This is a genomic window from Pseudomonas fulva, from assembly GCF_023517795.1.
GTDB lineage: Bacteria > Pseudomonadota > Gammaproteobacteria > Pseudomonadales > Pseudomonadaceae > Aquipseudomonas > Aquipseudomonas fulva_D.
The window spans coordinates 2,342,203-2,397,853 of sequence record NZ_CP082928.1; the positions used below are offsets into that span (position 1 = coordinate 2,342,203).

A 55,651-nucleotide genomic window follows, 5' to 3' on the forward strand; every position below is an offset into this window, starting at 1 on the left:
CCAGGGTCAGCGGCAGCTCCTGGGCCAGCCGTGAGGCTGCGGCCTCGGGCAGCATGGCGATGCCGGCGCCCTGGGCGACCAGCTGGGCGATGGCGTCGAAGCTCGGCGCCCGCACCCGCACGCGCAGGGCGATGCCGGCGGCGATCGCCTTGTCCTCGATGAAGCGCTGCATCGCCCGTTCGCCGGGCAGGCCGATATAGGGAAAGCTCAGCGCTTCCACCAGTTTGGCCTGTCGCCGACCAGCCAGGGCATGGCCTTGAGGCACCAGCAGCACCAGGCGATCATGGCGAAACGGCAGGGACAGCAGCCCGCCGGTTGGCTGGTTGCCGTCGTAGACGCCCAGGTCGATTTCCCCCACCTGGACGCTGCGCAGGATGGCGCGGCTGGTGCCTTCGGTGAGCTGCAGGTCCACCTCCGGGTAGTCGGCCAGGAAGGGACCGAGCGCCGCCGGCAGAAAGGTACTGTTGGCCACGGTGGAGGCGCACAGCTTGAGCACCACCCGTTGCTGGCCGGACAGATCCTGCAGGTGGTCCTTCAGGCGCTGGGTTTCGTTGAGGATGCGCTGGCAGGCTTCGAGCACCAGGCGCCCGGCAGGGGTCGGGGCCATGCCGTTGGCGCTGCGAACGAACAGGGTGACCTGGCAGCGTTCCTCGAACTGCCGCAGCCGGGTGCTGGCCGCCGACACCGCCACCGGAAAGCTGGCCGCCGCCTTGCTGAGGCTGCCGCTCGACGCGATGGCGACCAGCAGGCGTACGTCCACGAGATCGAAATGCACGGGGGTTCTCCAGAACAGAAGGCAGCCTTAGGGAAATACCGATTCTTGGCGGGCGCCTTTCGGATCAGAATAACCGTTCCCTGCCCCTGATCCAGACCGCCATGAACCCACCCGCCTTTTTCCAGCGCTGCGCCAGCAACGGCAGCCTGTTCGCCATCCTTGCCGCCGCCGGCTTCAGCATGAAGGCGATCTTCGTCAAGCTGGCCTATGCCGCCGCCCCCGTGGAAGCGATCACCCTGCTGGCGATGCGCATGACCCTCGCGCTGCCGCTGTTCCTGTGGCTGGTGTGGCTGAGCCGCAGCGGCACCGGTGGGCGCTTCTCGCTAGGCGACGGCGGCCGCGTCGTGGTGCTGGCGCTGTTCGGCTATTACCTGTCGAGCCTGTTCGACTTCTACGGTCTGCAGTACATCAGCGCGGGCCTGGAGCGGTTGATCCTGTTCACCTACCCGACCCTGGTGCTGGTGTTCCAGATGATCGCCTTTCGCGAACGCCCCAGCCGCCGCACGCTGCTGGCGATGGCGGTCTGTTACCTGGGCCTTGGCGTGGCGCTGATCCACGACATCGCCGCCACCGACATGGGCAGCCAGGTGATCATCGGCTCGCTCTGGGTGTTCGCCAGCGCCGTGACCTATGCCCTCTACTACCTGGGCACCGGGGTGATGGTGAAGCGCCTGGGCTCGATGCGCCTGGCCGGGCTGGCCGGCAGCGCGTCTTCGCTGATGGTGCTGGGGCATTTCGCGGTCACCGAACCGATTGGCAGCATGCTCGCGCAACCGGCCCAGGTATGGCTGTGCGCCGCGCTGATGGCGATGATTTCCACGGTGTTGCCGGTGTACTGGATGGCCCTGGCGATCCAGCGCATCGGCACCACCCATACCGCCGCCGTTGGCAATCTCGGCCCGGTGCTGACCATCTTCGCCGCCTGGGCGCTGCTCGGCGAAGCCATCTCGCCGTACCAGATGGCCGGGCTGGCGCTGGTGATGTTCGGCATCTGGCAGCTCAAGCCGCGTGCGGCCAAGAAGGCCGTGGTTGCCGAGGTGGCGGGGGGCAAGCCGAGTTCGGTGGGTTGATCGGTGCAATGGGTGAGGCCGCTACAAGACAGAAGCGGCCGCTCCCAGCGTAGGGTGGACAACGCTCTTTTTGTCCACCATTGCGATCGCAGAGCGGTGGACGGGTAAAGCGTCGTCCACCCTACGAAAGGCCACTTGCGCCATTTGGCGCTACAACGCGCTAGCGAATGAAATGCACCTTGCCGGTGTCGTCGCTGCCCATGTAGATGCCGTAGCTGCCGGTCTCGCGCTCGGCGATGTAGCGTTCCAGGATCTGCCGGATGGCCGGGTAGTAGATCTGCTCCCAGGGAATGTCCTCGGGGGCGAAGAAGCGGCGGGCCGAGGTTTCGCTGCCGAAGTAGCCGGTGTCGTGCAGCAGCCTGGCGCGGAAGATCAGGTACACCTCGCTGATCGACGGCACGCTGAAGATCGAGTAGGGGCAGGTGATTTCCGCCACCACGCCGGCTTCCTCGCGCACTTCGCGCAGGGCCGCTTCCTCGGTGGTCTCGCCGTTTTCCATAAAGCCGGCGGGCAGCGTCCAGGTACCGATGCGCGGGGCGATGGCGCGCTGGCAGAGCAGGTAGCGACCGTCCTGCTCGATGATGCAGCCGGTGATGATCTTCGGGTTTTCGTAGTGGATGTGCCCGCAACCGCTGCACACCAGGCGGTGGTGGTCATCGCCGGCCGGGCGGCGGCGCTCCAGGGTCGCGCTGCCGCATTGGGTACAGAAGCGCGGGCTGGGCATGGCGGTCAGCGCCCGATGCGCGGGTCTTTGAGGCCGATGGGCGCGACGATGTCGCGGGCCTTGGCGCCTTCCTGCTTGGCTTCCAGGTACTCCAGGGCGACCTTGGCCGCGGCGCGCACATGATCCACCGAGGCCTGGTGGGCGGCGATCGGGTCGCCGCTCTTGATCGCCTCGACCATGCGCTCCATTTCCTGGTTGCTGGTGCTGCGGCGGTTGCTCTGCGACACCGAGGTGGCGCGCAGGTAGCTGATACGTGCCTGCAGCTGGCGCAGCTGGGTAGCCGCCGCTTCGTTGCCACAGCCTTCGAGCAGCACGTTGTAGAACTCCTGCACCGACTCCAGCACGTCCGGCAGCTCGCCTTCTTCGAGGGTCTGGCGGTTGTTCTCCAGGGCGCGTTCCAGGGCGCGGATGTCCTTGGCGCGGGCGCGCAGGGTGAACAGCTGGACGATCATGCCTTCCAGGGCGCAGCGCAGCTCGTAGAGGTCGCAGGCATCTTCCAGGGTGATGATCGCCACCCGTGGGCCCTTGGCGTCGGCGAATTCCACCAGGCCTTCGGACTCCAGGTGACGCAGCGCCTCGCGCACCGAGGTGCGGCTCACGCCCAGGCGATCACAGAGGTCGCGTTCCACCAGACGGTCGCCGGGCAGCAGCTGGAAATTCATGATGGCGCTGCGCAGCTTGTCCAGAACGATTTCCCGCAGGGTCACGGGATTGCGGTTGACCTTGAAGCTGTCGTCGATCGGCTGGCGTTTCATGGTTAGTGCTCGCGTTATAGGTATGGGCGCACTCATCGCATTGCCTTGGCCGGTTATGCCTCGGGTTACTGCTGCTCGGCATCCGCTTCGGCAAAGGCTTCACGGGCGATACGGAAGCTGTCGACCGCGGCAGGCACGCCACAGTAGATGCCGACCTGCAGCAGAATCTCGCGGATCTGCTCACGGCTGAGGCCGTTACGCAGGGCGCCGCGAATGTGCAGCTTCAGTTCGTGCGGGCGATTGAGCGCGGAAATCATGGCCAAGTTTATCATGCTGCGTTCCTGCATCGATAAGCCTTCCCGGCCCCACACGTGGCCCCAGCAGTATTCGGTGACCAGCTCCTGCAGCGGGCGGTTGAAGTCGTCGGCGTTCTCCACCGAGCGCTTCACGTAGGCCTCGCCCAGCACCTGGGTGCGAATCTTCAGGCCCTTTTCGTACTTGTCGTTGCTCATGTCGGTTCTCCCGGGTGACTGGCGATGGGGCTGTTGGAAGGCAGAAGCGGACATCGTGCTTTACCTGTGGGAACGGGCGGGGACGCCTAGGCCATGCCCGTGATTGTTTTCGCGGGCATGGCCCGCTCCCACAGATAATCACCAGTCCATTCTGCAGGAGCGAACGGCCGCGCCCGCCACATAGTCGCCTGCTTACAAGCCGCCCATCAGGGTGTATTTGATTTCCAGGTAATCGTCGATGCCGTAGTGCGAGCCCTCGCGGCCCAGGCCCGACGACTTGATGCCGCCGAAGGGCGCCACTTCCGTGGAGATCAGCCCCTCGTTGATGCCGACCATGCCATATTCCAGCGCCTCGCTCATTCGCCAGGCGCGGCCCAGGTCGCGGGTGTAGCAGTAGGCGGCCAGGCCGAACTCGGTATCGTTGGCCATGCGGATCGCCTGGGCCTCGTCGCTGAAGCGAAACACCGCCGCCAGCGGGCCGAAGGTTTCGTCGCGGGCGACCTTCATATCGGTCGTCACCTCGCTCAGCACGGTGGGCTGGTAGAAACCGTGGCCGAGGGCGTGGCGCTCACCGCCGCACACCAGCCGTGCGCCCTTTTCCAGGGCATCAGCGACGTGATCGGCGACCTTGTCCACAGCCCGGCTGTTGATCAGCGGGCCTTGTTGAGCGCCCTCGGTAAAACCATCGGCGACCTTCAGCCCGGCCACGCGCTCGGCCAGGCGGGCGACGAAGGCATCGTGGATACCGTCCTGCACCAGAAAACGGTTCACGCACACGCAGGTCTGCCCGGCATTGCGGTACTTGGCGAGCATGGCACCGTCGACGGCGCGCTCCAGGTCGGCGTCATCGAAGACGATGAACGGCGCGTTGCCGCCCAGTTCCAGCGAGACTTTCTTCAGGGTGCTGGCGCACTGCTGCATCAGCAGCTTGCCGATCGGCGTGGAGCCGGTGAACGACAGCTTGCGCACCTCGGCGCTGGCGCACAGCGCGTTGCCGATGGCCACCGCATCGCCGGTGATCACGTTGAGCAGGCCGGCGGGCAGCCCGGCCTCTTCCGCCAGCGCAGCCAGGGCCAGGGCGGAGAACGGCGTTTCCGGCGCCGGCTTGACGATGCACGGGCAGCCGGCGGCCAGGGCCGGGCCGACCTTGCGGGTGATCATCGCCGCCGGGAAATTCCACGGCGTGATCGCGGCGACCACGCCAATCGGCTCCTTGGTCACCACGATGCGCGCATCGGGCTTGTGGCTGGGAATGGTGTCGCCGTAGATGCGCTTGGCCTCCTCGGCGAACCATTCGATAAAGCTGGCGGCGTAGAGGATTTCACCCTTGGCTTCGGCCAGCGGCTTGCCCTGCTCGAGGGTGAGGATCTCGGCCAGCGCGTCGGCGTTTTCCAGCATCAGCGCGTGCCAGCGCTTGAGGATGGCGCTGCGCTCCTTGGCGGTACGTGCCCGCCAGGCCGGCCAGGCGGCATTGGCGGCGACGATGGCGCGTTGCGCTTCGGCGCTGCCCATCTCGGGCACCCGGCCGATTTCCTCGCCAGTGGCGGGGTTGAAGATGGCTTGGGTGCCGCCTTCATCGGCGGCCAGCCACTGCCCGTCGAGGTAGGCGTGCTGGCGAAACAGGCGCGAGGCTTCAGGTGTCATGGCAACTCCGAAATAAAACAGGCCGCGCTCGAGGGTGAGTGAACGCGGCCAAAAAGCTGGCGATTTGCGGCGTTGTCGGGCCAGATCGTAGGGTGGACAACGCTTTTTTTGTCCACCATTGCGATTGCAGAGCGGTGGACGGATGAGGCGTCGGCTACGCGCCCCGGTCCACCCTACAAAGGTGGTTTAGGTTCTCGCCGAAGTCACGTCGATCAGGCCAGTGCCGGCAGGGCGCCGAGCTTGCCGCGGTGATAGATCATCGGCACCGGGGCAACTTCCGGCAGGATCAGGTTCTTCACCGCGCCGACCATGATGGCGTGGTCGCCACCTTCGTATTCGCGCCATAGCTCGCACTCGATGATCGCCGCGGCGTTATCGAGCAGCGGGTTGCCCAGCTCGCTGAGCGTCCACTCGATACCGGCGGCCTTGTCCTTGCCCTTGCCGGCGAAGGCGTAGGCTTCCTTCTGCTGCTCGGCGGACAGCAGGTGGATGGCGAAGCGCTTGCTGTCGCGCAGCACCGGGTAGGAATCGGAGCTGTAGTTGGGGCAGAACAGCACCAGCGCCGGGTCGATGGACAGCGCGCTGAAGGCGCTGGCGGTGATGCCGACGATGCCGCCATCGGGGCCCAGGGTGGTGACGATGGTCACCCCGGAAGGGAAGGCGGCCATGACGGATTTGTAGAGTCCGGGTTCGATCATTTTGCTTTTCCTCGATGCGCTCAGCGCATCACGAACGGGTCGGGCATGGGCGCTTGCGACAGGTTGATCCACACCGTTTTCAGCTCGGTGTAGGCCAGCACCGAATCGATGCCGCTTTCACGGCCGTAGCCGCTGTTCTTGAAACCGCCGATCGGCGCCATGGCCGATACGGCGCGGTAGGTGTTGACCCAGATGATGCCCGAGCGCACGCCTTTGGCCATGCGGTGGGCGCGACCCAGGTCGCGGGTCCAGATGCCGGCGGCGAGGCCGAACTGCGAGTCGTTGGCCATGGCCAGGGCGTCGGCTTCATCCTTGAAACGAATCACCGAGGCGACCGGGCCGAAGACCTCTTCCTGCATGATGGTCATCGAGTGGCTGTCGCATTCGAACAGCGTCGGCTCGTAGTACCAGCCTTCGCCGTCGATCTGCGGCCGTTTGCCACCCAGGCGCAGTTTCGCACCTTCGGCCACGGCTGTGGCGACCAGGCCTTCGACCACTGCCAGTTGCTGGGCAGTGGCCATGGGGCCCATCTCGCTGGCGTCGTCCTGGGGGTTGCCGATGCGGATGCGCTTGGCACGCTCGACCAGGCGCTCGACGAACTCGTCGTAGATGCTGTCCTGCACCAGCAGGCGCGAGCCGGCCACGCAGCTCTGCCCGGAGGCGGCGTAGATGCCGGCGACCACGCCGTTGATGGCGCTGTCCAGGTCGGCATCGGCGAAGATGATGTTCGGCGACTTGCCGCCCAGCTCCAGCGACAGCTTGGCGAAGTTCTCGGCGCTGGCGCGCACCACGTGGCGGGCAGTGGCCGCGCCGCCGGTGAAGGCGATCTTGCGTACCAGGGGGTGGCTGGTCAGCGCCGCGCCGGTGGTCGGGCCGTAGCCGGTGACCACGTTGACCACGCCGGCCGGGAAACCGGCTTCGAGGGCCAGGCGGGCCAGTTCGAGAATGGTCGCCGAGGCGTGTTCCGACGGCTTGAGCACGATGGTGTTGCCGGCGGCCAGGGCCGGGGCGAGCTTGATCGCGGTCAGGTACAGCGGGCTGTTCCAGGGGATGATCCCGGCCACCACGCCAATCGGCTCGTGGGTGGTGTAGGCGAACATGTCCGGCTTGTCGAGGGGCAGGGTGCCGCCTTCGAGCTTGTCGGCCAGCCCCGCGGTGTAGTGGAAGAACTCCGGCAGATAGCCGACCTGGCCGCGGGTCTCGCGGATCAGCTTGCCGTTGTCGCGGCTCTCGAGCTGGGCCAGGGCTTCCTTGTTATCGGCGATCAGGTCACCCAGGCGGCGCAGCAGCTTGCCCCGCGCAGTGGCGCTGAGGCCGCGCCAGGCCGGGTTGTCGAAGGCCGCCTGGGCGGCCTGCACGGCGCGCTCGACATCCTCGGCGCCGGCATCCGGGAGCACGGCCCAGGCTTGCGCGCGAGCCGGGTCGAGGCTCTCGAAAGTGTTGCCCGATTGTGCGTCGACCCACTGGCCGTCAATGCACATCTGATAGCGTGCGAGTGTCATGCAACGATCCCCTTGGCGGTGTCTTGCAGCGGGCAGGCTTGCTCGAGAAACTCCAGCAGCATCTGGTTGACCAGGCGCGGCGATTCTACCGGCATCATATGCCGTTGCTCGGCCAGCACCACGGCGCGTGCGCCCGGAATGCACTGCGCCAGCTGTTTGGCCATCTGCGGCGTCGAGCCCGGGTCGAGTTCGCCGGTGGCGATCAGCGTCGGCACCTGGATCTCTGCCAGGTCGTCGGCGCGGTACATGTCCTGGGTGGCGAACAGCGTATAGGTGGTCAGGTAACCCTGGGCATCGTTGCCGGCCAGGGTCTGGCGAATGGCGGCGATCTGCGCCGGGTTGGCGGCCTGGTACTCACGGCTGAACCAGCGCGACAGCGCTGCTTCGGCGTTGGCGTCCGGGCCATGTTCGGCGGCCTGGGCAGTACGCTCGATGACCCCGGCGCGCTGCTCGGGGCTGCGGTTGAACACGCTGTTGAGCACCACCAGGGCGGCGATGCGCTGCGGGTAATGCAGCGCGAAGGCACGGGCCACCAGGCCGCCCATGGAGAAACCGATCACCATGGCCTGCGCCAGGCCGAGGTGGTCGAGCAGTTCGCGCAGCTGGTCGGCGTAACCGGCCAGGTTGGTGTCCACGGCCGGGCGCGGGCTGTCGCCATGGCCGAGCATGTCGTAGACGATGACCTGGAAATGCTGGGCCAGGCCGACGACCTGGCCGCCCCACATGTCTTTGTTCAGGCCCACGCCGTGGATCAATACCACGGGTTGGCCCTGGCCGATCACCCGGTAACTGGTGCCGGCGGGGGTACGTTCAGCGAGGTGCCGAATCATGGCCTGCTCCCGATTACTGCGCCTTCTCGGCCGCCAGTTCTTCCAGATCGATGTAACGGTTGCCGATACGCGGGTGCAGACGGCCACCGTTGGCAGCGCCCAGGACCACGACGATTTCGTCGGCGCGCGGGGCGTCTTCGATCTGCATCTCCAGGGTGATGTAGTGCGAACGCAGGCCTTCGTCGTCCTTGTGCATCATCGGGATCTGGATCGAGGTGCCCGGGCCGCCACGCTTGTTGGTGAACGACAGGTAGCTCTTGGCCTGTACCGCCTCGCGGTAGTGGTTGCCGAAACGCAGGGTGTGGATGACGGCCGACGCGTGCTCGATTTCGCCGTCGGCACCGACCACGGCAGCCTTGCCATAGGCTTCGATCTTGTCGGCGCCGCCGATGGCGGCGGTCAGGCGCGCGACCATCAGCTCACCGAGGGCGGAGCAGTTGGCCTTGATCTGCGGCTTGAGGTCTTCGACGAAGCCGTTGCCGACCCACGGGTTCTTGATCACCACGGCCAGGCCGACCATGGTGACCGGCTTGTCGGTCGCCTTGCCGCCTTCGATCAGGGTTTCTTCTATGTAGCTGACGATCTTGCGAATCTCGAAACTCATGGCAGCTCCTCGGCTGGTTGGTGTTGGGTATTATGGTATACCAGAATACAGAATATGCAAACCTTGCCGAATCCCAGGCACGACGGTGCCTTGACCGCCTGCCTGGAGGGTTGAGCAGCCTGAAAAGTGGGCAACTGGAGAGGGCTTTACAGGCCGGTGACGGGGCCGAGTGACGCCCGAAGCCGACGGCAACGGCGGCTATCGATGCCGCCAGGGTGACGCACCGCCCCGTTTATCCCGTGGGCGCCGACGGTCTCAGCACCAGCCGTGGCTGGCACAAGCCACCGCATCGTGGGCGTGCAGGCTTTCGGCGTGGGTCACCTGGATATGGAAGGCAGCGATCTCCGGCATCGCCCGCAACGTCTGGTGCAGGCGGCGGGCAGCGTCCTCGCAGAACATCAGGTTCTGGCCGTTGGCCAGGGCGAAGGCCTGTTCGTCCGCGCGTTTGACGGCAGTCTGGACGGCGGTGCCCAGGGCGGCTTCGGCACCATCGAGCAGCGCCAGGAAGGGCAGGGTGCTGGTGTCCGCGGGCAGGCGCACGCGAATGTGCGCGTCGCTGCGCTGGCTGTGGGGCGTGGCGACGATGCCCGGGCCGCCCAGCCAGGCATGCAGGGCGTCGAAATCCAGCGGGCGATCCGCGAAGTCAGCGGCGAAGCGCTGCTGGATCAACTGCCGGGCCAGGGCGGCCGAGCAGGGGCAGGTCGATGAATAGCCCAGGTGCAGGCCCAGTTGCAGATGAAAACCGGCCGGGTCGAGGCGAGCGCTGAGGGTCAGCGGGTAGGCCTTGTAACCGGCAAGCGGGCTGACCAGCGCCGGGCGCTCGATCAGCCAGTCGCCGCGCAGCTCCAGGTAGGCGCAGTACGAGAGGCCGTGGTGGCTGTGCAGGAAATCCTCCAGCACCTGGCGCAACAGGGCGGGCGACAGCGGCTCGCGCTGCAACGCGGCCAGGGCCAGGTAAAGACGCGACATGTGGATGCCGCGGGTCTGCCCGTCGTCGAGGCTGACCCCGGCATCCACCTGCGCATCCAGCGACTGCTCGCCCAGCCGCACCGGCAGGGCGATGCCGCGCATGCCCACCCAGTCGAGCGGTGCGGTTGAGTGAGCGCTGCGTTGTGCGGCGATATCGGGCAGCGTGGTCTGGCGGTTCATCGGCGTCCTCTGTGTGATCGGCATGACAAGGGGTGATTTAATGTTATGTTATAACAATTGAATCAACCGTGAGCCCACCATGACGTCCGATGAATTGCTGGCCCAGCCAGCCGAGGCCTACATGAACGATGCCCAGCAGGCGTTCTTTCGCGACCTGCTGACCCGCCAGCGCGAGGCGCTGCAGCAGCGCATCGACGAGGAGTTCGGCGAATTGCGCGAGCAGGAGCGACCCGCCGACGAGGCCGACATCGCCAGCCGTGAAGAGCAGCGCCAGTGGCAACTGCGCCTGCTGGAGCGGGAAAAGAAGCTGCTCGACAAGATCGACCAGGCCCTCGAACGCCTGGCCCGCGGCGAGTACGGCTGGTGCCGGGAAACCGGCGAGCCGATCGGCCTGCGGCGTCTGCTGCTGCGGCCCACCGCCACCCTGTGTATCGAAGCCAAAGAGCGCGAAGAACAGCGCGAACGCCACCAACGTGACCTGTGAATCCTGTTACCCGATGAGGACCCCGCCATGCCCGACCGTCTTCCCGTTACCGTGCTTTCCGGCTTTCTCGGTGCCGGCAAGAGCACCCTGCTCAACCATGTGCTGAAGAACCGCAACGGCCTGCGCGTCGCGGTGATCGTCAACGACATGAGCGAAATCAACATCGACGGCAGCGAGGTGCAGAAGGGCGTCAGCCTCAACCGCGCCGAAGAGAAGCTGGTCGAGATGAGCAACGGCTGCATCTGCTGCACCCTGCGCGAAGACCTGCTCGAGGAAGTCAGCAAGCTGGCCCGCGACGGCCGCTTCGACTACCTGCTGATCGAGTCCACGGGTATTTCCGAGCCGCTGCCGGTGGCCGAGACCTTTACCTTTCGCGACGAGCAGGGCCAGAGCCTGGCCGACCTGGCGCGCCTGGATACCCTGGTCACGGTGGTCGACGGAGTGAATTTCCTGCCCGACTTCCAGGCTGCGCAGAGCCTGGCCAGCCGCGGTGAAACCCTCGGCGAAGAGGACGAGCGCTCGATCACCGACCTGCTGATCGAACAGGTCGAGTTCGCCGACGTGCTGCTGATCAGCAAGATCGACCTGATCAGCAGCGCCGAGCGCGAGGAGCTGACCGCCATCCTGCGCCGCCTCAACACCCGCGCCCGGATCGTGCCGATGAGCATGGGCGCGGTACCGCTGGAGGCCATTCTCGACACCGGCCTGTTCGACTTCGAGCGCGCCGCCGAGTCGCCCGGCTGGCTCAAGGAGCTGCGCGGCGAGCACGTGCCGGAAACCGAGGCGTACGGCATCGCCTCCAGCGCCTACCGGGCGCGGCGGCCGTTCCACCCGCAGCGTTTCTTCGATTTTCTCAGCCGCGAATGGACCAATGGCCGGCTGCTGCGCTCCAAGGGCTTCTTCTGGCTGGCCAGCAAGTACCAGGAGGCGGGCAGTTGGTCCCAGGCCGGCGGCCTGATGCGCCATGGCCTGGCCGGGCGCTGGTGGCGCTTCGTGCCGAAGAGCCAGTGGCCCCAGGACGAGGACGCGCTCAAGGGCATCGTTCGCCAGTGGGACAAGGCCAGCGGTGATTGCCGCCAGGAGCTGGTGTTCATCGGCCAGCACATCGACTTCGCCCGGCTGCATGCCGAACTGGACGCCTGCCTGCTCAGCGATGCGGAAATGGCCGCCGGTACCGAGAACTGGCTGCGCCTGCCCGACCCGTTCGGCCCCTGGCAGGAGGCCGCCTGATGCTGGCGTTCAAGGTAGAACCGGTGCCGCAGCAGGTCAGCAGCGCGCGCGTCGAGATACTCGGCGAGGCCTTGCGCGATGAGGTCAACCTGGCGGTCTGGCAGCGCAGCCTGCCCGAGCACCTGGCAACTTTCGCCAGCACCTTGCTGGCCCAGGGCGAGCCCCTGGCCGAATCCCTGAGCATCGAGCTGGCCGATCCGGAAGCCGAGCCCAATCTGCACGGGCTGCTCAGCGGCTACAGCGACCTGCCCGGCCAGGCGGCGTTCCTCGCCGACGTCGCCTGGCTGGTACGCGCCTATGCCTGCCTGCTCGATGCGCGGCGTATCGGCCTGCGCCTGCGGGCGCTGGATGGCGCCATGTGCCCGCGCTTTCACGTCGATCATGTGCCGCTACGGCTGATCACCAGCTACGCCGGCCCCGGCAGCCAGTGGCTGGCCGAAGGCGAACTGCCGCGCCAGCTGCTGGGTGGCGCGCAGGCGGTGCCCCGGGATGGCGCGCTGGTCGAACAGATCGGCTGTGGCCATGTGGCCTTGGTCAAGGGCGAACGCTGGGTGGGCAACGAAGGACGCGGCTTGATCCACCGCTCGCCGGCCCTGCCTGCCGGTGAGCGCCGCCTGCTGCTGACCCTGGACTGGCTGGCCTGAACGGCAGGCAAAAAAAATGCTGCGCCTGAGCGCAGCAACATCGCCACCGGGCCTGTCCGGCAGCCAAGAGAGACTGTATTAACGCTAATGGAGATGACGATTGGATGACGGCCTGGACCTGCTCGCGATCTGTACGTGCATGAAGGGGCAGCTGCAAGGCTATAGCAGCCGTTCGCCGCTCCCACAGGTAATGCACCAACGACCGCTCTTGCCACCTAGCTGCCAAAATCGGCGAACCTGGACTTAAAGGTTGCGAACAGGCGTTTAGTAGGCCATCCACACGCCCTTGCTCTGGCTTTCGCAGAAGGGCTTGAGGTAGGCGGCGTCTTCGGCGACGCCGTAGTAGTGAATGTCCTGCTGGTAGGGCGTGCCGCCGATCCGGGCGTTACGGCACACGCCGAAGGCACCGACCGGGCACTGCTCGACGAAGCTGACGTCGACCTTCTGGCCCTTGAGCTGGGGCTGGCAGAAACCGCTGCGGAACAGATTCGGCGGAATGCTGCGGTTCTGCTGGCAGACCTTCACGTCCAGTCGCTCGGCCTGGCTATGCACCACGCAGGCTTCGCCCCAGGCCAGGCCGGACAAACCGCACAACAGCAGGGGCAGCAAACGGCGCATGGTTACGACTCCACTCAAGATGCGGCAGACTTTAGGTCTGCCGCTCGATCAGCGCAAGCCGGGCTTTTCCCCACGTCGCCGAGCCTTCACCATAGCGCCATGCTCGAACAGATACCCACCCACCTGATCGCCGGCCCGCTGGGCGCCGGCAAGACCAGCCTGATCCATCAGCTGCTGGCGCAGCGCCCTGCCCACGAGCGCTGGGCGGTGCTGATCAACGAGTTCGGCCAGATCGGCCTGGACGCCGCCCTGCTGGCCCGCGATGAAGCGGGGCTGAGCTTCAGCGAGGTGGCCGGTGGCTGCCTGTGCTGCGTCAACGGCGCGCCCTTCCAGGTCGGCCTGGGCCGGTTGCTACGCAAGGCCAAACCGCATCGGCTGTTTATCGAACCGTCCGGTTTGGGCCATCCCGGCGCGCTGCTGGAGCAACTGGGCCGGGCGCCCTGGGACGGCGTGCTTGCCGTGCAGCCGCTGCTGATGGTGCTCGACGCTGCAGCCCTGGCGGCCGGTCAGCCGCTCGCCGACACCCAGCATGACGCCCTGGCTCACGCCGGGCTGCTGGTGCTGAACAAGAGCGAGGGGCTGGATCAGGCGACTCGCTCGCGGCTCGAGTCGGGCTTCCAGCAAGCCTGCTTCTGGACGAGCCAGGGCGCATTGCCGTTCAGCCGATTACCGAAGGCACCCGCGACAGCCGATGTGGCGGCCGGCGGCCTCCTGCCGGACGGCCCACCGCCGCCTGCGCTGGTGTGGCGCAGTGCCGATGAGCCGATCTGCCTGATTCAGGATCAGCCTGAAGGCTGGAGCATCGGCTGGCGCTGGCACCCCAGCCAGCGCTTCGACCTGATGGCGGTCCAGCAATGGCTGGCGACCCTGCCCTGGCGACGCGCCAAGCTGGTGCTGCAAACCAACGCCGGCTGGCTGTCGGCCAATGCCCTGGAGGGCCAGGTGCTGCACTGGCAGAACAGTGAGTGGCGCAAGGATTCACGGCTGGAATTGATCTTCGCCGGCGCCCAGGACGAGGCGGCGTTGCAGGCGGGCATGGCGGCCTGTCGACTGTAGGAGCCCGTTTACGATCTTTTTAGGCGATGTAAAGAGGCTGCTACAAGGCAAAAGCGGCCGCTCCCAGCGTAGGGTGGACAACGCTCTTTTTGTCCACCATTGCGATCGCAGAGCGGTGGACGGGTAAAGCGTCGTCCACCCTACGAAAGGCCACTTGCGCCACTTTGCAGTCAGAGCGCTGAAGTCGAGCCGAAAGGTCGTGAACAGGCTCTAAGAGGGGCGCCGCTTAGGGCGCCCGATCATTTCAGTCCGTGGTGATCCGCGAGTGGGTGCGGGTGTCCTTCATGGTGATGTACACCAGCAGCGAGCAGGCGATGCAGCCGGTCACGTACCAGTAGAAGCCGCTCTCCATGCCCACGCTCTTGAACCACAGCGCCACGTACTCGGCGGTGCCGCCGAAGATCGACACGGTCAGCGCGTACGGCAGGCCGACGCCCAGGGCGCGGATTTCGGTGGGGAACAGTTCGGCCTTCACCACCGCGTTGATCGAGGTGTAGCCGCTGACGATGATCAGCGCCGCCATGATCAGGAAGAACGCCCCCCACCAGCTCTGCACGGTGTGCAGGGTGGTCAGGATCGGGTAGGTGAACAGCGTGCCCAGTACCCCGAAGGCGATCAGGATCGGACGCCGGCCGATCTTGTCGGACAGCGCGCCGACCAGCGGCTGCAGCAGCATGAACAGGAACAGCGTGGCGGCCGAGATCATGGTCGAGTCGTTCTTGCTCATGCCCACGGTGTTGACCAGGTACTTCTGCATGTAGGTGGTGTAGGTGTAGAAGGCCAGGGTGCCGCCCATGGTCAGGCCGACCACGGTGAGCAGCTCCTTGGGGTGGCGCAGCAGGGTGCGCATGATGTTTTCCTTCGGCGCCTCGGTCTTCTTGAACGAGTCGGTTTCTTCCATGCCGCGACGCAGGTACATGGCCACTACCGCGCACAGTGCACCGATCACGAAGGGTACGCGCCAGCCCCAGGTTTCCAGCTGTTCGACGGTCAGGGTCTGCTGCAGGATGATCAGCACCGCCAGGGCGATGAGCTGGCCGGAGATCAGCGTCACGTACTGGAAGCTGGAGAAGAAGCCGCGGCGTTCCTTGGAGGCCATCTCCGACAGATAGGTGGCCGAGGTGCCGTATTCGCCGCCGACCGACAGGCCCTGCAGCAGGCGCGCGACCACCAGCAACACCGGCGCGGCGACGCCGATGGTTTCGTAGCTGGGGGTCAGGGCGATGATCAGCGAGCCGAAGCACATCAGCAGCACCGAGGCCAGCAGCGCCGCCTTGCGGCCCTTGCGGTCGGCATAGATACCCATCAGCCAGCCGCCGATCGGGCGCATCAGGAAGCCCACGGCGAAGATCGCGGCGGTATTGAGCAGTTGGGCGGTCAGGTCGCCTTGCGGGAAGAAGGCCTTGGCGAAGTACAGGGAGAAGGCGGCGTAGACGTACCAGTCGTACCACTCGACCAGATTGCCGACGGAGCCGCTGAAAATCGATTTGATGCGCTGGGACGTGGTGCGCGTAGGCGCAGAGGCAGACAGCGTGCTGGTGCTTTCCATCAGGGGGACCTCGATATCGTCATTATTCTTGTACGCCGGAGATGGCGCTGGCAGGGCCCATTGCAGGGGCTGTGCCAGGAGACAAAACCCCCGTGCCATGGGGCTTTCGGCGAGATCGGGTGGTGCCGGGCTGGCAAGAATCCGCTAGGGCGCTCAGGGTGCTAGCGGAAACTTGCCAGGCGCGCCTCAGCTGGCAGGTTGCTGCTCGCTGTCGAGAAAGTCGGTACGCAGCAGGCCATGGCGCTGCATCTTTTCGTTCAAGGTCCGGCGCGGCAGCTGCAGCAGTTCCGTCACCCGCTTCATGTCGCCGTGGCAACTGGCCAGGGCCTCGCGCAGGCACTGCGCCTCGAAGGCCTCCATGCGTGCGCTGAGGGAGTTATCCACAGTAACCGATTGGCTGGCCGAGGCGGGCAGTGCCAGTACGTGGCGTTCGGCAGCGTTGACCAGCTCGCGCACGTTGCCCGGCCAATCATGGGCCAGCAGCTGGGCCAGCAGCGCTGGAGTGATTGGCGGCAGCGGCCGCTCGAAGCGCTCGGCGATCTGCCGGGCGTGGTGCTCGAACAGCAGCGGCACGTCCTCACGGTGTTCGCGCAACGCCGGCAACTGCAGCTCGGCGACGTTGAGGCGGTAGAGCAGATCCTGGCGGAAGCTGCCCTCGCGCACCCGTTCGTGCAGGTCCGGCTTGGTGGCGGTGACCACCCGCAAATCGAGGCTGATCACCTGGTTGGAACCGAGCCGTTCCAGCTGGCGCTCCTGCAGCACGCGCAAGAGTTTGACCTGCTGGCCCAGGGGCATGCTTTCGATCTCGTCGAGAAACAGGGTGCCGCCGTCGGCGTGTTCGATCTTGCCGATGCGTTTGCCCTGGGCCCCGGTAAAGGCGCCGCTTTCGTGGCCGAACAGCTCGCTCTCGAACAGGTTCTCCGGGATCGCCGCGCAGTTCAGCGCCACGAAGGGGCCCTTGGCGCGCGGGCCGAAGTCGTGCAGGCAGCGGGCGACCAGCTCCTTGCCGCTGCCGGTCTCGCCGCGCATCAGTACGTTGGCCGGCGTGTGCGCCAGTTCCAGCACCTGGCGGCGCAACTGCACCATGGTGGCGGACGAGCCGAGCAGGCGCCCGGCGAGTTCGTCCTTGTGCTCGACCTGCTGGCGCAGCTGGCGGTTCTCCCGGGTCAGCTGGCGCTTCTCCAGGGCGCGGCGCAGGCTGCCGAGCAGGCGCTCGGGGGTGAAGGGTTTCTCGATGAAGTCGTAGGCGCCCAGGCGCATGGCCTCCACCGCCTGGGGCACGTCGCCGTGGGCCGAGACCAGCATGAACGGCAGCTCGGGGTCGCGGGCCTGCACCTGTTCGAGCAGCGCCATGCCGTCCATGCCCGGCATGCGCAGGTCGCTGATCACCACGCCGGGGTAATCCTCGGGCAGGCGCTCCAGGCATTCGCGGCCGCTGGCGCACAGGTGTACCTCGAAGCCTGAGCGCTCCAGCCACTGCTGTACGGCGTCGCGGATCGGCGCCTCGTCGTCGACGAATATCACGCTGGGTTTCATGGCAGCTCCTGGGGGGCGGTGGCGGCCGGCAGGCGCAGGGTGAAGCGTGCGCCGCCTCCTGGGCGGTTGGCAGCCTGCAGGTCGCCGTCCAGCTCGCGGACGATGGCGTAGGACACCGCGAGACCAAGGCCAAGGCCGTCGCCCACCGGTTTGGTGGTGAAGAAGGGGTCGAACAGATGGGGCAGGGCCTCGGCGGCGATACCGCTGCCGATGTCGTCGATATGCAGCAGCCAGTGCCCGTCAACCAGCAGCAACTCGATGATCAGGTGCGGCGCAGGCTGATTGTGCATGGCATCCAGTGCATTGCGGATCAGATTGACCAGCACCTGCTCCAGGCGGATTGCATCACCAGCCACCCAGGCCGGTTGCTCGGGCGTACGCTGAATCGTTACCTCGACATCGCGCAGGCGCGGCTCCAGCAACTGCAGGGCCTTGTCGAGCACGGCGCCCAGCTCCAGGGTTTCGCGCAGGCCGCCGGGGCTCTTGCGGGCGTAGGTCTTGAGGTGGCCGGCCAGCGCCGCCATGCGCTGCAGCAGTTCCTCGTGGCGCACCAGCGACTGGCGCGCCTCCTCCAGTTCACCATCGGCGAGGATCATCCGCAGGGTGCCGAGATGCACCTGCAGGGCGGTGAGCGGCTGGTTGATCTCGTGGGCCAGCGCCGCCGACATCTGCCCCAGGGCCGCCAGCTTGGCGGCTTGTACCAGGCCATCCTGGGCGGTGCGCAAGGCGGCGGTACGCTGTTCGACAAGGGCCTGCAGTTCGTCGGCGGTGCGTTGGCGCAGACGGGCGATGCGCCAGCGCTGGTGCAGCACCAGGCCCAGCAGAAACAGCGCCAGCCAGGCGCCGCCCGCGGCCAGGGCCGCGGTGTAGCTGCTGCCGGCCAGGCTGCGGGTATCGAGCAGCAGGTGCAGGGTCCAGCCCTCGCTGGCCAGCTCGCGGGTTTCCCACAGGTAATCACCGGCCAGCTCGCGGTCGGTGACACGCACCAGGCGGCCATCATCGGCCAGGGCCTGGCGCTGTCGATAATGCAGGGGCGCCAGCGGCTTCTTGTCATACTGGCGGGTGGCGGCCAGGGTTTCACGCGTGGCCGCGGAAATCGGGCGCAGCTCGCGGTAGCGCCAGGCCGGGCGGTTGGCGATGAAGGTGATGCCCTGGTGGTCGCTGACCAGCAGCACGTGGGGGCTCTGGCTCCAGGCCTGCTCGATGCCGGGAAATTCCAGCTTGACCACCACGGTGCCGAGAAACCGCCCGCTGCCGTCGCGCACCGCGTGGGACAGGAAATAGCCGGAAATGCCGCTGGTCACGCCCACGGCATAGAAGCGCCCGGTGTCGTGTTCGCGGGCTTCGCTGAAGTAGGGGCGGAAGCTGTAGTCGTGGCCCACATAGCTGGTCGGCAGGCGCCAGTTGCTGGCCGCCACGCCCAGGCCATCGGCGTTCATCACCTGCAGCGTGGAGGAGTGGGCCGCGGTGTTGATGGCTTCGAGCTTGATGTTCAGGCGGTGTTGCAGCCTCGGGGTGAGCGGGCTCTGCAGCGCCTCGGTGAGCTCCGGGTCGAGCGCCAGCACGGCAGGCAGGGCGCGGTAGCGGTCGATCAGGGTCTGCAGCGTGCCGGCGTAGGCCGCCAGTTGCTCCTGCGCCTGGCTGCCGGCTTCGGCGAGGCGCTGGCGCTCGGCCTGGCGTTCGGCCAGGTAGGCGGACAGGCACAGGCCGGCCAGCAACAGGGCAGTCAGCAGGGCGATGCGCAGGGAGCGGGATGACTTCAACGCGGGTCAGCCAGGGCAGGTGGGGCGGCCGACGATAGCACAGACCCTGGGCCGATCAGTCCCGTGAAGCGGGGTGGTCGCGACGCCATTGCTGCAGCTCGATCACCTGGCCGGTCTTGCGGGGCGCCGCTGGCACGGCGGCTTCGACTACCGGTGGCAGGGCCTCTGGCGGCTCGCGAAAGGGGTAGGGATCGAGCTCGATGGTGCCCACGTGAGCACCGAACATGACGATGCGCCCGGCATGACGCTGCTCGCCGGTCACCGTGAATTCGAACCCGTAGATCCGCGCGAAACGGCGGTTGCCCCGGCCATCGCGCACCAGGCCGAAGCGCTGGAAGGCCACGTTGCCGTCGAGCAGCTCGATATCCAGCTTGGCGCAGTGCTGCTTGACCCGCGTCAGCGCCCGCTCGCGGATGCCGTGGCCGTGCCACAGCCAGGCCGCGCCGGCGGCGAGCAGCATCAGGATGAACAGGTTGCCGAGGGTCAGCATGGCAGGCGAACTCGTGACGAAGAGCGCCCAGCTTACCCGATCCACGGTGACAGTTGCCGCCGTGAGTCGGTGTCAGGTCCGCTCTCCGTTGCCGGTGCGTCAGCTGGCCAGGCCATGGGGGCTGATCGGCAGCGGCGTGACCGGCGCGGGCGCCTGCAGGCCGAGACGCTCGAACATCACCCGGGCGATTTCCCGCTCGCCCATCACCACCAGGTCGGCTTCGTGGGTCTGCAGATAGTCGACCTCATCATCGAAGTGGGCACGGGCGATGATGTCCAGATCGGCATTGGCCTGGCGGCCGTGAATGGCGATCTGCCCGGCTTCCAGGCTGTTGGGAATGGCGATCATCAGCCAGCGCGCCGAGGTGACGTTGGCCAGCTCCAGCACGTGGGTGCTGGCGGCATTGCCGAGTACCACGCTGAAACCTTCCTCGCGCAGTTCCTGGGCGCGGGTGCGGTTGTCGTCGATGATCACCAGCGGCACGCCTTCCTCGCGCAGGCGGCGGCTGATACGGCTGCCCACCCGGCCATGGCCGATGAGAATGGCGTGGCCGGTCTCGGTGATCGGGTGCAGGTCGTGGTCTTCGTCCGGCTCCACGGTGACCTGGTCGGCCGGCGTGGTGTTCTCGCGGCGGTCCAGCCAGGGCTGCAGGCGGTCGATGACCAGAAACAGCAGCGGGTTGCAGAGGATCGACAGGATCGCGCCGGCCAGCACCAGGTCGCGCGCCGCTTCCGGTACCAGGTCGAGGCCGATGCCCAGGCCAATGAGGATGAACGAGAACTCACCGATCTGCGCCAGGCTCACCGAAATGGTCAGGGCGGTGCTCAGCGGCTTGCGGAAGGCCAGCACGATGAGCATCGCCGCCAGCGACTTGCCGAGCACGATGACCAGGAAGGTGCCGAGCACCAGCAGCGGCTGCTCGAGCAGGATCGCCGGGTTGAACAGCATGCCCACCGATACGAAGAACAGCACCGCGAAGGCGTCGCGCAGCGGCAGCGAATCCTCGGCGGCCTTGTGGCTGTACTCCGACTCGTTGAGGATCATCCCGGCGAAGAAGGCGCCGAGGGCGAAGGACACGCCGAACAGCTGCGCCGAGCCGTAGGCGATGCCCATGGCGATGGCCAGCACGGCAAGGGTGAACAGCTCCCGCGAACCGGTGCCGGCGCTGCGCTCCAGCAGCCAGGGAATGACCCGGCGGCCGACCACGACCATCAGCACCACGAAGGCGCTGACCTTGCCAAGGGTGATCAGCAACTGCATGCCGATGCTGTTGGAACCGTCGCCCTGGGGAATGCCGCCGAGCACACCGGACAGCGCCGGCAGGAGCACCAGGGCCAGGACCATCACCAGGTCCTCGACGATCAGCCAGCCGACGGCGATCTTGCCGCGCCGGGTGTCGATCAACTGGCGTTCTTCCAGGGCGCGCAGCAGCACCACGGTGCTGGCCACCGACAGCGCCAGGCCGAATACCAGGCCGGCGCCCCAACCCCAGCCCATCGCCCAGGCCAGGCCCATGCCCATCAGCGTGGCCACGGCGATCTGCACCACGGCGCCGGGGATGGCGATGTGTTTGACCGACATCAGGTCTTTGAGGGAGAAGTGCAGGCCCACGCCGAACATCAGCAGGATCACGCCGATCTCGGAGATTTCGTGGGACAGCTCCTTGTCGGCAACGAAACCGGGGGTGAAGGGGCCGACGATCACTCCGGCCAGCAGGTAGCCTACCAGTGGCGACAGGCGCAGGCGGTTGGCCAGGCTGCCAAACAGGTAGGCCAGCACGAAGCCGGCAGCGATCGTCGCAATCAGGGGGGTGTGATGCGGCATGCGGTCTCCTTGGTGAAGAGGGCCTGGCATGCCTGCGCGGCAGCGGATACCGCGCAGAACAGCGTAACGGCCAGGGTCGGATTGCCCGACCATAAAGACCAATATTTTATATTAAAATACTACTTATAACTAAAAGGTCTTTATACAAGATGTGTCGATTACCATGGCCGGTGCTGTGAGCCGCGTCACGCCTCGCCTTTGAGGGCACGGTAACGGTTCTCCAGCTCCTGGCGGATCTCCCGGCGTTGACGGCCCTGCTCGAAACGCCGCCGCTCCTCGGCGCTCTGCGGTTGACGAGGCGGCACTTCGGTGGATTTGCCGTGCTCGTCGACCGCCACCATGGTGAAGAAGCAGCTGTTGGTATGACGCACCGATCGTTCGCGGATGTTCTCGGTGATCACCTTGATGCCGACTTCCATGGAGGTGCGACCGGTGTAGTTGACCGAGGCCAGGAAGGTGACCAGCTCACCGACGTGTACCGGCTCGCGGAAGGTCACCTGGTCCACCGACAGGGTGACCACGTAGCGACCGGCGTAACGGCTGGCGCAGGCGTAAGCCACTTCGTCGAGGTACTTGAGCAGGGTGCCGCCGTGTACATTGCCGGAAAAGTTGGCCATGTCCGGGGTCATCAGGACGGTCATCGTCAGTTGTGCGTTGCCGGGTTCCATAGGGTCTCGCTCATCGGGTGGCTGGGGCGTGATTGTCGGCCGTCTGCGCGGCCCTGGCTGGTCGATTGTGTCTATGCGGTCGATTGCTGCAACGTATGTACCGGCATTTCACTCCTAGAGCCATAGTCTCTCACTCAATCAGGACGATCCCATGACGCGCTCCGTTATCTGCATGGCCCTGCTGCCACTGTTCGCCGGCGTTGCCCAGGCCGCTCCCCAGCCTTGCGACAGCGTCAGCCTGTGCAACGCAGCCGGCACCGCGGCCTATCAGGCAGGCCGTTACGACGATGCCGCCGAAGCCTTCGAGCGGCAGCTGCGGCGTGCCGAGCAGCAGGATTCGGACAGCCTCGCAGCCCGTGAGCTGGCATTGAACAACCTGGTGGTGACCAGCCTGCGTCTGGGACAGCCAGGCCAGGCCCGCGCCTGGTTGAGCCTCGCCCTGGCCGATGGCATGCAGGGCGCCGCCACCCGCAACAATCTGCGTTCGGTGGCGGCGGTTGTGGACTACCCGAAACTGGCGGCCAGCCTCGAGGGCCGTTACCTGCGTTACGCCGGCGCGGCGGTGTGGAGCAGCCTGGACATCAGCCGTCAGGCGGACGGCAGCTATCGAGCGAGTTTTTCGCCGCTGCGCGCCGGCGGCAAGGTCGAGGAATACGGCCCGGCGGCCATCGGTAACCTGCAAGGCACGTTGCAGGGCGACAAGGCCTATTTCCAGCTGACCGCAGCGCAGTTGCCAAAGGGCTGCTCGGTGGCGCTGCTCCACGAAGGGCTGGATATCCAGGTGCTGGAAGTGATCGATCCGAGCTGCCAGGCCTACGGCGGCTCTGGCATCAGCGTGGCGGGAGGCTACCTGAAGGTCAGTGCCGAGCCGCAGCAGCAGATGCCCTGATCGGTGCCTGGGATCGCAAAGGCGGTTTTGCCATCAGGTGACTTCGAAGAGGTGCCCGGCGTCTTTCCCAGGCACCGCTGACACGCGCCATCTCGCGGTTTTCGGCAAATATTTCTGAATATTTCCACACCGCGACGGCCTAGGCGCGAATGTTAACCTGCGGTCAATGTGGCCCAGCAACGGGCCGATCTTCCCGCCTTCCAGCAGGCTCCGACGAGCCATCGAGCAGCCGCCCGCGCGCGTTCGTGCCTGCCCAAAACAAGGAGTAGTTCCGTCATGCATGCCATCAGCTTCATCCAGGATCTAGCGGTGATCATGCTGGTAGCCGGCGTGGTCACCGTGCTGTTCCACCGTTTCAAGCAGCCGGTGGTGCTCGGCTACATCCTTGCCGGTTTCCTGATCGGCCCGCACACGCCGCCGTTCGGCCTGATCCACGATGAAGAGACCATCCGCACCCTGGCCGAGCTGGGGGTGATCTTCCTGATGTTCTGCCTGGGGCTGGAGTTCAGCCTGCGCAAGCTGTTCAACGTCGGTGCCACGGCGTTCATCGCGGCGTTCCTGGAAATCATCCTGATGATCTGGATCGGTTTCGAGATCGGCCGCTACTTCGGCTGGAGCACCATGGACTCGCTGTTCCTCGGCGCGATCCTGGCGATTTCCTCGACCACCATCATCATCAAGGCGCTCGGCGACCTGAAGATGAAGAACGAGCGCTTCGCCCAGCTGATCTTCGGTGTGCTGATCGTCGAGGATATCCTCGGTATCGGCATCATCGCGCTGCTCTCCGGTATCGCCCTGAGCGGCACGGTAGAGACCGGCGAGGTGTTCGCCACGGTCGGCAAGCTGTCGCTGTTCATGATCGTCGCCCTGGTCATCGGCATCATCCTGGTGCCGCGCATCCTCGCCTACGTGGCCAGGTTCGAAAGCAACGAGATGCTGCTGGTGGCCGTGCTGGGCATGTGCTTCGGCTTCTGCCTGCTGGTGGTCAAGCTGGAATACAGCATGGTGCTGGGCGCCTTCCTGATCGGCGCGATCATGGCCGAGTCGCGCCAGCTGGTGCAGATCGAGCGGCTGATCGAGCCGGTGCGCGACATGTTCAGCGCGATCTTCTTCGTCGCCATCGGCTTGCTGCTCGACCCCAACGTGCTGGTCGAGTACGCCTGGCCGATCGCGGTGATCACCGTGGCGGTGATCGTCGGCAAGGTGCTGTCGTGCAGCGTCGGTTCGTTCATCGCCGGCAACGACGGGCGCACCTCACTGCGCGTCGGCATGGGCCTGTCGCAGATCGGAGAGTTCTCCTTCATCATCGCCACCCTGGGCATGACCCTGCAGGTGACCAGCGACTTCCTCTACCCGGTGGCGGTGGCCGTCTCGGTGATCACCACCCTGACCACGCCGTATCTGATCCGCGCCGCCGACCCGCTGGCGGTAAGCCTCGGCAACGTGATGCCGCAGCGCGTATCGCGGGTGTTCTCGCTGTACGGCGAATGGCTGCGCAGTATCCAGCCGCAAGGCCAGGGCGCGATTCTGGCGGGCATGATCCGCAAGATCGTCCTGCAGGTGCTGGTCAACCTGGCCTTCGTGGTGGCGATCTTCCTTGGCATCGCCTTCTTCGCCGCGCAGATCGGCGCCTGGCTGGCCGAGTGGATTGACCAGGAAAACCTGCGCAAGGCGGTGATCTGGGGCGCCGCGCTGATCCTCTCGCTGCCATGCCTGATCGCCGCGTACCGCAAGATCAAGGCGCTCTCCATGCTGCTCGCCGAGATGGGCGTGCGCCAGGAGAAGGCCGGCCGCCATACGGCGCGCGTGCGCAAGGTGATTTCCGAGGTGATCCCGCTGCTCTCGCTGGTCGGCATCATGGTGCTGCTCACCGCGCTGTCGTCGAGCATCCTGCCGTCCAACGACATGCTGCTGCTGGTCGGTGTGGTCGCGGCCGGCGTGGTGGCGGTGCTGTGGCGCTGGTTCATCCGCGTGCACACGCGCCTGCAGATCGCCCTGTTCGAGACCCTCGACAAGCCCGAAACACCCGGGCATCACTGAAAAGACAAGGGCGCCTAGAAGGCGCCCTTTTTGTATTTCATCGCTCAATTCTTTCCGGGTATCGCTGAACGGCTGCGGATCACTCCTCCAGCCAGACTTCCCGCACCCAGTGCCAGACCGAGTCCCAGCTGTCGTCGGTAAGGTCTTCTTCTTCGCCGTCCCAGAGCAGCACGGTGCCGTCCTGTTCGACGCAGTAGTAGTTGCCCTGGTCTTCGCAGATCGGCACCAGCTCGCGTGGCACACCCAGGGACCAGGCCACCGAGGCCACTTCCGGCAGGTAGGTGTGCGATTGCGGGTCGGTGACGGTGACCGGCTCGAGGCGGCCGTACACCACGTCGCTGACCTTGAGCAGGAATTCACGCAGCTCGAACGGCAGGTTGATGAGGATCTGTTCCTCGATCTCCACCAGCAACTCCTCGTCGGGCAGTTCCAGCGGCACCGGCACCGGCTCGTTCAATTCACGCAGTTGTTCGATGACTTCTTCCACGGCGGCTCCACCTGAGTTCGACGATTCTGGTCAGATTCGGGAAGGCGAGGGGCAACGGGTGCTGCCTGCTTTGCCGTTCCTGTGATAACGCAGCTTTTTACGCTGAATGGAAAATAGCCACAAGCCGACAATAGGCAAAACGCCATGTCGGCCTGCGACGGATTCCGCCCGCCGTTGTTGCACTGCGCGCCCGCAGGCTGCGAAAAAGTGGATGGCGGAAAAAACGAAACCCGGGCAAGCCCGGGTTTCGTCAACGCATATGGGATCAGCCGTTCTGGCGGATACCGGCAACCAGCCAGGGCTGGTTGTCGCCAACCGCACGCTCCAGGCGCCAGCTTTCGCTGAAGGCTTCGCCCTGGTCGAAGCGCGAGGTCTTCGAGATGCCACTGAAGGTCAGGGTGGCGATGGTCTTGTCGGCATGGTCGTCGACGCCATCGAGCTGCACGTCAAGGTTGTCGATGTAGGTGGACTGGAAGCCATCACCCAGATCGGCGCGCTCGCGCTTGAGGAACTCCAGCAGTTGCGGGGTCACGAACTCGGCGATCTTGTCCATCTCGTTCGCGTCCCAGTGCTGCTGCAGGCTCAGGAAGTGCTCACGACCGGCATTGATGAAGCTCTGCTCGTTGAACCAGGCCGGCGCGTTGATCACCGGCTTGATTGCGGCCGCGCTGCTGCCACCGAAGATCGACGGCTGGGCCGGCTGTGGCTGGCCATGGGCTTCCCGCTGGAACGGCGCGCCACCGGCGGCCGCCACGTTCGGCTGCTGCTTCTGGCGGCGAGCGGCCAGGAAGCGGAACAGCAGGAAGGCGATCAGGCCGAAGATCAGCATGTCCATGATCTGCAGGCCTTCGAAGCCGTCACCCATGAACATCGAGGCCAGCAGGCCACCGGCGGCCAGGCCGGCCAGCGGGCCGAGCCAGCGCGAGGCACCGCTGGCGGCAGCCGGGGTACGGCCTGGCGCTGCGGCGTTGGCATTAGGCTGGGACGGTGGCGTGGCCTGGCGAGTCTGGTGGCTTGGCGCGGCGCCAAAGGATTTACCGCCGCCCATACGCTTGGCGTCGGCAGTGAAACTGAAGGACAGGCCCAGGCAAAGTACCAGGGCGATGCTGAGGAAACGCTGCATTATCGGTTTTCTCTTGGTTATTGAAACACTGAAAGGCATCTTGCCCGCGGCGGGTCGGCATGACCAGCAACAGAATGTTTCGAGCTTTTGCCCAGCGAGGCGGCGTGCGCTGCGCAAGGTCGATGGAGGTGGGAGGTGAAACGGAACCAAGAGGTTCCGTTTCGGTGCTCGGCGGCTGGTGCCCTAGCGCCAGTCGTAGAGTTCCTTCTCGGTCACGGCGCCCATCGGCGCAGCTTCGTCCTGGAAGGTCTTCATGGATTTCCAGATGCGCCCGTTGAGGTCGTTCTGGCCGGCCAGGTCTTCGAGCACGCTCTGCGACTCGTGTTTCATCGCCGCCAGCACGTCATCGGGGAAGCGCTTGATCGTCACGCCCTGTTCCTTCAGCTGGGCCAGGGACCTGGCGTTGTGATAGACGTAGTCGTCCATCATGTCCAGGGTCGCGGCACGGGCGGCTTCGACGACGATGGCTTGCAGATCCGCCGGCAGGCTGTCGAAGGCCTTCTGGTTGACCATCGACTCGACCACCGCCTGCGGCTCCTGCCAGCCCGGAAAGTAGTAGTACCTGGCCGCCTTGTGCAGACCGAAGGCCAGGTCGTTGTAGGGGCTGACCCAGTCGGTGGCATCGATCACGTGGGTCTGCAGGGCGGTGAAGATCTCGCCGCCGGGCAGGTTGACGGTGATGGCGCCGAGCCTGGTCCATACCTCGCCGCCCAGGCCCGGCATGCGGATCTTCAGGCCCTTGATGTCGTCCAGGGAGTTGATTTCCTTGTTGTACCAGCCGCCCATCTGCATGGTGGTGTTACCCGCCGACAGCGGCTTCACGCCATAGGGTGCGTAGGTCTCGTCCCACAGGGCCTGACCGCCGCCCTTGCTGAGCCAGGCATTCATCTCCAGGGTCGACAGGCCGAACGGCACCGAGGAAAAGAACTGCGCCGCCGGCACCTTGCCTTTCCAGTAGTACGGCGTGCCATGGCCCATCTCGGCGGTGCCGCGGGACACGGCGTCGAAGACTTCCAGGGCCGGTACCAGCTCACCGGCGGCGTAGACCTTGACGGTCAGGCGCCCGGCGCTCATGGCGTTGATGCGTTCGGCCAGGCGTTCTGCGCCAGTACCCAGGCCCGGGTAGTTCTTCGGCCAGGAGGTGACCATCTTCCAATGGAAGGTCTCGGCTTTCGCAGCGCTGGCGTCTTGCCCGGCAGCGGGTGTTTCTTCCTTGCAGCCGGCCAGACCGATGGCAGCGAGCAGCGCCATCGCGGCGCCGAACAGATTGCGGCGGTTCATGGTGTTCTCCCTTGAGTGTCGAGCAGCGTGCCCTGATTGTTTTTGTTATTGGCAGCCGTCCGTAATGGCGGCCGCCATGGTTGTAATCGTCGAGCTGACTTAGCGCCTGTTCACGATCTTCGTGTCAGGCTTCATCTAGTTTGACTGCAAAAAGTCAGAAGCAGACGTAGGGTGGATGACGCTCTTTTCATCCACCATTGCTATCGCAGAGCGGTGGACGGATGGAGCGTCGTCCACCCTACCAAAGGTAGCTGTCGCCACCTAGTTGCCCGTACGCATGTTCAGCAGATCGCGAACAGGCTCTTAGATAGCCTCGAGCTTGGCGTAGGCCAGCATCAGCCACTTGCTGCCTTCACTCTCGAAGTTTACCTGCACCCGTGCCTGGGGGCCCGAACCCTCGAAGTTGAGGATGGTGCCTTCGCCGAACAGCGAGTGCTGCACGCGCTGGCCGAGGTTGAATGGCGTGTCCGGCACGGCGCTGCCGGCGAACAGGCTGCTGCCGCTCATGCTGCGGCTGCCACTGCCATACGGGCGGCTGACGCTGTTGGACAGGCGCACTTCCTGAACCAGGTGCGGCGGCACTTCGCGTACGAAGCGCGAGACCTTGTTATAGGTCTCGTTGCCGTACAGGCGGCGGGTTTCCGCGTAGCTGATCACCAGGTGGCGCATGGCCCGGGTGATGCCCACGTAGGCCAGGCGGCGTTCCTCTTCCAGGCGGCCGGGTTCTTCCAGGCTCATCTTGTGGGGAAACAGACCTTCCTCCATGCCGACCAGGAACACCCGGGGGAACTCCAGGCCCTTGGCGCTGTGCAGGGTCATCATCTGCACGCTGTCTTCATGCTCGGCGGCCTGGGTATCGCCGGCCTCCAGGGAGGCGTGGTCGAGGAAGGCGGCCAGCGGCGTTTGCGCGTCGTCGCCTTCCTCGCCCTCATAGGAGTCGAAGGCACGGGCGGCGGACACCAGTTCCTCGAGGTTTTCCACCCGGGCCTGGGCCTTCTCGCCCTTCTCGTCGCGGTGGTAGGCGAGCAGGCCGGACTGTTCGATGACCAGCTGCGCGGTGCTGTGCAGCTGCAGGCCCTCGACCTTCAGCGCCAGGGTGTCGATCAGCTCGACGAAGGCGTTCAGCGCACTGGCGGCGCGGCCGGCGATCACCTTGGTGCCGACCGCTTCGTGCAGCGCGGCCCACATCGACAGGTCATTGGCGCGGGCGAACTGGCGCAGGGTTTCCACCGTTTTCTCGCCGATGCCGCGGGCCGGCACGTTGATCACCCGCTCCAGCGCCGCGTCGTTGCCGCGCTGGTGGATCAGGCGCAGGTAGGCCATGGCGTTCTTGATTTCCGCACGCTCGAAGAAGCGCTGGCCGCCGTAGATGCGGTAGGGAATCTTCTCGCGCAGCAGGGCCTCTTCCAGCACTCGCGACTGGGCGTTGGAGCGGTAGAGGATGGCGATATCGCTGCGCCTGAGGCCGTCCTTGCGCAGGGCGTCCTCGATGGTCTCGACCACGTAGCGCGCTTCGTCGTGTTCGTTGAAGGCGGCGTACAGGCTGATCAGGTCGCCGTCACCGACATCGGTGCGCAATTCCTTGCCCAGGCGGCCCTGGTTGTTGGCGATCAGCGCGTTGGCGGCGTTGAGGATGTTCGCCGTGGAGCGGTAGTTCTGCTCCAGGCGGATGATCTCGGCGTCGGCGAAATCGCTGTCGAACTGCTGAATGTTCTCGATCTTCGCACCGCGCCAGCCGTAGATCGACTGGTCGTCGTCGCCCACCACCATCAGGCTTTCGCCGCCCATGGCGAGAAAGCGCAGCCAGGCGTACTGCACGGCGTTGGTGTCCTGGAACTCGTCGACCAGGGTGTGCCGGAAGCGCTTCTGGTAGTGCGCCAGCAGTCCGGCGTTGTTGCGCCACAGGTCGAGGGCGCGCAGCAGCAACTCGGCGAAGTCGATCACCCCGGCACGGGCACAGGCGGCCTCGTAGGCCTCGTAGATGCTGCGCATGGTGGCCAGGAACAGGTCGCCGCTGGCCTGGATGCCGGCCGGGCGGATGCCTTCGTCCTTCTGGCCATTGATGAACCACTGCGCCTGCTTGGCCGGCCAGCGCTGCTCATCCAGGCCCAGTTCACGGATCACCCGCTTGATCAGCCGCTGCTGGTCGTCGGAGTCGAGAATCTGGAAGTTCTCGACCAGCCCCGCTTCCTGCCAGTGGGCGCGCAGCAGGCGGTGCGCCAGGCCGTGGAAGGTGCCGACCCACATGCCGGCCGGGCTCTGGCCGAGCACGTCCTCGATGCGGTGGCGCATCTCGGCCGCGGCCTTGTTGGTGAAGGTCACCGACAGGATGCTGTGTGGCGAGACGTCCAGGCGCTGGATCAGAAAGGCGATGCGATGCACCAGCACGCGGGTCTTGCCGGAGCCGGCACCGGCCAGCACCAGTTGATGACCAGGCGGGGTGGTGACCGCGTGGTGCTGGGCTGGGTTTAGAGAACTGAGTCGCTGATCGAGGTCATTTTGCATCGCGGCATTCTAGGGGCGCGGCGCAGGTAGGGCAAACGCTGCTGACCGCGGACATGACGGGCTGCCGATGGGCGCCGCCGGGCGGCCGCGATCAGTGTTCCGGCAGGTTGGCGAAAATGCTCGCCAGCACCTGGTTGAGCTTGCGCAGCTGGGCTTCGGTGAGGCCTTCGAAGCTCTTGTGGAACAGCTTCGGCGGCACCGAGGCCTTCGGCCTGGCCGTGAGTTCGGCTTGGCATTCATTGGGGATGCACCGAGCTGAAACCGGTGGCGATTGGTTGTTGGGAGTCATGGCCTGCGCTATCGCGCCATTAACAACGGGCATAACTGTGTTCCGTTTCAAGGCCCACAGTTATGCCCTCTGGTGCTATCCAACGTCCCTCTCACTTCACCGAAAACTTGAACACCGTGTTCTGCGTATAGGTCTGCCCCGGATCCAGGCGGGTGGAGGCGAATTTCGGCTGGTTCGGTGCGTCCGGGAAGTGTTGGGTTTCCAGGGTGAAGGCGCTCCAGTGGGCGTAGGTCTTGCCGGCTTTGCCTTTTACCGAGCCGTCCAGAAAGTTGCTGGTGTAGAACTGCACCCCCGGCTCGGTGGTGTAGAGCTGCAGGAGACGGCCGGAGGCAGGGTCGTGTACTTCGGCGGCGAGTTGCTTGATGTCGCCTTTGCTGTCCAGCGCCCAGTTGAAGTCGAAGCCGCCCTGTTTGGCTTCGGCGAATTTAAGCTGCTCGTGATCGTCCTTGATGTGCTGGCCGATGGGCGTCGGTTTACTGAAGTCCATCGGCGTGCCTTTGACCGGCGCCAGTTCGCCGGTGGGGATCAGCGTCTTGTTGACCGGCGTGTAGTGGCTGGCGTGCAGGGTGGCGACCTGCTTGAGCATGTCGCCGTTGCCGGCCCCGGCGAGGTTGAAGTAGCTGTGGTTGGTGAGGTTGACCACGGTGGGCTTGTCGGTGGTGGCCTTGTAGTCGATGTGCAGTTCGTTATTGTCGGTGAGGCGGTAGGTGACTTCGGTTTTCAGGTTGCCGGGGAAGCCCATCTCGCCGTCCTTGGACAGGTAGGTGAGGATCACGCCGACCGAATCCTTGTCCTTCACCGGCTTGGCTTCCCAGACCTTCTTGTCGAAGCCCTCGGCGCCACCGTGCAGGGCGTTCGGCCCGTCGTTGAGCGGCACCTGGTAGCGCTTGCCATCAAGCTCGAAGGCGCCGCCAGCCAGGCGATTGCCGAAGCGGCCGATGGTGGCGCCGAAGAAGGCGGTACCGGCTTCATAGCCCTGCACGTCATCGAAGCCCAAGACCACGTCTTCGACCTTGCCGTTCTTGTCCGGCACTGCCAGGGCCTGCAGCACGCCGCCGTAGGTGATGATGGTGGCCTGCATGCCATGGCTGTTGCGCAACTGGTACTGCTCGACCGGCGTGCCGTCGCGGGTCTTGCCGAAGGGCTTGTGTTCGCTGGTCAGCCCGGCAGCATTGGCACCTGTGGCAATCGCCAAGGAGAGGGCCAGGCCGGACAGCAAGTGGTGGGGGTGGGTCATGGTCGAACTTCCTTTTATTGTTGTGGAGGGCGTTCTGACGAGCAGCGGCTCAGGGCAGCGAATGCCAGGCCGGAATGATCTTGATACGAAAAACAGCTTAGCTGTTATCTGACAACCAGCTAGGCAGTTCGTCATGGCGCCGGTGTGCGGCTAAGGGGGCGTTCGGAACCCTCGCTATTCACTTGCTGCCTTAAAACGACCGGTGACGGCGGCGCGCAGGCATCCCCAGGCGATGGCGCCGATGATCAGCACTTCGGCATAGCCAACCAGCAAATTGAACGAGAACACCAGGGGTTGCTCGCTCCAGTAGAAGCTGTGCGCCCCCGTTCGAAAGCCGCTGACCCGCAAGCGGCCGGTGAACAGCGCTGGCATCAATGTGGTGAGGTGGCTCAGTTCGAATACCGCCAGGAAGGCGCCCAGTAGCGCGCAGAACGCCCGGGCAGGCGTGCTGACGGTGGTGCTTTTCCCATGAGAAGGGGCTGGCGCCTCGGCTTGCGACGGCGCTGCAGCTTTCGCGGCACGGCTGCTGACGGGCTTGTAGGGCGTCGGCGCTTTGACTGTCGTGGAATCGATGATGGTCGTCGGCACGTCCAGCTGCAGGTATTCGGCCAGTTCTCGCAGCCATCGGTCGGTGCGTTCGCTGCCCGGTATGACCGGCACGCTGTCGGTGGTCAGCCGGTGCTCGCTGCCGTCGCGCATCACCAGCCACAGTTGGGTGCGGGCGTGCTCGGCGCCTTGGCGACGGCGCAGCTCGAGGCGCTGGGTCCTGTCGAGTCGAAACACCTCGGTGATCCGCTCGCGACGACCAAAGAAGTTTCGTGTGCGGCGTTTGCCCTCGCCGTCGAGGCGTGACAGCAGCAAGGTCTCGCGCATGCCGGTATAGATCATTATCACCAGGCCAAGGGCTGGAAACAGCAGCAGCCCGAGCACGATCAGCAACAAGGTCAGTGGGTCCAGGCTGGCCGAGGGCGAGGAGTCACTGGCAACCGCAATGGCCACGAATGCAACCGGGGCGGCAAAGGCGATCACGCCCATCAGCGGGGCAACGATGTTCATCACCCCGTTGTGCGAGTGAATGTGCAGATCGCCCCGTGGGGTGCGTTCGAAGCGATGGCCAATCAGCATGCAGGCTTCCTTTAGCGCCACGGGCGGGCGCGCCTCTGTCATTCGCGCAGCATAACCCGAGGGCAGGCTGACGAGCTGCGGCCAGCGCGTCGCCAAGGGGCGTGCGACAGGTGCCGCAACGTCGGTCCGGGAGGGAGGTGAGCTAGGCGACATGGCATTGGTCAGTGGATTCGGCCGCTGCCTGTCCACCGCGCTGACGATGCGTCAATCCTGCCTGGCGGCACCGCCGGGTGGAGCCTGCGCCTGCCACTGGCGGATCGCCTGCAGCACCTGCTCTTCGTAGCCGCGCAGCTTGCGCGCCTTGTAGGGCGAGTTGCTGATCGCCAGGATCGGCGCGCTGTAGTGGATGGCCTCGGCCAGGCGATTCAGATAGGCGTGGCCGTCGCGCCGGTACTGGGCCAGCTCTTCATCATTCAGACGGATCAGCACGCTGCAGCTGACGGCGCCGTGATGGCACTCCACGTCGATCAGCAGGCCGCTGTCGTCTTCCAGCAGCAACCAGGCGTGGGGTTGATGATCGATCACCTGCATGATTCGTCCTCTGCCGGGCTGCGCGCGATCAGCCCTGGCCGATCTTCTGCTCGGAGAACAGCGTGCGAATCGCCTCGCGGTACTCGCGGCTGCCGGTGCGCATGCTGTTGTTGTGGTTGCCGCCGTCGATCAGCAGCAGGCGCTTGGGCTGGTTGGCCGCCTGGTACAGGCTTTCGCTGAAGCGCGCCGGTACGTAGCGGTCACCGGTGCCGTGGGCGATCAGCACCGGCACCTTGATGTCGCCGATCTTGCTCAGGGAGTCGAACTTCTGCGACAGCAGCCAGCGCACGGGCAGCGAAGTGTACTCGGAAGCCACGGCGGTAGCGGCATCGGCCAGGTTGGTGAAGGTCGATTCGATGATCAGCCCGGCCAGCGGCGGCGTATGGCGATCACGGCCCAGGGCGTCGGCCAGGTTGACCGCCACGGCACCACCCAGGGAGTGCCCGTAGATAAAGCGCTTGGCCGGGTCGGGCTGCAGCTCGGTCAGGCGTTGCCAGGCGATCTCGGCGTCCTCGTAGAGGGTGCGCTCGGAAGGCAGCTCGCCGCGGCTCTCGCCGAAGCCGCGGTAGTCGATGGCCAGCACAGAGAAGCCCATGGCGTGCAGCTGTTCGATGCGAAACAGCTGGCCGGTCAGGTTCCAGCGCGAGCCGTGCAGGTACAGCAGGGTCGGCGCGTCGGCCTTGCGGGCCGGCCACCACCAGGCGTGGATGCTCTGGCTGTCACCGAACTCGGGCACGCTGAGGGTCATGTCTTTCACACCGGCAGGCAGGCCGTGGAACCAGCTGGCGGTGCCTGGCTCGATGCGAAATACCAGCTCGCGCTCCTTTTCTTCCAGCTTGGCGCAGCCGACCGGCAGGCCGACGGCCAGGCACAGCAGCAGGCCGATGCTCAGCCAGCGGCGGCGCAGGATGTGGATAAGTGAAGTGGCCATGGCTCTCCGCGGAGGGTTGCGAACGGGACACGCGCCGCGCTTCGCTCACGGGCGGCGCAGGGGCGGGGGGAGGGTGACAGGCGAATAGACCGAAACGCCGCGACGGCGTTCGGCGGTTTCGGGTATCGAGTTGTTACCGCAGCATGACAGGGCTGCTGGCGCTTTCAAGCCTGCGCTATGCTGCGCCGCTGAACTCCTGCGGACGCCACCATGTCGCCCACTCCTGCCGATTTGCGCCGCCCGGCCGGCGCCACCCTGGTGCTGCTGGCCTCACTGTATTGCGCCCAGGGTTTGCCGTCCGGGCTGATCGCCCATGCGTTGCCGGTGCTGCTGCGCCAGCATGGCGTGGACCTGGCGGTGATCGGCTTGCTCAAGCTGCTGGCGCTGCCCTGGCTGCTCAAGGTGCTGTGGGCGCCGTGGGTGGACCGCCTTTCATCGCGGCGCCTGGGCCATCACCGCGGCTGGATTCTGCCGTTGCAGGGCGCGGTGGTGGTGATCCTGCTGGCCCTGGCGCTGCTCTCACCGGGCTCGCTATTTGCTGCGCAGTTGCCGCTGCTGCTCGGCCTGCTGGTGCTGATCAACCTGGCGGCGGCGACCCAGGACATCGCCACCGATGGCCTGACCGTGCGCCTGTTGCCCGAGCGCTGGCGCGGGCTGGGCAACAGCCTGCAGGTGGGCGGCTACAAGGTCGGGATGATCGTCAGCGGCAGTGGGCTGCTGCTGGTGATCGACCGCTTCGGCTGGAACCTTTCGCTGCTGGCCCTGACCCTGCTGGTCGCCCTAATGCTGCTGCCGGTGTGGCGCTTTGCCGAAACCCAACAATTGCCGCCTGTCGCCGCGCCGGCCGAGCCGATGGGCGTGGGCCTGTTGTGGCGCCATTACCGCGGCCTGCTGGCGCTGCCGGGAATGGGCCTGTGGCTGGCCGTGGTGCTGACCTTCAAGTTGGGCGACGCCCTGGGCTCGCCGATGATCAAGCCGATGCTGGTGGATCAGGGCTGGAGCAATGCCGAGCTGGGCCAACTGACGTTGATCAGCAGCCTGGTCGGTATTGGCGGCGCGCTATTGGGCGGCCTGCTGTATGCGCGCCTCGGTGTGCTGCGTGCGCTGCTGGCCTTCGGTGCGTTGCAGGCGCTGAGCCTTGCTGCATTGGCGCTGCTGGTCAGCCGTGGCGGTGACGCATCGTGGGTGTATGCCTTGACCCTGAGCGAGCAGGCCGCCGATGGCTTATCCACAGTCGCCTTGTTCGCCGCGATGATGCGCCAGTGCCGCCCCGGCCACGAAGGCGCGGACTTTACCCTGCAGGCCTCCACGCAGATTCTGCTCGGCGGTTTCGTCGGCGCGGCCAGCGGCGTGCTGGCCAAGGCGCTGGGTTATGACGGGTTGTTCGTGTGCGCCGGCGTTCTGGGGCTGGCGGCATTGCTGCTGGTGGGGCGTTACTTTCGTCGGCACGGCTGGCGGTAGCCTGGCGGTTCAGTCCTCGAACTGCACCGGGCAGGTGGCACCTTCGAGTTTCTGGATTTCCTCGACCACGTGGGGGCGGGCGTGGCGCAGCACCAACTGGCGGTTTTGCGCCTGCAGGCGGCGCGCCTCCAGATGAAGCATCTCCACCCCGGCGTAATCGATGAAGTTGATATGCCGGGCATCGACCACCACCCGCTCGCCGTGGCTGAGTTGCAGGATCTGCTGCACGTAATGGCAGGCGCCAAAGAAGATCGAGCCTTCCAGGCGCAGCAGCTCGTCGTCGCCGTCGCGGGTGTATTTGAAGCGCGGCTGCGAGGTGCGCTTGAGGTAGAAGAACAGCGAGGCCAGCACGCCGGCGTAGATCGCCGTTTGCAGCTCCAGCACCAGGGTGGCGAGCAGGGTCAGCAGCATCACCACGAACTCCGCACGGCTGACGCGCAGCAGTGCGCGCACGCCGGCGACATCCACCAGCCCCCAGCAGATCAGCAGGATCGCCGCGCCCATGCTGGGCAGCGCGATATGGGCGATCAGCCCTGCGCAGAGCAGCGCAAAGGCCGCCACCAGCAGCGCCGAAAATACCCCGGCCAACGGCGAGGTGGCGCCGGCCTGCAGGTTGAGCGCCGAGCGGGTGAAGGAGCCGGCCGACAGCGAGCCGGAGAACCACGGGCCGATCAGGTTGGACAGGCCCTGGGCGCGCACCTCCTGGTTGGCGTCCAGCAATTGCTGGGAGCGGGAGGCCAGGGAGCGGGCGATGGACAGGCTGGTGACCAGCCCGAGCATGCCGCAGGCAATCGCCGCGGGCAGCAGTTCGAGCAGGCTGTTGACCTCGAAATGCAGCAGGGTGAATGGCGGCAAGGTGCCCTCGAAGGCATCGACCAGGCGAATGCCGGCGAACAAGCCGGGCAGGGCAGCGACCAGCAGGCTGCCGGCCACCACCCCGATCAGCAGCGCCGGCAAGCGCGGCCACAGGCGCCGGCAGAGCAGGCTGACCGCCAGGGTGAATAGCGCTACCACCATGGCGTGCCAGTCGGCCTGGCCAAGATGCTGGCCGAGTTCGAGCAGGGTGGCCACGGCAGTGCGTTGGCTATCGACTTCAAGCCCCAGCAAATTCGGTAGCTGGCCAAGGGCGATCACCAGCGCCGCGCCGAGGGTGAAACCGAGGATCACCGAGGGCGAGACGAAGTTGACCAGGTTGCCGAAGCGCAGCAACCCGAGCAGCCACTGGAACAGCCCGGCGAGAAAGGTCAGCACCAGCACCAGGGCGACGAACTCGTCGCTACCCGGCCGGGCCATGGGGCTGACGCTGGTGAACAGCACGATGGAAATCGCCGCCGTCGGCCCGCCGATCAGGTGCCACGACGAGCCCCACAGGCAGGCGATGATCACCGGCACGATCGCCGCATACAGCCCGTACTCGGCCGGCAGCCCGGCGATCAGCGCGTAGGCGATCGATTGCGGCAAGGCGAGGATGGCGCCGCTCAGCCCGACCAGCAGATCCGTGCCCAGCGTGCGCCGGGTGACGGTCGGCCACCAGAGCAGGAAGGGCAACAGGCTGTATCGGCTGGGTAGACGCATGGGGCTTTTTCGTTGTGGGCTGGGTGGTGGGCAGGGTAGCAGAGGTGTTGGTGATTATTTCTCGAGGCCTCGAGGCTCTCGGGTGCATCGTCGATTTGGTGGGCTGAAGCCCACCCTACGCGTGTGGTAGCAGGGCGTGCCTACGATTTCGCGGGCATCGATTGTGTCTGTGGGAACGGGCGGGGACGCCCAGTCCATGCCCGTGATTTCGCGCGCATGGCGCGCTCCCAAAGTGGTTGCCCGCCCCACAATCCGATCGCTGCAGCCAGGCTTACAACTTGGCCTTCACCGCCGCCACCGCATCGCCGCCGTCGCGGGTGGTCACACCCTCGAGCCAGCCGTCCAGCACCTCCGGGTTGGCCTTGATCCAGTCTTTCACGGCGCCGTCGTTGCTGGCCTGTTTGCTCAGTACCTTGTCCATGATGGCGTTCTCCATGTCCTGGGTGAACTTCAGGTTGCTCAGCAGTTTGCCGACGTTCGGGCACTGCGCCGCGTAGCCCTTGCGGGCCAGGGTATTGACGCTGCCGCTGTCGCCAAAGTACTTCTCGCCGCCCTTGAGGTACTTCATGTCGTACTGCACGTTCATCGGGTGCGGCGTCCAGCCGAGGAACACCACGAACTCATCGCGCTTCACCGCCCGGCCCACCTGCACGAGCATGGCCTGCTCGCTGGACTCGATCAGTTTCCAGTTCTTCAAACCGAACTCGTTGGCGGCGATGATTTCCTTGATCGACTCGTTGGCCGGCGCGCCGGAGGCGATGCCGTAGATCTTGCGACCGAACTTGTCGGCGTGCTTTTCCAGATCGGCGAAGGTCTTCACGCCGGCGTCATAGGCGTAGGTCGGCACGGCCAGGGTGTATTCGGTGCCGCTGAGGTTTTCCGCGACCTTGTCGACCACGCCGGTGGCGACGAACTTGTCGTAGTTGGCCTGCTGCGCAGGCATCCAGTTGCCGAGGAACACGTCGACCTGGCCCTTCTGCAGGCCGGCGAAGATGATCGGCACACCCAGAGTCTGGGTCTTCACCTGGTAGCCCAGGCCATCGAGCACCAGGCTGGCGATGCCGTTGGTCACGGCGATATCGCTCCAGCCCGGATCGCCGAGGGTGACCGTAGCGCAGCTGGCGTCTTCGGCGTGGGCCTGGCTGGCCAGGGTGGCGGCCAGGAGCAGGCTGCCCGCGACGGCTTTCTTGAATGTGTTCATGCCTATTCCTTGTGTTGGTTTTCTGTTGGGCAGGCTATGCGACGCAAGGGAGCGCGCCAGGTTCCCGCTTTTTGGCCCCGGCGTGCGACGTCACGGTTGGGGGAAGCGGGCGCGGCGCTCCAGGTCGTCGAGGTCGATGTGGTTGCGCATGTATTGCTCGCTGGCATCGACCAGCGGCTGGTGATCCCAGCTCTTCAGTTTGCCCTGGGTCAGCGCCTCGGCGACCAGGCGGCGCCGGCGTTGGCTGGCCAGGGTGGCGCCGTGGATGGCGGCCATGTCCCAGCGGCCGCGGGCCTCGGCAAGAAACGCCTCGAGCTGCTGGCGATGATCGGCTGAGGCGGCGAGGTTTTCGCGTTCCTGGGGGTCGTTCGCCACGTTGAACAGCAGCAGCGGGTCTTCTTCGCTGTAGACGAATTTCCACTCGCCACGGCGGATCATCATCAGCGGGCTGGTGGTGCCTTCGGCCATGTATTCGCCGAGCACCTCATCGTGGCCGCCGTCGCCCTGCAGGTGCGGCAGCAGCGAGCGGCCATCGAGCGCCAGGCCCGGCTCGACCTGGCCGCCGGCCAGTTCCACCAGGGTCGGCAGGAGGTCGACGGTGGACACCGACTGGCTGACCCGGTGCGCCGCGAAACGTGCTGGCGCATGGACCAGCAGCGGTACGCGGGCGGCCATCTCGAACCAGTGCATCTTGTACCAGAGGCCACGCTCACCCAGCATGTCGCCGTGGTCGCCGGAGAACACGATGATGGTGTCGTCGGCCAGTTTGCAGTCCTTCAGCGTCTTGAGCAGCTTGCCGATGTTGTCGTCGATGTAGCTGCAGGCGCCGAAATAGGCGCGCCGCGCATCGCGGATCTTGTGCTCGGGCAGCGGCTTGTCCCACAGGTCGATGACCTTGAGCAGGCGCTGGGAGTGCGGGTCCTGCTCGGCCTGGTCGATCACCTGGCGCGGCAGCGGAATGTCCTCGTCGCGGTAGCGATTCCAGTATTCCTCCGGGATGGTGTAGGGGTCGTGGGGGTGAGTCATCGACACGGTCAGGCAGAACGGCTGGTCGGGCGTCACCCGCACGTGGTCGTAGAGGTATTGCTGGGCCTTGAACACCACCTCCTCGTCGAAGTCCAGCTGGTTGGTGCGCACGCAAGGACCGGCCTGCAGCACCGAGGACATGTTGTGGTACCAGCTGGCGCGCACGTCGGGCTCGTCCCAGTTCACCGCCCAGCCGTAGTCGGCGGGGTAGATGTCGCTGGTCAGGCGCTCCTCGTAGCCGTGCAGCTGGTCCGGGCCGCAGAAGTGCATCTTGCCGGACAGCGCGGTGCGATAGCCGAGGCGGCGCAGGTAGTGGGCGTAGGTGGGCACGTCGGCAGGGAAGTCGGCGGCGTTGTCGTAGGCGCCGATCTGGCTGGGCAGCTGGCCGCTGACCAGGGTGAAGCGCGACGGCGCACAGAGCGGGCTGTTGCAATAGGCAGAGTCGAACAGCACGCCCTCGGCGGCCAGGCGCTGCAGGTTCGGCACCTTGATCGGCGACTTCGCGTCGTGCAGCGGCAGCAGCGGTGCGGCCATCTGGTCGGCCATGATGAAAAGGATGTTGGGGCGTTTCATGGCGGCGTATTCCATATCGTTGTTTTATGCGAAATTGATCAACCGATGATCAAGGCTCGATGAACAGGGGTAAACCCGTATGCAGCACATGGCTCGGATAAGCGACGCTTATGTTTGATGCGCTTGCCGGCATCTCCCTCGATACCTTGCGGGTATTCGAGTCGGCGGCGCGCCATCTGAGCTTCACCGCCGCGGCGGCCGAGCTTGGCAGCACCCAGCCGGCGGTCAGCCAGCAGATCAAGCGGCTGGAAGCACAGTTGGCAACCCGCCTGTTCGACCGCGTGTACCGCGGTATCGTGCTGACCGATGCCGGCGAAGCCTTGCTGGTACCGGTGCAGGAGGGCCTGGCGGCCATGGATGCCGGGCTGGCGACGGTCGCCGGCCACCAGCAGCACGAGGTGCTGCAGGTAGCGACCGACTTCGCCTTCGCCGCCTACTGGCTGATGCCGCGCCTGCAGCGGTTTCACCAGCAGTACCCGGACGTCGACGTGAGCCTGATCACCAGCGAGCGCGACCTGGCCAGCCTGCCGGCGGAAATCGACGTGGCCATCTCCTTCGGTGACGGGCGCTTCAAACACGGCGAGCAGCACCTGCTGTTCAGCGAGGAAGTGTTCGCGGTCTGCAGCCCGCTGCTGCTCAACCGCGTCGATACCTCGCCCGGCGAGTTGCTGGCGCAGCTGCCCCTGCTGCACCTGCGCCCGGAAAGCCGCTCGCGCTGGTTCGACTGGAGCGGCTTGTTCCGCGCCCTGGGCATCGCCGAACTGCCCAGCCCCGGCAGCCTACGTTTCGACAACTACACGCTGCTGATCCAGGCCGCCATCGCCGGGCGCGGCGTGGCCATCGGCTGGCGGCATCTGGTCGACGAGCTGATCGAGCAGGGCCTGCTGGTGCGCGTCGACGCGCGCTCGGCCACCTCGCGCTTCGGCTATTACGTGGTGCTGCCCGCGCGCAAGCGGCGCATTGGCCTGGTGGAGCATTTCGTCGCCTGGCTGCAGGACGAGCTGCAGCGCGAACCCCGACCCGACTGGCCGGGCGGCATCGACCCCAAGGGGCTTGCCCTGTGAGCGAACCCGGTAGCCGCAGTCCCGGCTACCGCCTGATCGAGCACCGCGCAGCCGCTGGTTCTGTCGGTGCCGGCAGGTGGGCCGCTCACCTTCGGGCGGTAGGCAGGGTATGATCCGCGGCTGATTTTTCGAGAGCCCGTGCCATGCCTTACCTGCTCGCCGTCACCGTCCTCTGGGCGTTTTCCTTCAGCCTGATCGGCGAATACCTGGCGGGCCGGGTGGACAGCGACTTCGCCGTGCTGGCGCGGGTGGCCGTCGCGGCGCTGGTGTTCCTGCCCTTCACCCTGTGGCGCGGCCTGCCGCGGCGGTTGCTGGCCGGTTTCTGGCTGGCCGGGGCGCTGCAGTTCGGGGTCACTTACCTGTGCCTGTACCGCAGCTTCCAGGTGCTGACGGTGCCCGAGGTGCTGCTGTTCACCGTGCTTACGCCGATCTACGTGACCCTGCTCGACGATGCCCTGGCGCGGCGCTTCAGCCCCTGGGCCTTGGTCGCCGCGCTGGTGGCGGTGGGCGGCGGCGTGGTGATCCGCTTCGAGCGCCTGGAGGGCGAGTACCTGGTCGGCTTCCTGTTGCTGCAGCTGGCCAACCTGACCTTCGCGGCAGGCCAGGTGCTATGCCGTCAGCTGCTGATGCGCTACCCGACCGAGCAGCCGCTGCACCGTTTCTTCGGGCACTTCTTCCTGGGGGCAATGGTGCTGGTGCTGCCCTCGTTCCTGCTGTTCGGCAACCCGGACAAGCTGCCGAGTACCGCGCTGCAGTGGGGCATCCTGCTGTGGATGGGCCTGTTCGCCACGGCGCTGGGGCTGTTCTGGTGGGTCAAGGGCAGCGTCAAGGTGGATGCCGGCACCCTGGCGGTGATGAACGAGCTGCACGTGCCGGCCGGCCTGGTGGTGAACCTGCTGATCTGGAACCGCGACGCCGACCTGCCACGCCTGGCCCTGGGCGGCGCGATCATCCTCGCCTCGCTGTGGCTCAACCGCCTCGGCCGACGGCGCCTGGCAGCGGCCTGACCCATTTATCGGAGAATAGGAACCTGCCTTGACGGGTGCTAACATCGCACCTTCAATTGCGAATGCAATTAGCTGTTTTTAAAACCCTATTTCTTAGGGCCACGGATGAAGTCTCTTCACCGGCACGGAGCGCCTTTTCAGCCATCTCTTGCCCAGTGAATGCCATCGTGAATATTCGTCGCCCCTTCGCCAGCCTCGCCCTGGCCTGCCTGTTTCTCGCCGCGCCCCTGGCCTCCGAAGCCGCCGCTCCCGCCAAGCAGGAGCTGGCCTCCGGCAGCGCCCTGCTGGTCGATCTGAACACCGACAAGGTGCTGTATTCCAGCAACCCCAACATGGTGGTGCCAATCGCCTCGGTCACCAAGCTGATGACCGCCATGGTCGCCCTGGACGCCAAGCTGCCGCTCAACGAGCAGTTGCCGGTGATCATCCGTGACGTGCACGACATGCGCGGCGTGTATTCCCGCGTGCGTATCGGCAGCGAGATCAGCCGCCGGGAAATGCTCCTGCTGACTCTCATGTCGTCGGAGAACCGCGCCGCGTCCAGCCTGGCCCATCACTATCCGGGTGGCGTCACCGCCTTCGTTGCGGCCATGAACGCCAAGGCCCGTGCCCTGGGCATGACCCAGACCCGCTACGTGGAGCCGACCGGCCTGTCCGAACACAACGTCTCCACCGCCAATGACCTGGTGAAGCTGCTCAAGGCGACCCGCAGCTACCCGCTGATCGGCGAGCTGAGCGCCACCGGCGAGAAGACCGTGGCCTTCCGCAAACCCAACTACACCCTGGGTTTCCGCAATACCAATGCGCTGACCCGCAAGCCCGGTTGGGACGTACAGCTGACCAAGACCGGCTTCACCAACAGCGCCGGCCACTGCCTGGTGATGCGCACCACCATGGCCGGCAAGCCGGTGGCCTTCGTGGTACTGGACGCCTTCGGCAAGTACACCCACATGGCCGACGCCAGCCGCCTGCGCAAATGGGTGGAAACCGGCCAGGTCACCCCGGTGGCGCCCGCCGCCCTGGCCTACAAGCAGCAGCGCGCCTCGCAGCGCCAGTTGCAGGCGGCGCAGTAAGCGCTAACGCGTTTGCCAGCGTGGATCGGCCGCCAGGCGTTCGGCGATGAAGTCGAGCAGGGTGCGCAGCGCCGGCAGCATCTGTCGGCGTGAGGCGTAGATGGCGTGGATGCCCAGGGACTGCGGCTGCCAGTCCGGCAGCAGGCGTACCAGGCGACCGTCCTCCAGCAACGGCGCGGCCGCGTAGAGCGGCTGCATGCAGATGCCGCCACCGGCCACCGTCGCTTCCAGCAACACGGCGGTGTCGTTGCTGCTCAGGTTGCCAGCTACCGGCACCTGCACTGGCCCCTGCCGGCCCGTGAAGTGCCACAGGCTGCGGCCGAAGTAGCTGTAGGTCAGGCAGTTGTGCGCGCTCAGCGCCTCGGGCTGGCTCGGGGTGCCGGCGCGGGCCAGGTAGGCGGGCGCGGCGCATACCACCGAATGGCAATCGCCCAGGTGACGCGCCACCTGGTTGGGCTCGAGCTGGTTGGTGATGCGCAGCGCCAGGTCGATACGCTCCTCGACCAGGTTCACGGCGTGGCTGCCGACCAGCACATCCACCGAGGTTTTCGGGTAGCGCGCCAGGTATTCCACCAGCACCGGGCTTAGCCAGGTTTGCGCGAAGGACTGGCTGGTGGTGATGCGCAGGTTGCCGCTCGGCCCGTCGGTGGCCTTCAGGCCCGTGGCCTGCATCATCTCGGCGGTGTGCAGCATTTCCCGGCAATGCGGCAGCAGTTCGTTGCCCACCTGGGTCAGGCTCAACTTGCGCGTGGTGCGGTGCAACAGCCGTGCGCCCACCCAGCCCTCCAGCTCGGCCAGGTAGCGCGAGACCATGGCCCGGGACAGATCCAGATGCTCGGCGGCCGCGGTCTGGCTGCCGCGATCCACCACTTCGACGAAAACGCGGGTTGCCGTGAGTCTGTCCATGATTCGCTCGATTCATGCAACTGTGTTGCGGTGATTATGCAGCTTTTTAAGGCGTTACACGCGGGTAAGCTCATCACTCGTCCATCGGCGACCCAGGCGGTGATAGCCGCGGCGGCCGGTGGTTTTCCTGCATGTCACAGTGGAGCCTCACATGAAAGTCGTCATTCTTGGTATCAGCGGGCGTGTGGGTGCACGTCTGCGTCATGAACTGCTGCAGCGTGGCCATCAGGTCACCGGTGTCGCCCGCGATGTGAGCGCGGTGCCGGCCCAGGACGGGCTGACCCTGGTCAGCGCGGATGTGAGCGACGCCGAGCGTCTGGTGCCGCTGCTGCAGGGCCATGAGGCGGTGATCAGCACCACGCGCTTCGTCGGCAGCGATGCCGCCCGCCTGATCGGCGCGGTGAAGGCGGCGGGCGTGCCGCGTCTGCTGGTGGTCGGTGGGGCCGGTAGCCTGGAAGTGGCGCCGGGCGTCGCGCTGATCGACACGCCGGCGTTTCCGGCGGCCTACAAGGATGAGGCCGGAGCGGGGCGTGATTTCCTCAACGTGCTGCGAGGCGAGCAGGCCCTGGACTGGACCTTCCTGTCGCCCTCGGCGTTGTTCGAGCCGGGTCAGCGCACCGGGCGCTTCCGCCTCGGCACCGACAGCCTGCTGGTCGATGCCGACGGCAACAGCGCGATCTCCATGGAGGACTACGCCATTGCCCTGGTCGACGAACTGGAGCAGCCCCGGCATTCGCGCCAGCGTTTCACCGTGGGTTACTGATCGCTTCACCAATGCAAAAAAACGCGGCTCAAGCACTCCCCCGCTCGGCAATGCGGGGGAAAGGCCTGGCCGCGTGCAGGGCCTCGAGTCACTCAAGGCAAGTTGCGAGGGGCTTTTGGAGGTCAGGCCAGCATCTGCATGCCGAGCTGGATGGCGACCCAGACCGCCAGGATGGTCGCGGCGCCCAGTGCCAGGTTCTCGAACCAGTTGTTGCAGTACTGGCCGAGCAGCTTCTTCTGGTTGGACATGATCAGCAGGCCGAGGGAAATGATCGGCAGGCCGACGATGTTCAGCGCGTTGACCGCGATGGTCAGCGTCACGAAGTCCGGCATGCCCGGCAGCGACCAGATCAGCGGGGTGACCAGCACGAACAGCAGGAACCATTTGTGCAACGGGTCTTTCTGCAGCGCTTCGCCATGTTGCTGGCGGCGCTTCGGTTGGATGTGGTGCAGGGCATCGGTGATCAGCATCGGGAAGGCGGTGGTCTTGCCCACTACGCTGGCGAACAGGGTGGCGAACACGCCGATGAAGAAGATGTACCAGCCGCCTGGGCCGAAGAACATCTGCAGGGCGGCGCCCAGGTCATTGAGGGTTTCCACCTTCAGGCCATTGGGTCGCAGGATTTCCGCACCCACTACCCAGATCGCCAGGTTGATGACGATACCGACGAACACCGCGAACAGCAGGTCGTTGCGCTGGATGCGCTTGTGCTCGGGGCCGGTCCAGCCTTTCTGCTTCATCACGTAGGGGTGCACGAAGTTGGCGATCGAGCCGGCGACGGCGCCGATGACCGACACGGCGACCAGCAGGGCGCCATGCACGCCTTCGTCTTTGGGGATGCTGAAGCCGAAGGTACCGGAGACGATACCGCCCAGGTCCGGCCCGGACATCACCGCCAGGGACAGGAACGCCAGGGTCATGATCGCCAGCAACACCTTCATCACGCCTTCGATGAGGCTGTAGATGCTGCGACCGACCAGCAGCCAGACACCGAGCACCACCGCGAAGGAGCACAGCAGCGGCTGATTCAGGTGCAGCAGCGTGGACAACGCCTCGCCAGCGCCCTTGATCATGTAGGCGTTCATCAGGTGGCCCATGAACAGCGCATAACCGAACAGGAACCAGGCGAAGCTGGGGTGCAGTTGTGCATAACCGCCAAGGATCGACATGCCCTGGTTATTGCACAGCTGGAAGCGGGCGATGATGTTGACGATCAGAAAACGCAGCAGCAGCGAGACCGCCAGCACCCACATCATCGCGTAGCCGTAGTTGGCGCCGGCAACGGACGAGGTGATCAGGTCACCTGCACCCAGCCAGGACAGCACCGCGATGATGCCGGGGCCGAGCAGCTTGGCCATTTTGCTTAGGGGGTTGCCTGACGAGCTTGCGGACACGCCTTTATCGGCAACGTCGGTACGAGCCATGGGAGGAGCCTCTGTGTTGTTTTTGTTGGGAGTAGCACGCTTTGAGATACGACATCATACAAATTAATTTGTTGCAAAGTAGCAGTGAGCATTTAAAGCGTTTGACCGATAAGCGGCTCAGATGCCTGTAGTCCCTGGTCAAGCGCGGTTTTACTGGGTTTTTGCCACGTCGCTGAGCTGTTTCCAGATGTTGCGGATGTACGATGTCTTTATGGTAGTTTCCAGGAGGCCTGCTGCCCTTTGCAGCATCTTGCTCTGTATCGCCTTCAGGAGAGCCCATGACATCACCCGCCCCCATTGCCCAGTTGCTGATGATCGGCCCCTTGTCGCCAGCACTTGTGGAACGCATCGAACAGACCTACCGCGTGCATCGTTTCTGGGAAATCGATGACCAGCCCGGCTGGTTGCGCACCCATGCCGACAGCATCGACGCCATCGCCACCAGCGGCGTATTCGGCGCCAGGGCGGAGCTGATCGAGGCGTTGCCGAATCTTAAGGCGATCATCAGCTTCGGCGTGGGCTACGACGCGATCGCCGTCGATACCGCGAAGAAGCGTGGGATTACCGTGACCAATACGCCGGGGGTGCTGGACAACTGCGTTGCCGATACGGCCGTGGCGATTCTGCTCGACCTGGGCCGCCGGATCAGCGAGGCGGACCGCTTCGTACGGGCGGGTGAGTGGCAGAACGCGCGTTTCCCACTGGCCGGCAGCATCGGCGGCAAGGTGTGCGGCATCGTCGGCATGGGCAATATCGGCCGGGCCATCGCCAAGCGCGTCGAGGCCTTCGGCATGACCGTCATCTATCACAACCGCCGCCGCCGGGACGATGTCGCCTATACCTATCACGAAACCCTGGAGGGCCTGCTCGAAGCGGCCGACTACGCCGTGCTGGTGGTGCCCGGCGGCAGCGCCACGGACAAGTTGATTGGCGCCGAGCAACTGCGCGCCCTCGGCCCGAAAGGCTACCTGGTGAATATCGCCCGCGGCTCGGTGGTGGATGAGCAGGCCCTGGTCACGGCGCTGCAGCGTGGCACCATCGCCGGCGCGGCCCTCGATGTATTCGCCGACGAGCCCCAGGTGCCGGCCGCACTGCTGGCACTGGATAACGTGGTGCTCACCCCGCATATCGGCAGCGGCACCCACGAGACCCGCCAGGCCATGGCCGACCTGTTCTTCGCCAACCTCGACGGCTTCTTCAGGCAGGGCAAGGCGGTGACGCCGGTTTAGGGTCCGCTGCCGTTTCAAGGCGACCACAGGGCCGGGCCCGTGGGTGAAACGGCAACAGGCCCTCGTGATCGGCAATAAAAAACCGCTGTCCCGTAACCGGAGCAGCGGTTTTTTGTGTCGCGGCTCAGCGACGGGCGCTGCGCACGCCCTCGGCCAGCTGGCTGCACAGCGCGAGCACGCCATCGATGGCCTGCCCGTCGTTGTCGGCCTTGGCGATATGGTCGATCAGTGCCGAACCCACCACCACGCCGTCGGCCAGGCGGGCGATGGTCGCCGCGTGCTCCGGGGTGCGGATGCCGAAGCCGATGCTGATCGGCAGGTCGGTGTGGCGGCGCAGGCGGGTGACCGCTTCTTGCACGTGTTCCACGGTCGCCGAACCCGCCCCGGTAACGCCGGCCACCGACACGTAGTAGACGAAGCCCGAGCTGCCGGCGAGCACGGTGGGCAGGCGCTTGTCGTCGGTGGTCGGGGTGGTAAGGCGGATGAAGTCGATACCGGCGGCCTGGGCCGGGTCGCACAGGTCGCGGTTATGCTCCGGCGGCAGGTCGACCACGATCAGGCCATCCACGCCGGCTTGCTGGGCATCGGCGATGAAGCGCTCGACGCCATACTTGTGGATCGGGTTGAAGTAGCCCATCAGTACCAGTGGCGTGGTGCTGTCGTCCTGGCGGAATTCACGGACCATCTGCAGCGTCCGGGCCAGGTTCTGCTTGCCGGCCAGGGCGCGGATGTTGGCCAGCTGGATCGCCGGGCCATCGGCCATCGGGTCGGTGAACGGCATGCCCAGCTCGATCACGTCGGCGCCGGCTTTCGGCAGGCCCTTGAGGATCTTCAGGGAGGCGTCGTAGTTCGGGTCGCCCGCGGTGACGAAGGTCACCAGGGCGGCGCGGTTCTGGTCCTTCAGCTCGGCGAAGCGCGTCTGCAGGCGGGAGTTTACCGAGCTCATATGTGTTCTTCCTGTTCGTCGAAGTGGTGCATGACGGTCTGCATGTCCTTGTCGCCGCGGCCCGAGAGGTTGACCACCATCAGGTGATCCCCGGGCAGGGTCGGTGCGCGCTTGAAGACTTCAGCCAGGGCGTGGGACGACTCCAGCGCCGGGATGATGCCTTCCAGGCGGCAGCACTGGTGGAAGGCGGCGAGCGCTTCCTGGTCGGTGATCGAGGTGTACTCGACGCGGCCGATGTCGAACAACCAGGCGTGCTCCGGGCCGATGCCCGGGTAATCGAGGCCGGCGGAAATCGAGTGGGCGTCGATGATCTGGCCGTCGTCGTCCTGCAGCAGGAAGGTGCGGTTGCCGTGCAGCACGCCCGGCACGCCACCGTTCAGGCTGGCGGCATGCTTGCCGGTTTCCACGCCATGGCCGGCCGCTTCGACGCCGATGATCTGTACCGACTGGTCATCGAGGAACGGGTGGAACAGGCCCATGGCATTGGAGCCGCCGCCGATGCAGGCGACCAGCGAATCCGGCAGGCGACCTTCCTGCTCCTGCAACTGGTCGCGGGTTTCCTTGCCGATAACGGCCTGGAAGTCGCGCACCATCGCCGGATAGGGGTGCGGGCCGGCCACGGTGCCGATGATGTAGAAGGTGCTGTCGACGTTGGTCACCCAGTCGCGCAGGGCTTCGTTCATCGCATCCTTCAGGGTGCCGGTGCCGGCGGTGACCGGAATCACCTCGGCGCCGAGCAGCTTCATGCGGAAGACGTTGGCCTGCTGGCGGTCGATGTCGGTGGTGCCCATGTAGATCACGCACTGCAGGCCGAAACGCGCCGCCACGGTGGCGGTGGCCACGCCGTGCATGCCGGCACCGGTCTCGGCGATGATGCGCTGCTTGCCCATGCGCTTGGCCAGCAGGATCTGGCCGATGCAGTTGTTGATCTTGTGCGCGCCGGTGTGATTGAGCTCCTCGCGCTTGAGGTAGATCTTCGCGCCGCCGCAATGCTCGGTCAGGCGCTCGGCGAAATACAGCGGGCTCGGGCGGCCCACGTAGTCGCGCTGGAAGTAGGCCAGCTCCTTGGCGAACGCGGGATCGGCCTTGGCCTTTTCGTACTCGGCGGCCAGGTCGTGGATCAGCGGCATCAGCGTTTCGGCGACGTACTGCCCACCGAAACTACCGAACAGGCCGGTGGCGTCTGGGCCGTTGCGTAATGAAGTCATGGGGTTCTCCTGTGAACTCAGGGGCCTTGGTCGGCCCGCCAGCCAGATGGCGTTGGCGTCGATGGTGGCCAGACTAACGCCGCCACGTCAGGCAGAAAAGCGATTAGTTTTAACCGATAGGTGAGTAAATATCACATGTTTACGATGCGGCTGCGCCAGTGAAGGGGGGCCGCGTCACGGCGGTGCACGTCCAAATAATGCGGCATGAGTGCCTGGCAGTTGGTGTTTTCACAGGCTTGATCAATAATCGCAGCGCTAGCAAATTTACGCACAGGTAGGTGGCGTCATGAAAACAGGATGGTTGTGGCTGTTCCCAGGTATCGGCGCGCTGCTGCTGGCCCTTGCCATCGGCATTCAGGTCTCGCGTATCAGTGGCGAGGCGCAGATGACGCGCACCGAGGGCTCCATCGTGGATATCGAGGGTGGCTGCCCGACGGTGTCGTTCACCACCCTGGATGGCACCCTGGGCGAGCATCACAGCAGCACCTGCAGCACGCCGCCGTCGTTCGCTATCGGTGAGCGCGTGGCGGTGTATTACGACCCGCAGGACCCCGAGCGCGCCCACCTCGACAGTTTCGAGCAGAACTGGATAGGCAGCCTGATCGCCGGCGGTATCGGCGCGGTCTTTCTGGCGATCGGCCTGCTGTTCGTGTTGCCGCCGCTGCTGGCCAAGCGCCGCGCTATCCGGTTGCTGGCGACCGGCACGCCGGTTCAGGCCGAGCTGGTGGACGTCGAGCTCAATGGCACGCTGAGCATCAACGGCCGCAACCCCTACCGCATCGTCGCCCAGTGGTTGAACCCGCAGACCAACAAGCTGCACGTGTTTCGCAGTGACAACCTGTGGTTCGATCCGGGCCCCTACATCAGCGAGTCGCTGGTCACGGTGATGATCGACCCGGCCAACCCCAAGCGCTACAGCATGGATACCCGCTTCCTGCCCGAGCTGGCGGACTGAGATGGCCCAGCAGCTGCCGTCGCTCAATGCCCTGCATGCCTTCGAGGCGGCCGCAAGACTGGGCAGCGTCAGCCGTGCGGCCGTCGAGCTGCACGTCACCCACGGCGCGGTGAGCCGGCAGATCCGCACCCTGGAGGAGCAGTTGGGCGTGGCGCTGTTCAGCAAGGACGGGCGTGGCCTGAAGCTGACCGACGCCGGTATGCGCCTGCGAGACGTGAGTGGTGAAAGCTTCGCCCGGCTGCGCCAGGTGTGCGGCGAGCTGCGCCAGCGCGAGGTCGATACGCCGTTCGTGCTCGGCTGCCCGGGCAGCCTGCTGGCGCGCTGGTTCATTCCGCGCCTGGATCGGCTCAACGGGGCCTTGCCGGATCTGCGCCTGCAGTTGTCCACCAGCCAGGGCGAACTGGACCCGCGCAGCCCCCAGGTGGATGCCACGCTGCTGTATGCCGAGCCGCCCTGGCCGGCCGACATGCAGGTCTTCGAACTGGCGCACGAATCCATCGGCCCAGTGATCAGCCCGCAGCATCCACGCTTTGCCGAGCTGAGCGCCGCCGCGCCGGCCGCGTTGCTGCACGAAGCGCTGTTGCACACCACTTCACGGCCCCAGGCCTGGCCGCAATGGCTGGCAGCGATGGGCCTCGATCCGTCCGCCATGGGTCTGGGCCAGGGCTTCGAGCACCTCTACTACCTGCTCGAAGCGGCGGGGGCCGGCCTCGGCGTGGCCATCGCGCCGCTGCAACTGGTGGCCGATGACCTGAAGGCGGGGCGGCTGGTCGCGCCCTGGGGTTTCGTCGAGACCGAAGCACGCCTGGCCCTGTGGGTACCGCAGCGGCGCAGCGGCGGGCGCGCCGAGCGGTTGGCCGGCTGGTTGCGAAGTGAGTTGCAAATCGTGCAGTGAACCGCCGGCAGGCGAGAACCATCGCCGGCGGGCGTCGGTCATAGCATCGGCCCCGCGATCTGCCCGGGGCCGTCACCAAGAGAGGGATTTGCCGATGAACAGGATGCAAAAGCTGGGCGGCCTGTTGGCCGCTATGGCGCTGGCGAGCCTGGCGCACGCCGAGTCGCTGAATATCGAGGGGATTGGCCTGTCGCGCGACGTATCGTGCAAGGGCCAGGACGTGAATATTTCCGGCAACGCCAACGTGATTCACCTCAAGGGTGATTGTGGCGCGGTGGAGATTGCCGGCTCGGAACACAAGGTGACGTTGGATACGGCCAAGTCGTTGAGCGTTGCCGGGGCCGAGCACGAGGTGGCCGCCGAGCGCGTCAATGCGCTGAGTGTCGACACCACGGACAATCAGGTGCGTACGACCGTTGCGGGCGGCGAGCAGCCGGCGCTGGTCGAGGTCACGGGCGCCGATCAGGTGCTGGACCTGCAGTTCGAGGGGCTGGTCAAGCTGGATGTCAGCGGTTCGGATCAGCAGGTGCGCTGGCGCGGCGACGAGCCTGAGGTGCAGATGAGCGGCATCGACAACAAGGTCGAGCGCCGATAGAAATGGGCGCCCCGGGCTGGGGCGCCGTATTCATCAGTCCACGTCGGTGAACTGGATGATTTCCACCCAGTAGCCATCCGGGTCCTTGATAAAGGCGATGTTGCGCATGCGCCCGTCGGTCAGGCGCTTCTGGAACTCCACGCCGAGGTCTTCGAAGCGCTGGCAGGCGGCCTTGATGTCCGGTACCGCGACGCACAGGTGACCGAAGCCGCGCGGGTCGCTGTTGCCGCTGTGGTACGAGAATTCGGGGTCCTTCTCGGTGCCATGGTTGTAGGTCAGTTCCAGCACGCCGGGAATGGATTTGCGCCATTGGTGACGCGCGTCCGGGTCAGCCGGGATCTGCGATTTGTCAGCGATCAGCGCCAGGAAGTACAGGCTGAATTCGGCATCCGGGAAATCCTTCTTTTCCAGCAGGGTGAAGCCCAGCACGCGGGTGTAGAAGTCCAGGGACTTCTCGAGATCCTTCACGCGGATCATGGTGTGGTTGTAGACGAAGTCCGCCGTGGCGACGTCAGGCTTGCCGGTCACGCCGGGCAGGGTATTGAGTTCATCGAGGGTCATGGGGCGTCTCCATCAGGTGAGTGGACGATTCGAACAGTCATGGGGCCAGTAGATGGCCTCGTGGGGTGGGTTTTTCAAGGTGGTCGCTGGCGCGATGTCTGAATGGTGGGAGTAGGCGCCCGGTCTACATCCTGTGGAGCGGGCGGGGACGCCTAGTCCATGCCCGCGATTTTTCGCGCGCATGGCGCGCTCCCACAGGTATTGCATGCAATCACCATCAAACCTCCAACCCAATCATCTCCGCCCGCACCCCATCCCCATCGATATGCAGAATGGCCACCCCAATCGGCAACTTGAACCGCCGCGGGCCGGCGCTGCCGGGGTTGAGATAAAGCACGCCATCGCGTTCTTCATGCAGCGGTTTGTGCGAATGCCCGGCGATCACCACGTCGAGGCCCGCGGCCCTGGGGTCGATATCCAGCCCTTTGAGGTCATGCAGCACGTACAGGCTGACCGCACCGAAGCGCAGCGTCAGGCGCTCGGGGATGGCATCGGCCCAGGCGTCGCCATCGTTGTTGCCGCGCACCACCGACAGGGGCGCGATGCGTTCGAGCTCGGCTAGGATCTGCGGCCCGCCGATATCGCCGGCGTGGATCAGATGATCGACACCCTGCAGCGCCGCCAGCGCCTGGGGCCGCAACAGGCCGTGGGTATCGGCGATCAGGCCAATCTTCATGGGTTCTCCTGCATGGTCTTTCTAGGAGCAGGCTCGCCCGCGATGCGTTCCGTAAACCGTGGGCCCGGTCGAGCGAAGCGACACCCGGGGCGTTGCCAAAAACAGAAAACCCGGCACAAGGCCGGGTTTCCGTTACAGCGTGACGGGATCAACCGTCCAGCAGCGCCTTGTTGCGCACGGCGCCCTTGTCGGCGCTGGTGGCGAGCAGGGCGTAGGCCTTGAGGGCGGTGGTCACCTTGCGGGGGCGTTGCTCGGCCGGTTTCCAGCCCTTCTTGTCCTGCTCGTGGCGGCGATGGGCGATTTCCTCGTCGCTGACCAGCAGGTTGATCGAGCGGTTGGGGATGTCGATCAGCACCTTGTCGCCATCCTTGACCAGGCCGATGGCGCCGCCAGCAGCGGCCTCCGGCGAGGCGTGGCCGATGGACAGGCCCGAGGTGCCGCCGGAGAAGCGGCCGTCGGTGAGCAGGGCGCAGGCTTTGCCCAGGCCCTTGGATTTCAGGTAGGAGGTCGGGTAGAGCATTTCCTGCATGCCCGGGCCGCCTTTCGGGCCTTCGTAGCGGATGATGACGATGTCGCCTTCCTTCACCTCGTCATTGAGGATGCCGCGCACCGCGCTGTCCTGGCTTTCGAAGATCTTGGCGTTACCCTCGAACACGTGGATCGACTCGTCGACGCCGGCGGTCTTCACCACGCAGCCATCGAGGGCGATGTTGCCGTACAGCACGGCCAGGCCGCCTTCTTTCGAGTAGGCGTGCTCGACGCTGCGGATGCAGCCGTTCTCGCGGTCGTCGTCCAGGGTTTCCCAACGGGTCGACTGGCTGAACGCGGTCTGGGTGGGGATGCCCGCCGGGCCGGCCTTGAAGAAGTGGTGCACGGCTTCGTCATCGGTCTGGGTGATGTCCCACTTGGCGATGGCTTCGGCCATGGATTTGCTGTGTACGGTCGGCAGGTCGGTGTGCAGCAGGCCGCCGCGGGCCAGGGAGCCGAGGATGGAGAAGATGCCGCCGGCACGGTGCACGTCTTCCATGTGGTACTTCTGGATGTTCGGCGCCACCTTGCACAGCTGCGGCACCAGGCGCGACAGGCGATCGATGTCGCGCAGGTCGAAGTCCACCTCGGCTTCCTGGGCGGCCGCCAGCAGGTGCAGGATGGTGTTGGTCGAGCCGCCCATGGCGATGTCCAGCATCATGGCGTTCTCGAACGCCTTGAAGTTGGCGATGTTGCGCGGCAGCACCGAGTCGTCGCCTTCGCCGTAGTAGCGCTTGCACAGCTCGACGATGGTGCGCCCGGCCTTGAGGAACAGCTGCTCGCGGTCGCTGTGGGTGGCCAGGGTCGAGCCGTTGCCCGGCAGGGCCAGGCCCAGGGCTTCGGTCAGGCAGTTCATCGAGTTGGCGGTGAACATGCCGGAGCAGCTGCCGCAGGTCGGGCAGGCGCTGCGCTCGTATTCGGCGACTTTCTCGTCCGAGGCGGTCGAGTCGGCGGCGATCACCATGGCGTCGACCAGGTCCAGGCCGTGGCTGGCCAGCTTGGTCTTGCCGGCTTCCATCGGCCCGCCGGAAACGAAGATCACTGGGATGTTCAGGCGCAGGGCGGCCATCAGCATGCCGGGGGTGATCTTGTCGCAGTTGGAGATGCAGACGATGGCGTCGGCGCAGTGGGCGTTGACCATGTACTCCACGGAGTCGGCGATGATCTCGCGGCTCGGCAGCGAATAGAGCATGCCGTCGTGGCCCATGGCGATGCCGTCGTCGACGGCGATGGTGTTGAATTCCTTGGCCACGCCACCGGCCTTCTCGATCTCGCGGGCGACCAGCTGGCCCAGGTCCTTGAGGTGGACGTGGCCGGGCACGAACTGGGTGAAGGAGTTGGCGATGGCGATGATCGGTTTCTTGAAGTCTTCGTCCTTCATCCCGGTGGCGCGCCACAGGGCACGGGCGCCGGCCATGTTGCGGCCGTGGGTGGAGGTCTTCGAGCGGTAATCAGGCATGACGGATTCCTGCGGCTAATCAG

51 protein-coding genes (1 of these 51 cut by a window edge) are annotated in these 55,651 nt (G+C 65.7%); 16 read left to right on the forward strand and 35 right to left on the reverse strand.

Features of this window, described 5'->3' with window-relative positions; genetic code table 11:
* Positions 1–775, reverse strand: partial view of a LysR family transcriptional regulator gene (locus K8U54_RS10475; RefSeq protein ID WP_249910067.1) — the 5' portion only. The gene continues 122 nt to the left of window position 1, outside the view; only the first 775 of its 897 coding nucleotides appear in the window; its start codon is at positions 773–775; the stop codon falls past the left edge of the window.
* A gap of 101 nt (positions 776–876) precedes the next feature.
* On the opposite strand from K8U54_RS10475, the gene K8U54_RS10480 reads away from it, so the two are divergent.
* Positions 877–1,845: a DMT family transporter gene (locus tag K8U54_RS10480; RefSeq protein ID WP_249910068.1), complete on the forward strand. Its 969-nt coding sequence runs from the start codon at positions 877–879 to the stop codon at positions 1,843–1,845.
* Positions 1,846–2,005: 160 nt separating this feature from the next.
* Here K8U54_RS10480 and K8U54_RS10485 read toward each other — a convergent pair whose 3' ends face one another.
* The 9 genes from K8U54_RS10485 to folE2 form a co-directional block, all read right to left on the reverse strand.
* A complete protein-coding gene (locus K8U54_RS10485; protein WP_249910069.1) occupies positions 2,006–2,569 on the reverse strand; it encodes an NUDIX hydrolase in 564 nt (187 codons plus the stop codon).
* A gap of 5 nt (positions 2,570–2,574) precedes the next feature.
* Complete coding sequence (locus K8U54_RS10490; protein WP_073263774.1) at positions 2,575–3,324, reverse strand: GntR family transcriptional regulator; 750 nt, start codon at positions 3,322–3,324, stop codon at positions 2,575–2,577.
* A 65-nt stretch (positions 3,325–3,389) separates the two neighbouring features.
* Positions 3,390–3,776: a carboxymuconolactone decarboxylase family protein gene (locus tag K8U54_RS10495; RefSeq protein ID WP_249910070.1), complete on the reverse strand. Its 387-nt coding sequence runs from the start codon at positions 3,774–3,776 to the stop codon at positions 3,390–3,392.
* A gap of 192 nt (positions 3,777–3,968) precedes the next feature.
* On the reverse strand, positions 3,969–5,420 hold the full coding sequence (locus K8U54_RS10500; RefSeq protein ID WP_249910071.1) for an NAD-dependent succinate-semialdehyde dehydrogenase: 1,452 nt from the start codon (positions 5,418–5,420) through the stop codon (positions 3,969–3,971).
* Between the two features lie 212 nt (positions 5,421–5,632).
* Positions 5,633–6,118, reverse strand: coding sequence for a flavin reductase family protein (locus tag K8U54_RS10505; protein WP_249910072.1), 486 nt, complete (start codon positions 6,116–6,118; stop codon positions 5,633–5,635).
* A 20-nt stretch (positions 6,119–6,138) separates the two neighbouring features.
* Positions 6,139–7,620 (reverse strand): aldehyde dehydrogenase, encoded by a 1,482-nt coding sequence (locus tag K8U54_RS10510; protein ID WP_249910073.1) that lies wholly within the window; start codon positions 7,618–7,620, stop codon positions 6,139–6,141.
* Complete coding sequence (locus tag K8U54_RS10515) at positions 7,617–8,450, reverse strand: alpha/beta fold hydrolase (RefSeq protein ID WP_249910074.1); 834 nt, start codon at positions 8,448–8,450, stop codon at positions 7,617–7,619. The genes K8U54_RS10510 and K8U54_RS10515 overlap by 4 nt, the downstream gene beginning before the upstream one ends.
* 13 nt (positions 8,451–8,463) lie before the next feature.
* Positions 8,464–9,054, reverse strand: a complete 591-nt coding sequence (locus K8U54_RS10520) for an amino acid synthesis family protein (protein ID WP_074886356.1) — start codon at positions 9,052–9,054, stop codon at positions 8,464–8,466.
* 255 nt (positions 9,055–9,309) lie between these two features.
* Positions 9,310–10,203: a GTP cyclohydrolase FolE2 gene (folE2, locus tag K8U54_RS10525; RefSeq protein ID WP_249910075.1), complete on the reverse strand. Its 894-nt coding sequence runs from the start codon at positions 10,201–10,203 to the stop codon at positions 9,310–9,312.
* Positions 10,204–10,282: 79 nt separating this feature from the next.
* Here folE2 and dksA point away from each other — a divergent pair, with 79 nt between their 5' ends.
* The 3 genes from dksA to K8U54_RS10540 are packed head-to-tail and all read left to right on the forward strand — an operon-like array spanning position 10,283 to position 12,561.
* Entirely contained in the window at positions 10,283–10,687 is a 405-nt protein-coding gene (dksA, locus tag K8U54_RS10530) for an RNA polymerase-binding protein DksA (protein WP_249910076.1), read from the forward strand.
* Between the two features lie 27 nt (positions 10,688–10,714).
* A complete protein-coding gene (zigA, locus tag K8U54_RS10535; RefSeq protein ID WP_249910077.1) occupies positions 10,715–11,917 on the forward strand; it encodes a zinc metallochaperone GTPase ZigA in 1,203 nt (400 codons plus the stop codon).
* Positions 11,917–12,561: a DUF1826 domain-containing protein gene (locus K8U54_RS10540; protein WP_249910078.1), complete on the forward strand. Its 645-nt coding sequence runs from the start codon at positions 11,917–11,919 to the stop codon at positions 12,559–12,561. The genes zigA and K8U54_RS10540 overlap by 1 nt, the downstream gene beginning before the upstream one ends.
* Positions 12,562–12,825: 264 nt before the next feature.
* On the opposite strand, the gene K8U54_RS10545 is transcribed toward K8U54_RS10540, so the two are convergent.
* Positions 12,826–13,179, reverse strand: coding sequence for an NADH:ubiquinone oxidoreductase (locus K8U54_RS10545; protein ID WP_249910079.1), 354 nt, complete (start codon positions 13,177–13,179; stop codon positions 12,826–12,828).
* A 99-nt stretch (positions 13,180–13,278) separates the two neighbouring features.
* Between K8U54_RS10545 and K8U54_RS10550 the strand changes: the two genes are divergently transcribed.
* Complete coding sequence (locus tag K8U54_RS10550) at positions 13,279–14,235, forward strand: CobW family GTP-binding protein (RefSeq protein WP_249910080.1); 957 nt, start codon at positions 13,279–13,281, stop codon at positions 14,233–14,235.
* A 244-nt stretch (positions 14,236–14,479) separates the two neighbouring features.
* Here the strand turns inward: K8U54_RS10550 and K8U54_RS10555 are convergent, their stop codons facing one another.
* From K8U54_RS10555 to K8U54_RS10580, 6 genes are all read right to left on the reverse strand, one after another.
* Positions 14,480–15,784 (reverse strand): MFS transporter, encoded by a 1,305-nt coding sequence (locus K8U54_RS10555; protein WP_070884777.1) that lies wholly within the window; start codon positions 15,782–15,784, stop codon positions 14,480–14,482.
* Positions 15,785–15,970: 186 nt separating this feature from the next.
* Complete coding sequence (locus tag K8U54_RS10560; RefSeq protein ID WP_249910081.1) at positions 15,971–17,320, reverse strand: sigma-54-dependent transcriptional regulator; 1,350 nt, start codon at positions 17,318–17,320, stop codon at positions 15,971–15,973.
* Positions 17,317–19,083, reverse strand: a complete 1,767-nt coding sequence (locus tag K8U54_RS10565; protein WP_249910082.1) for an ATP-binding protein — start codon at positions 19,081–19,083, stop codon at positions 17,317–17,319. Before K8U54_RS10565 ends, K8U54_RS10560 begins: the two co-directional genes overlap by 4 nt.
* Before the next feature lie 55 nt (positions 19,084–19,138).
* Entirely contained in the window at positions 19,139–19,573 is a 435-nt protein-coding gene (locus tag K8U54_RS10570; protein ID WP_249910083.1) for a DUF3301 domain-containing protein, read from the reverse strand.
* Between the two features lie 99 nt (positions 19,574–19,672).
* Positions 19,673–21,397 (reverse strand): YbaL family putative K(+) efflux transporter, encoded by a 1,725-nt coding sequence (gene ybaL / locus K8U54_RS10575; RefSeq protein ID WP_249910084.1) that lies wholly within the window; start codon positions 21,395–21,397, stop codon positions 19,673–19,675.
* A 185-nt stretch (positions 21,398–21,582) separates the two neighbouring features.
* Positions 21,583–22,065, reverse strand: a complete 483-nt coding sequence (locus K8U54_RS10580; protein WP_249910085.1) for an acyl-CoA thioesterase — start codon at positions 22,063–22,065, stop codon at positions 21,583–21,585.
* Positions 22,066–22,216: 151 nt separating this feature from the next.
* On the opposite strand from K8U54_RS10580, the gene K8U54_RS10585 reads away from it, so the two are divergent.
* A complete protein-coding gene (locus K8U54_RS10585) occupies positions 22,217–22,954 on the forward strand; it encodes a tetratricopeptide repeat protein (protein WP_249910086.1) in 738 nt (245 codons plus the stop codon).
* Positions 22,955–23,230: 276 nt separating this feature from the next.
* Positions 23,231–24,994 carry a cation:proton antiporter gene (locus K8U54_RS10590; protein WP_249910087.1) on the forward strand — a complete coding sequence of 588 codons (1,764 nt, stop codon included), beginning with the start codon at positions 23,231–23,233 and terminating at the stop codon, positions 24,992–24,994.
* 79 nt (positions 24,995–25,073) lie between these two features.
* Here the strand turns inward: K8U54_RS10590 and K8U54_RS10595 are convergent, their stop codons facing one another.
* The 8 genes from K8U54_RS10595 to K8U54_RS10630 form a co-directional block, all read right to left on the reverse strand.
* On the reverse strand, positions 25,074–25,481 hold the full coding sequence (locus K8U54_RS10595) for an SMI1/KNR4 family protein (protein ID WP_070884769.1): 408 nt from the start codon (positions 25,479–25,481) through the stop codon (positions 25,074–25,076).
* Between the two features lie 265 nt (positions 25,482–25,746).
* A complete protein-coding gene (locus K8U54_RS10600; RefSeq protein WP_249910088.1) occupies positions 25,747–26,604 on the reverse strand; it encodes a Tim44 domain-containing protein in 858 nt (285 codons plus the stop codon).
* A 183-nt stretch (positions 26,605–26,787) separates the two neighbouring features.
* Positions 26,788–27,885 (reverse strand): TRAP transporter substrate-binding protein, encoded by a 1,098-nt coding sequence (locus tag K8U54_RS10605; RefSeq protein WP_249910089.1) that lies wholly within the window; start codon positions 27,883–27,885, stop codon positions 26,788–26,790.
* A gap of 303 nt (positions 27,886–28,188) precedes the next feature.
* Positions 28,189–30,390: a DNA helicase II gene (uvrD, locus tag K8U54_RS10610; RefSeq protein WP_249910090.1), complete on the reverse strand. Its 2,202-nt coding sequence runs from the start codon at positions 30,388–30,390 to the stop codon at positions 28,189–28,191.
* A gap of 380 nt (positions 30,391–30,770) precedes the next feature.
* Entirely contained in the window at positions 30,771–31,916 is a 1,146-nt protein-coding gene (locus tag K8U54_RS10615; RefSeq protein WP_249910091.1) for an aldose epimerase family protein, read from the reverse strand.
* Between the two features lie 174 nt (positions 31,917–32,090).
* Positions 32,091–33,041, reverse strand: coding sequence for a hypothetical protein (locus K8U54_RS10620; RefSeq protein ID WP_249910092.1), 951 nt, complete (start codon positions 33,039–33,041; stop codon positions 32,091–32,093).
* A gap of 204 nt (positions 33,042–33,245) precedes the next feature.
* Positions 33,246–33,572, reverse strand: a complete 327-nt coding sequence (locus K8U54_RS10625; protein ID WP_249910093.1) for a hypothetical protein — start codon at positions 33,570–33,572, stop codon at positions 33,246–33,248.
* A gap of 28 nt (positions 33,573–33,600) precedes the next feature.
* A complete protein-coding gene (locus K8U54_RS10630) occupies positions 33,601–34,503 on the reverse strand; it encodes an alpha/beta hydrolase (RefSeq protein ID WP_249910094.1) in 903 nt (300 codons plus the stop codon).
* Positions 34,504–34,713: 210 nt separating this feature from the next.
* Here K8U54_RS10630 and K8U54_RS10635 point away from each other — a divergent pair, with 210 nt between their 5' ends.
* Complete coding sequence (locus K8U54_RS10635) at positions 34,714–35,964, forward strand: MFS transporter (RefSeq protein ID WP_249910095.1); 1,251 nt, start codon at positions 34,714–34,716, stop codon at positions 35,962–35,964.
* 9 nt (positions 35,965–35,973) lie between these two features.
* On the opposite strand, the gene K8U54_RS10640 is transcribed toward K8U54_RS10635, so the two are convergent.
* From K8U54_RS10640 to betC, 3 genes are all read right to left on the reverse strand, one after another.
* On the reverse strand, positions 35,974–37,539 hold the full coding sequence (locus K8U54_RS10640; RefSeq protein WP_249910096.1) for a SulP family inorganic anion transporter: 1,566 nt from the start codon (positions 37,537–37,539) through the stop codon (positions 35,974–35,976).
* A 271-nt stretch (positions 37,540–37,810) separates the two neighbouring features.
* Positions 37,811–38,740 (reverse strand): choline ABC transporter substrate-binding protein, encoded by a 930-nt coding sequence (gene choX / locus K8U54_RS10645; protein WP_249910097.1) that lies wholly within the window; start codon positions 38,738–38,740, stop codon positions 37,811–37,813.
* A gap of 90 nt (positions 38,741–38,830) precedes the next feature.
* Entirely contained in the window at positions 38,831–40,339 is a 1,509-nt protein-coding gene (gene betC / locus K8U54_RS10650; protein WP_249910098.1) for a choline-sulfatase, read from the reverse strand.
* 110 nt (positions 40,340–40,449) lie between these two features.
* Between betC and K8U54_RS10655 the strand changes: the two genes are divergently transcribed.
* From K8U54_RS10655 to pbpG, 3 genes are all read left to right on the forward strand, one after another.
* Positions 40,450–41,403: a choline sulfate utilization transcriptional regulator gene (locus K8U54_RS10655; protein ID WP_249910099.1), complete on the forward strand. Its 954-nt coding sequence runs from the start codon at positions 40,450–40,452 to the stop codon at positions 41,401–41,403.
* A gap of 143 nt (positions 41,404–41,546) precedes the next feature.
* A complete protein-coding gene (locus tag K8U54_RS10660; RefSeq protein WP_249910100.1) occupies positions 41,547–42,410 on the forward strand; it encodes a carboxylate/amino acid/amine transporter in 864 nt (287 codons plus the stop codon).
* 167 nt (positions 42,411–42,577) lie between these two features.
* Positions 42,578–43,483, forward strand: coding sequence for a D-alanyl-D-alanine endopeptidase (gene pbpG, locus K8U54_RS10665; RefSeq protein WP_249910101.1), 906 nt, complete (start codon positions 42,578–42,580; stop codon positions 43,481–43,483).
* 3 nt (positions 43,484–43,486) lie between these two features.
* Here the strand turns inward: pbpG and K8U54_RS10670 are convergent, their stop codons facing one another.
* Entirely contained in the window at positions 43,487–44,389 is a 903-nt protein-coding gene (locus K8U54_RS10670; protein ID WP_249910102.1) for a LysR family transcriptional regulator, read from the reverse strand.
* Positions 44,390–44,540: 151 nt separating this feature from the next.
* Here K8U54_RS10670 and K8U54_RS10675 point away from each other — a divergent pair, with 151 nt between their 5' ends.
* On the forward strand, positions 44,541–45,152 hold the full coding sequence (locus K8U54_RS10675) for an NAD(P)-dependent oxidoreductase (RefSeq protein WP_249910103.1): 612 nt from the start codon (positions 44,541–44,543) through the stop codon (positions 45,150–45,152).
* A 122-nt stretch (positions 45,153–45,274) separates the two neighbouring features.
* Here the strand turns inward: K8U54_RS10675 and K8U54_RS10680 are convergent, their stop codons facing one another.
* A complete protein-coding gene (locus K8U54_RS10680; RefSeq protein ID WP_249910104.1) occupies positions 45,275–46,576 on the reverse strand; it encodes an Nramp family divalent metal transporter in 1,302 nt (433 codons plus the stop codon).
* 278 nt (positions 46,577–46,854) lie between these two features.
* On the opposite strand from K8U54_RS10680, the gene K8U54_RS10685 reads away from it, so the two are divergent.
* Positions 46,855–47,805, forward strand: coding sequence for a 2-hydroxyacid dehydrogenase (locus K8U54_RS10685; protein WP_249910105.1), 951 nt, complete (start codon positions 46,855–46,857; stop codon positions 47,803–47,805).
* 124 nt (positions 47,806–47,929) lie between these two features.
* Here the strand turns inward: K8U54_RS10685 and trpA are convergent, their stop codons facing one another.
* A complete protein-coding gene (trpA, locus tag K8U54_RS10690; protein WP_249910106.1) occupies positions 47,930–48,751 on the reverse strand; it encodes a tryptophan synthase subunit alpha in 822 nt (273 codons plus the stop codon).
* Positions 48,748–49,959: a tryptophan synthase subunit beta gene (gene trpB / locus K8U54_RS10695; protein ID WP_249910107.1), complete on the reverse strand. Its 1,212-nt coding sequence runs from the start codon at positions 49,957–49,959 to the stop codon at positions 48,748–48,750. Before trpB ends, trpA begins: the two co-directional genes overlap by 4 nt.
* A 286-nt stretch (positions 49,960–50,245) precedes the next feature.
* Here trpB and K8U54_RS10700 point away from each other — a divergent pair, with 286 nt between their 5' ends.
* The 3 genes from K8U54_RS10700 to K8U54_RS10710 all read left to right on the forward strand — a co-directional run bounded on the left by K8U54_RS10700 (position 50,246) and on the right by K8U54_RS10710 (position 52,404).
* Positions 50,246–50,914: a DUF3592 domain-containing protein gene (locus K8U54_RS10700; RefSeq protein WP_249910108.1), complete on the forward strand. Its 669-nt coding sequence runs from the start codon at positions 50,246–50,248 to the stop codon at positions 50,912–50,914.
* A gap of 1 nt (position 50,915) precedes the next feature.
* On the forward strand, positions 50,916–51,809 hold the full coding sequence (locus tag K8U54_RS10705; protein ID WP_249910109.1) for a LysR family transcriptional regulator: 894 nt from the start codon (positions 50,916–50,918) through the stop codon (positions 51,807–51,809).
* Between the two features lie 94 nt (positions 51,810–51,903).
* Positions 51,904–52,404 (forward strand): DUF3060 domain-containing protein, encoded by a 501-nt coding sequence (locus K8U54_RS10710; RefSeq protein WP_249910110.1) that lies wholly within the window; start codon positions 51,904–51,906, stop codon positions 52,402–52,404.
* Between the two features lie 33 nt (positions 52,405–52,437).
* Here K8U54_RS10710 and gloA read toward each other — a convergent pair whose 3' ends face one another.
* The 3 genes from gloA to ilvD all read right to left on the reverse strand — a co-directional run bounded on the left by gloA (position 52,438) and on the right by ilvD (position 55,628).
* The gene (gene gloA / locus K8U54_RS10715; RefSeq protein WP_249910111.1) at positions 52,438–52,965 is read right to left on the reverse strand and encodes a lactoylglutathione lyase; all 528 of its coding nucleotides are present in this window, start codon (positions 52,963–52,965) and stop codon (positions 52,438–52,440) included.
* Between the two features lie 217 nt (positions 52,966–53,182).
* Complete coding sequence (locus K8U54_RS10720; protein WP_249910112.1) at positions 53,183–53,641, reverse strand: metallophosphoesterase family protein; 459 nt, start codon at positions 53,639–53,641, stop codon at positions 53,183–53,185.
* 148 nt (positions 53,642–53,789) lie between these two features.
* Complete coding sequence (ilvD, locus tag K8U54_RS10725; protein ID WP_249910113.1) at positions 53,790–55,628, reverse strand: dihydroxy-acid dehydratase; 1,839 nt, start codon at positions 55,626–55,628, stop codon at positions 53,790–53,792.
* Between the last annotated feature and the right edge of the window lie 23 nt (positions 55,629–55,651).

Bases quoted from the DNA above. Each gene is read 5' to 3' on its own strand.
- K8U54_RS10490 (WP_073263774.1), bottom strand. From the start codon at position 3,324: ATGAAACGCCAGCCGATCGACGACAGCTTCAAGGTCAACCGCAATCCC.
- K8U54_RS10710 (WP_249910110.1), top strand. From the start codon at position 51,904: ATGAACAGGATGCAAAAGCTGGGCGGCCTGTTGGCCGCTATGGCGCTG.
- betC (WP_249910098.1), bottom strand. From the start codon at position 40,339: ATGAAACGCCCCAACATCCTTTTCATCATGGCCGACCAGATGGCCGCA.
- K8U54_RS10495 (WP_249910070.1), bottom strand. From the start codon at position 3,776: ATGAGCAACGACAAGTACGAAAAGGGCCTGAAGATTCGCACCCAGGTG.
- K8U54_RS10605 (WP_249910089.1), bottom strand. From the start codon at position 27,885: ATGAACCGCCGCAATCTGTTCGGCGCCGCGATGGCGCTGCTCGCTGCC.
- K8U54_RS10505 (WP_249910072.1), bottom strand. From the start codon at position 6,118: ATGATCGAACCCGGACTCTACAAATCCGTCATGGCCGCCTTCCCTTCC.
- K8U54_RS10590 (WP_249910087.1), top strand. From the start codon at position 23,231: ATGCATGCCATCAGCTTCATCCAGGATCTAGCGGTGATCATGCTGGTA.
- K8U54_RS10600 (WP_249910088.1), bottom strand. From the start codon at position 26,604: ATGCAGCGTTTCCTCAGCATCGCCCTGGTACTTTGCCTGGGCCTGTCC.
- K8U54_RS10515 (WP_249910074.1), bottom strand. From the start codon at position 8,450: ATGATTCGGCACCTCGCTGAACGTACCCCCGCCGGCACCAGTTACCGG.
- trpB (WP_249910107.1), bottom strand. From the start codon at position 49,959: ATGACTTCATTACGCAACGGCCCAGACGCCACCGGCCTGTTCGGTAGT.
- K8U54_RS10560 (WP_249910081.1), bottom strand. From the start codon at position 17,320: ATGAAACCCAGCGTGATATTCGTCGACGACGAGGCGCCGATCCGCGAC.
- K8U54_RS10675 (WP_249910103.1), top strand. From the start codon at position 44,541: ATGAAAGTCGTCATTCTTGGTATCAGCGGGCGTGTGGGTGCACGTCTG.
- K8U54_RS10685 (WP_249910105.1), top strand. From the start codon at position 46,855: ATGACATCACCCGCCCCCATTGCCCAGTTGCTGATGATCGGCCCCTTG.
- K8U54_RS10510 (WP_249910073.1), bottom strand. From the start codon at position 7,620: ATGACACTCGCACGCTATCAGATGTGCATTGACGGCCAGTGGGTCGAC.
- choX (WP_249910097.1), bottom strand. From the start codon at position 38,740: ATGAACACATTCAAGAAAGCCGTCGCGGGCAGCCTGCTCCTGGCCGCC.
- K8U54_RS10635 (WP_249910095.1), top strand. From the start codon at position 34,714: ATGTCGCCCACTCCTGCCGATTTGCGCCGCCCGGCCGGCGCCACCCTG.
- K8U54_RS10655 (WP_249910099.1), top strand. From the start codon at position 40,450: ATGTTTGATGCGCTTGCCGGCATCTCCCTCGATACCTTGCGGGTATTC.
- K8U54_RS10615 (WP_249910091.1), bottom strand. From the start codon at position 31,916: ATGACCCACCCCCACCACTTGCTGTCCGGCCTGGCCCTCTCCTTGGCG.
- K8U54_RS10555 (WP_070884777.1), bottom strand. From the start codon at position 15,784: ATGGAAAGCACCAGCACGCTGTCTGCCTCTGCGCCTACGCGCACCACG.
- dksA (WP_249910076.1), top strand. From the start codon at position 10,283: ATGACGTCCGATGAATTGCTGGCCCAGCCAGCCGAGGCCTACATGAAC.
- K8U54_RS10625 (WP_249910093.1), bottom strand. From the start codon at position 33,572: ATGCAGGTGATCGATCATCAACCCCACGCCTGGTTGCTGCTGGAAGAC.
- K8U54_RS10630 (WP_249910094.1), bottom strand. From the start codon at position 34,503: ATGGCCACTTCACTTATCCACATCCTGCGCCGCCGCTGGCTGAGCATC.
- K8U54_RS10545 (WP_249910079.1), bottom strand. From the start codon at position 13,179: ATGCGCCGTTTGCTGCCCCTGCTGTTGTGCGGTTTGTCCGGCCTGGCC.
- K8U54_RS10640 (WP_249910096.1), bottom strand. From the start codon at position 37,539: ATGCGTCTACCCAGCCGATACAGCCTGTTGCCCTTCCTGCTCTGGTGG.
- ybaL (WP_249910084.1), bottom strand. From the start codon at position 21,397: ATGCCGCATCACACCCCCCTGATTGCGACGATCGCTGCCGGCTTCGTG.
- K8U54_RS10520 (WP_074886356.1), bottom strand. From the start codon at position 9,054: ATGAGTTTCGAGATTCGCAAGATCGTCAGCTACATAGAAGAAACCCTG.
- K8U54_RS10570 (WP_249910083.1), bottom strand. From the start codon at position 19,573: ATGCTGACCCTCGGCAACCTGTTCATCCTGATGCTGCTCGCCGCCGGC.
- K8U54_RS10580 (WP_249910085.1), bottom strand. From the start codon at position 22,065: ATGGAACCCGGCAACGCACAACTGACGATGACCGTCCTGATGACCCCG.
- gloA (WP_249910111.1), bottom strand. From the start codon at position 52,965: ATGACCCTCGATGAACTCAATACCCTGCCCGGCGTGACCGGCAAGCCT.
- K8U54_RS10585 (WP_249910086.1), top strand. From the start codon at position 22,217: ATGACGCGCTCCGTTATCTGCATGGCCCTGCTGCCACTGTTCGCCGGC.
- K8U54_RS10485 (WP_249910069.1), bottom strand. From the start codon at position 2,569: ATGCCCAGCCCGCGCTTCTGTACCCAATGCGGCAGCGCGACCCTGGAG.
- K8U54_RS10720 (WP_249910112.1), bottom strand. From the start codon at position 53,641: ATGAAGATTGGCCTGATCGCCGATACCCACGGCCTGTTGCGGCCCCAG.
- zigA (WP_249910077.1), top strand. From the start codon at position 10,715: ATGCCCGACCGTCTTCCCGTTACCGTGCTTTCCGGCTTTCTCGGTGCC.
- K8U54_RS10700 (WP_249910108.1), top strand. From the start codon at position 50,246: ATGAAAACAGGATGGTTGTGGCTGTTCCCAGGTATCGGCGCGCTGCTG.
- K8U54_RS10550 (WP_249910080.1), top strand. From the start codon at position 13,279: ATGCTCGAACAGATACCCACCCACCTGATCGCCGGCCCGCTGGGCGCC.
- trpA (WP_249910106.1), bottom strand. From the start codon at position 48,751: ATGAGCTCGGTAAACTCCCGCCTGCAGACGCGCTTCGCCGAGCTGAAG.
- K8U54_RS10540 (WP_249910078.1), top strand. From the start codon at position 11,917: ATGCTGGCGTTCAAGGTAGAACCGGTGCCGCAGCAGGTCAGCAGCGCG.
- K8U54_RS10660 (WP_249910100.1), top strand. From the start codon at position 41,547: ATGCCTTACCTGCTCGCCGTCACCGTCCTCTGGGCGTTTTCCTTCAGC.
- ilvD (WP_249910113.1), bottom strand. From the start codon at position 55,628: ATGCCTGATTACCGCTCGAAGACCTCCACCCACGGCCGCAACATGGCC.
- K8U54_RS10670 (WP_249910102.1), bottom strand. From the start codon at position 44,389: ATGGACAGACTCACGGCAACCCGCGTTTTCGTCGAAGTGGTGGATCGC.
- K8U54_RS10680 (WP_249910104.1), bottom strand. From the start codon at position 46,576: ATGGCTCGTACCGACGTTGCCGATAAAGGCGTGTCCGCAAGCTCGTCA.
- K8U54_RS10500 (WP_249910071.1), bottom strand. From the start codon at position 5,420: ATGACACCTGAAGCCTCGCGCCTGTTTCGCCAGCACGCCTACCTCGAC.
- K8U54_RS10620 (WP_249910092.1), bottom strand. From the start codon at position 33,041: ATGCTGATTGGCCATCGCTTCGAACGCACCCCACGGGGCGATCTGCAC.
- folE2 (WP_249910075.1), bottom strand. From the start codon at position 10,203: ATGAACCGCCAGACCACGCTGCCCGATATCGCCGCACAACGCAGCGCT.
- K8U54_RS10705 (WP_249910109.1), top strand. From the start codon at position 50,916: ATGGCCCAGCAGCTGCCGTCGCTCAATGCCCTGCATGCCTTCGAGGCG.
- K8U54_RS10480 (WP_249910068.1), top strand. From the start codon at position 877: ATGAACCCACCCGCCTTTTTCCAGCGCTGCGCCAGCAACGGCAGCCTG.
- uvrD (WP_249910090.1), bottom strand. From the start codon at position 30,390: ATGCAAAATGACCTCGATCAGCGACTCAGTTCTCTAAACCCAGCCCAG.